55 protein-coding genes, 1 pseudogene and 1 riboswitch (1 of these 57 only partly in view) are annotated in these 56,022 nt (G+C 68.9%); of the genes and pseudogenes, 30 read left to right on the forward strand and 26 right to left on the reverse strand.

The window, feature by feature from the left end:
* Nucleotides 1–38: 38 nt before the first annotated feature.
* Entirely contained in the window at nt 39–1,133 is a 1,095-nt protein-coding gene (locus tag GPA22_RS07765) for an FUSC family protein (RefSeq protein WP_169255525.1), read from the reverse strand.
* A 148-nt stretch (nt 1,134–1,281) separates the two neighbouring features.
* Between GPA22_RS07765 and GPA22_RS07770 the strand changes: the two genes are divergently transcribed.
* Nucleotides 1,282–1,965 (forward strand): hypothetical protein, encoded by a 684-nt coding sequence (locus GPA22_RS07770; RefSeq protein ID WP_169255526.1) that lies wholly within the window; start codon nt 1,282–1,284, stop codon nt 1,963–1,965.
* 25 nt (nt 1,966–1,990) lie between these two features.
* Here GPA22_RS07770 and GPA22_RS07775 read toward each other — a convergent pair whose 3' ends face one another.
* Both GPA22_RS07775 and GPA22_RS07780 read right to left on the reverse strand, forming a co-directional pair.
* Nucleotides 1,991–3,070, reverse strand: coding sequence for a hypothetical protein (locus GPA22_RS07775; protein ID WP_169255527.1), 1,080 nt, complete (start codon nt 3,068–3,070; stop codon nt 1,991–1,993).
* Between the two features lie 164 nt (nt 3,071–3,234).
* Complete coding sequence (locus tag GPA22_RS07780; protein WP_169255528.1) at nt 3,235–3,873, reverse strand: LysE/ArgO family amino acid transporter; 639 nt, start codon at nt 3,871–3,873, stop codon at nt 3,235–3,237.
* 97 nt (nt 3,874–3,970) lie between these two features.
* On the opposite strand from GPA22_RS07780, the gene GPA22_RS07785 reads away from it, so the two are divergent.
* On the forward strand, nt 3,971–4,897 hold the full coding sequence (locus GPA22_RS07785; protein ID WP_169255529.1) for a LysR family transcriptional regulator ArgP: 927 nt from the start codon (nt 3,971–3,973) through the stop codon (nt 4,895–4,897).
* A 1-nt stretch (nt 4,898) separates the two neighbouring features.
* On the opposite strand, the gene GPA22_RS07790 is transcribed toward GPA22_RS07785, so the two are convergent.
* The 6 genes from GPA22_RS07790 to GPA22_RS07815 form a co-directional block, all read right to left on the reverse strand.
* Nucleotides 4,899–6,194, reverse strand: a complete 1,296-nt coding sequence (locus GPA22_RS07790; protein ID WP_169255530.1) for a DUF445 domain-containing protein — start codon at nt 6,192–6,194, stop codon at nt 4,899–4,901.
* 144 nt (nt 6,195–6,338) lie between these two features.
* Nucleotides 6,339–7,733 (reverse strand): sensor histidine kinase, encoded by a 1,395-nt coding sequence (locus GPA22_RS07795; protein WP_169255531.1) that lies wholly within the window; start codon nt 7,731–7,733, stop codon nt 6,339–6,341.
* Nucleotides 7,723–8,415, reverse strand: a complete 693-nt coding sequence (locus GPA22_RS07800; protein ID WP_169255532.1) for a winged helix-turn-helix domain-containing protein — start codon at nt 8,413–8,415, stop codon at nt 7,723–7,725. Before GPA22_RS07800 ends, GPA22_RS07795 begins: the two co-directional genes overlap by 11 nt.
* The gene (locus tag GPA22_RS07805) at nt 8,412–8,867 is read right to left on the reverse strand and encodes a DUF6491 family protein (RefSeq protein WP_211169004.1); all 456 of its coding nucleotides are present in this window, start codon (nt 8,865–8,867) and stop codon (nt 8,412–8,414) included. Before GPA22_RS07805 ends, GPA22_RS07800 begins: the two co-directional genes overlap by 4 nt.
* A 93-nt stretch (nt 8,868–8,960) precedes the next feature.
* Nucleotides 8,961–9,173 carry a hypothetical protein gene (locus GPA22_RS07810; RefSeq protein ID WP_169255533.1) on the reverse strand — a complete coding sequence of 71 codons (213 nt, stop codon included), beginning with the start codon at nt 9,171–9,173 and terminating at the stop codon, nt 8,961–8,963.
* Nucleotides 9,174–9,301: 128 nt separating this feature from the next.
* The gene (locus GPA22_RS07815; RefSeq protein WP_169255534.1) at nt 9,302–9,868 is read right to left on the reverse strand and encodes an SRPBCC family protein; all 567 of its coding nucleotides are present in this window, start codon (nt 9,866–9,868) and stop codon (nt 9,302–9,304) included.
* Between the two features lie 145 nt (nt 9,869–10,013).
* Here GPA22_RS07815 and GPA22_RS07820 point away from each other — a divergent pair, with 145 nt between their 5' ends.
* The 5 genes from GPA22_RS07820 (at nt 10,014) to GPA22_RS07840 (ending at nt 15,501) form a co-directional block, all read left to right on the forward strand.
* Entirely contained in the window at nt 10,014–10,676 is a 663-nt protein-coding gene (locus tag GPA22_RS07820) for a response regulator (protein ID WP_169255535.1), read from the forward strand.
* Entirely contained in the window at nt 10,673–11,986 is a 1,314-nt protein-coding gene (locus tag GPA22_RS07825) for an ATP-binding protein (RefSeq protein WP_169255536.1), read from the forward strand. The genes GPA22_RS07820 and GPA22_RS07825 overlap by 4 nt, the downstream gene beginning before the upstream one ends.
* A gap of 119 nt (nt 11,987–12,105) precedes the next feature.
* On the forward strand, nt 12,106–13,575 hold the full coding sequence (locus GPA22_RS07830) for a DegQ family serine endoprotease (protein ID WP_169255537.1): 1,470 nt from the start codon (nt 12,106–12,108) through the stop codon (nt 13,573–13,575).
* Between the two features lie 247 nt (nt 13,576–13,822).
* On the forward strand, nt 13,823–14,392 hold the full coding sequence (locus tag GPA22_RS07835) for a hypothetical protein (RefSeq protein WP_169255538.1): 570 nt from the start codon (nt 13,823–13,825) through the stop codon (nt 14,390–14,392).
* 50 nt (nt 14,393–14,442) lie between these two features.
* Complete coding sequence (locus GPA22_RS07840; protein ID WP_169255539.1) at nt 14,443–15,501, forward strand: RNA methyltransferase; 1,059 nt, start codon at nt 14,443–14,445, stop codon at nt 15,499–15,501.
* A gap of 7 nt (nt 15,502–15,508) precedes the next feature.
* Here the strand turns inward: GPA22_RS07840 and GPA22_RS07845 are convergent, their stop codons facing one another.
* On the reverse strand, nt 15,509–16,669 hold the full coding sequence (locus GPA22_RS07845; RefSeq protein ID WP_169255540.1) for an NnrS family protein: 1,161 nt from the start codon (nt 16,667–16,669) through the stop codon (nt 15,509–15,511).
* A 165-nt stretch (nt 16,670–16,834) separates the two neighbouring features.
* Here GPA22_RS07845 and GPA22_RS07850 point away from each other — a divergent pair, with 165 nt between their 5' ends.
* The 3 genes from GPA22_RS07850 to miaA all read left to right on the forward strand — a co-directional run bounded on the left by GPA22_RS07850 (nt 16,835) and on the right by miaA (nt 21,560).
* Nucleotides 16,835–18,031, forward strand: coding sequence for an MFS transporter (locus GPA22_RS07850; RefSeq protein ID WP_169255541.1), 1,197 nt, complete (start codon nt 16,835–16,837; stop codon nt 18,029–18,031).
* A 163-nt stretch (nt 18,032–18,194) separates the two neighbouring features.
* Nucleotides 18,195–18,281: riboswitch (cyclic di-GMP riboswitch) on the forward strand.
* A 44-nt stretch (nt 18,282–18,325) separates the two neighbouring features.
* Entirely contained in the window at nt 18,326–20,524 is a 2,199-nt protein-coding gene (locus GPA22_RS07855) for a S8 family peptidase (RefSeq protein ID WP_169255542.1), read from the forward strand.
* A gap of 88 nt (nt 20,525–20,612) precedes the next feature.
* Nucleotides 20,613–21,560: a tRNA (adenosine(37)-N6)-dimethylallyltransferase MiaA gene (gene miaA / locus GPA22_RS07860; protein ID WP_169255543.1), complete on the forward strand. Its 948-nt coding sequence runs from the start codon at nt 20,613–20,615 to the stop codon at nt 21,558–21,560.
* Here miaA and GPA22_RS07865 read toward each other — a convergent pair.
* From GPA22_RS07865 to purM, 4 genes are all read right to left on the reverse strand, one after another.
* Entirely contained in the window at nt 21,555–22,883 is a 1,329-nt protein-coding gene (locus GPA22_RS07865) for a hypothetical protein (RefSeq protein ID WP_169255544.1), read from the reverse strand. The two genes, miaA and GPA22_RS07865, sit on opposite strands and share 6 nt — an antisense overlap.
* A gap of 11 nt (nt 22,884–22,894) precedes the next feature.
* Complete coding sequence (locus GPA22_RS07870) at nt 22,895–25,969, reverse strand: efflux RND transporter permease subunit (RefSeq protein WP_169255545.1); 3,075 nt, start codon at nt 25,967–25,969, stop codon at nt 22,895–22,897.
* A 10-nt stretch (nt 25,970–25,979) separates the two neighbouring features.
* Nucleotides 25,980–27,131, reverse strand: a complete 1,152-nt coding sequence (locus GPA22_RS07875; protein ID WP_169255546.1) for an efflux RND transporter periplasmic adaptor subunit — start codon at nt 27,129–27,131, stop codon at nt 25,980–25,982.
* A gap of 151 nt (nt 27,132–27,282) precedes the next feature.
* Nucleotides 27,283–28,329 carry a phosphoribosylformylglycinamidine cyclo-ligase gene (purM, locus tag GPA22_RS07880; RefSeq protein ID WP_169255547.1) on the reverse strand — a complete coding sequence of 349 codons (1,047 nt, stop codon included), beginning with the start codon at nt 28,327–28,329 and terminating at the stop codon, nt 27,283–27,285.
* A 140-nt stretch (nt 28,330–28,469) separates the two neighbouring features.
* Between purM and GPA22_RS07885 the strand changes: the two genes are divergently transcribed.
* From GPA22_RS07885 to GPA22_RS07930, 10 genes are all read left to right on the forward strand, one after another.
* Nucleotides 28,470–29,558, forward strand: a complete 1,089-nt coding sequence (locus GPA22_RS07885; protein ID WP_169255548.1) for an AI-2E family transporter — start codon at nt 28,470–28,472, stop codon at nt 29,556–29,558.
* Nucleotides 29,555–30,235 carry a DnaA regulatory inactivator Hda gene (gene hda, locus GPA22_RS07890; protein ID WP_169255549.1) on the forward strand — a complete coding sequence of 227 codons (681 nt, stop codon included), beginning with the start codon at nt 29,555–29,557 and terminating at the stop codon, nt 30,233–30,235. The genes GPA22_RS07885 and hda overlap by 4 nt, the downstream gene beginning before the upstream one ends.
* A gap of 29 nt (nt 30,236–30,264) precedes the next feature.
* The gene (locus GPA22_RS07895) at nt 30,265–30,927 is read left to right on the forward strand and encodes a histidinol-phosphatase (protein WP_169255550.1); all 663 of its coding nucleotides are present in this window, start codon (nt 30,265–30,267) and stop codon (nt 30,925–30,927) included.
* Between the two features lie 99 nt (nt 30,928–31,026).
* A complete protein-coding gene (gene pcnB / locus GPA22_RS07900; RefSeq protein ID WP_169255551.1) occupies nt 31,027–32,379 on the forward strand; it encodes a polynucleotide adenylyltransferase PcnB in 1,353 nt (450 codons plus the stop codon).
* Complete coding sequence (gene folK / locus GPA22_RS07905; protein ID WP_169255552.1) at nt 32,376–32,897, forward strand: 2-amino-4-hydroxy-6-hydroxymethyldihydropteridine diphosphokinase; 522 nt, start codon at nt 32,376–32,378, stop codon at nt 32,895–32,897. Before pcnB ends, folK begins: the two co-directional genes overlap by 4 nt.
* 17 nt (nt 32,898–32,914) lie before the next feature.
* The gene (locus GPA22_RS07910; protein ID WP_169255553.1) at nt 32,915–33,277 is read left to right on the forward strand and encodes a DMT family protein; all 363 of its coding nucleotides are present in this window, start codon (nt 32,915–32,917) and stop codon (nt 33,275–33,277) included.
* Nucleotides 33,278–33,292: 15 nt separating this feature from the next.
* Nucleotides 33,293–33,934, forward strand: coding sequence for a deoxynucleoside kinase (locus GPA22_RS07915; RefSeq protein WP_169255554.1), 642 nt, complete (start codon nt 33,293–33,295; stop codon nt 33,932–33,934).
* A gap of 81 nt (nt 33,935–34,015) precedes the next feature.
* The gene (gene panB, locus GPA22_RS07920) at nt 34,016–34,831 is read left to right on the forward strand and encodes a 3-methyl-2-oxobutanoate hydroxymethyltransferase (RefSeq protein ID WP_169255555.1); all 816 of its coding nucleotides are present in this window, start codon (nt 34,016–34,018) and stop codon (nt 34,829–34,831) included.
* 22 nt (nt 34,832–34,853) lie between these two features.
* Nucleotides 34,854–35,681, forward strand: a complete 828-nt coding sequence (panC, locus tag GPA22_RS07925; protein ID WP_169255556.1) for a pantoate--beta-alanine ligase — start codon at nt 34,854–34,856, stop codon at nt 35,679–35,681.
* A 134-nt stretch (nt 35,682–35,815) separates the two neighbouring features.
* On the forward strand, nt 35,816–36,268 hold the full coding sequence (locus tag GPA22_RS07930; RefSeq protein ID WP_169255557.1) for a CBS domain-containing protein: 453 nt from the start codon (nt 35,816–35,818) through the stop codon (nt 36,266–36,268).
* Between the two features lie 55 nt (nt 36,269–36,323).
* Here the strand turns inward: GPA22_RS07930 and pepN are convergent, their stop codons facing one another.
* From pepN to GPA22_RS07955, 5 genes are all read right to left on the reverse strand, one after another.
* A complete protein-coding gene (pepN, locus tag GPA22_RS07935; protein WP_169255558.1) occupies nt 36,324–39,011 on the reverse strand; it encodes an aminopeptidase N in 2,688 nt (895 codons plus the stop codon).
* Between the two features lie 74 nt (nt 39,012–39,085).
* Entirely contained in the window at nt 39,086–39,577 is a 492-nt protein-coding gene (locus GPA22_RS07940; protein WP_169255559.1) for an RDD family protein, read from the reverse strand.
* Nucleotides 39,574–40,026 (reverse strand): DUF3106 domain-containing protein, encoded by a 453-nt coding sequence (locus GPA22_RS07945; protein ID WP_169255560.1) that lies wholly within the window; start codon nt 40,024–40,026, stop codon nt 39,574–39,576. The genes GPA22_RS07940 and GPA22_RS07945 overlap by 4 nt, the downstream gene beginning before the upstream one ends.
* Complete coding sequence (locus GPA22_RS07950; RefSeq protein ID WP_169255561.1) at nt 39,999–40,370, reverse strand: DUF3619 family protein; 372 nt, start codon at nt 40,368–40,370, stop codon at nt 39,999–40,001. The genes GPA22_RS07945 and GPA22_RS07950 overlap by 28 nt, the downstream gene beginning before the upstream one ends.
* Nucleotides 40,367–40,963, reverse strand: a complete 597-nt coding sequence (locus tag GPA22_RS07955; protein WP_343035987.1) for an RNA polymerase sigma factor — start codon at nt 40,961–40,963, stop codon at nt 40,367–40,369. Before GPA22_RS07955 ends, GPA22_RS07950 begins: the two co-directional genes overlap by 4 nt.
* Before the next feature lie 94 nt (nt 40,964–41,057).
* On the opposite strand from GPA22_RS07955, the gene GPA22_RS07960 reads away from it, so the two are divergent.
* From GPA22_RS07960 to pssA, 5 genes are all read left to right on the forward strand, one after another.
* Nucleotides 41,058–42,767, forward strand: coding sequence for an acetolactate synthase 3 catalytic subunit (locus GPA22_RS07960; protein ID WP_169255562.1), 1,710 nt, complete (start codon nt 41,058–41,060; stop codon nt 42,765–42,767).
* Between the two features lie 20 nt (nt 42,768–42,787).
* Nucleotides 42,788–43,279, forward strand: a complete 492-nt coding sequence (gene ilvN / locus GPA22_RS07965) for an acetolactate synthase small subunit (protein ID WP_169255563.1) — start codon at nt 42,788–42,790, stop codon at nt 43,277–43,279.
* 72 nt (nt 43,280–43,351) lie between these two features.
* Nucleotides 43,352–44,416, forward strand: coding sequence for a ketol-acid reductoisomerase (gene ilvC, locus GPA22_RS07970; RefSeq protein WP_169255564.1), 1,065 nt, complete (start codon nt 43,352–43,354; stop codon nt 44,414–44,416).
* 69 nt (nt 44,417–44,485) lie between these two features.
* Nucleotides 44,486–45,136: a phosphatidylserine decarboxylase gene (locus tag GPA22_RS07975; RefSeq protein WP_169255565.1), complete on the forward strand. Its 651-nt coding sequence runs from the start codon at nt 44,486–44,488 to the stop codon at nt 45,134–45,136.
* 103 nt (nt 45,137–45,239) lie between these two features.
* Nucleotides 45,240–46,043: a CDP-diacylglycerol--serine O-phosphatidyltransferase gene (pssA, locus tag GPA22_RS07980; RefSeq protein WP_169255566.1), complete on the forward strand. Its 804-nt coding sequence runs from the start codon at nt 45,240–45,242 to the stop codon at nt 46,041–46,043.
* A gap of 78 nt (nt 46,044–46,121) precedes the next feature.
* Here the strand turns inward: pssA and GPA22_RS07985 are convergent, their stop codons facing one another.
* Genes GPA22_RS07985 through GPA22_RS08000 form a run of 4 tightly spaced genes read right to left on the reverse strand, consistent with a single transcriptional unit; the run spans nt 46,122 to nt 49,473 of the window.
* Nucleotides 46,122–47,069, reverse strand: a complete 948-nt coding sequence (locus GPA22_RS07985; protein WP_169255567.1) for a YcjF family protein — start codon at nt 47,067–47,069, stop codon at nt 46,122–46,124.
* A gap of 57 nt (nt 47,070–47,126) precedes the next feature.
* Nucleotides 47,127–48,485 carry an ATP-binding protein gene (locus GPA22_RS07990; protein WP_211169005.1) on the reverse strand — a complete coding sequence of 453 codons (1,359 nt, stop codon included), beginning with the start codon at nt 48,483–48,485 and terminating at the stop codon, nt 47,127–47,129.
* On the reverse strand, nt 48,482–49,144 hold the full coding sequence (locus GPA22_RS07995; RefSeq protein ID WP_169255569.1) for a response regulator: 663 nt from the start codon (nt 49,142–49,144) through the stop codon (nt 48,482–48,484). Before GPA22_RS07995 ends, GPA22_RS07990 begins: the two co-directional genes overlap by 4 nt.
* Nucleotides 49,144–49,473: a PepSY domain-containing protein gene (locus tag GPA22_RS08000; protein ID WP_211169006.1), complete on the reverse strand. Its 330-nt coding sequence runs from the start codon at nt 49,471–49,473 to the stop codon at nt 49,144–49,146. Before GPA22_RS08000 ends, GPA22_RS07995 begins: the two co-directional genes overlap by 1 nt.
* 198 nt (nt 49,474–49,671) lie before the next feature.
* Between GPA22_RS08000 and GPA22_RS08005 the strand changes: the two genes are divergently transcribed.
* The 4 genes and pseudogenes from GPA22_RS08005 to GPA22_RS08020 form a co-directional block, all read left to right on the forward strand.
* Complete coding sequence (locus GPA22_RS08005) at nt 49,672–50,085, forward strand: DUF1924 domain-containing protein (RefSeq protein ID WP_169255570.1); 414 nt, start codon at nt 49,672–49,674, stop codon at nt 50,083–50,085.
* A 20-nt stretch (nt 50,086–50,105) separates the two neighbouring features.
* Nucleotides 50,106–50,618 carry a diheme cytochrome c gene (locus GPA22_RS08010; protein ID WP_169255571.1) on the forward strand — a complete coding sequence of 171 codons (513 nt, stop codon included), beginning with the start codon at nt 50,106–50,108 and terminating at the stop codon, nt 50,616–50,618.
* A complete protein-coding gene (locus GPA22_RS08015; RefSeq protein ID WP_169255572.1) occupies nt 50,615–51,346 on the forward strand; it encodes a cytochrome b/b6 domain-containing protein in 732 nt (243 codons plus the stop codon). Before GPA22_RS08010 ends, GPA22_RS08015 begins: the two co-directional genes overlap by 4 nt.
* Nucleotides 51,347–51,695: 349 nt before the next feature.
* Nucleotides 51,696–53,225 (forward strand): annotated as a pseudogene (locus tag GPA22_RS08020) (2-isopropylmalate synthase); the annotation flags it as partial.
* A gap of 11 nt (nt 53,226–53,236) precedes the next feature.
* Here the strand turns inward: GPA22_RS08020 and GPA22_RS08025 are convergent.
* Together GPA22_RS08025 and wrbA are read right to left on the reverse strand one after the other, a co-directional pair.
* Nucleotides 53,237–53,596, reverse strand: coding sequence for a DUF2069 domain-containing protein (locus GPA22_RS08025; RefSeq protein ID WP_169255573.1), 360 nt, complete (start codon nt 53,594–53,596; stop codon nt 53,237–53,239).
* Nucleotides 53,593–54,195, reverse strand: coding sequence for an NAD(P)H:quinone oxidoreductase (gene wrbA / locus GPA22_RS08030; protein WP_169255574.1), 603 nt, complete (start codon nt 54,193–54,195; stop codon nt 53,593–53,595). The genes GPA22_RS08025 and wrbA overlap by 4 nt, the downstream gene beginning before the upstream one ends.
* Before the next feature lie 78 nt (nt 54,196–54,273).
* On the opposite strand from wrbA, the gene GPA22_RS08035 reads away from it, so the two are divergent.
* Complete coding sequence (locus tag GPA22_RS08035) at nt 54,274–55,488, forward strand: YihY family inner membrane protein (protein ID WP_169255575.1); 1,215 nt, start codon at nt 54,274–54,276, stop codon at nt 55,486–55,488.
* Here GPA22_RS08035 and GPA22_RS08040 read toward each other — a convergent pair.
* Nucleotides 55,485–56,022, reverse strand: partial view of a hypothetical protein gene (locus tag GPA22_RS08040; RefSeq protein ID WP_169255576.1) — the 3' end only. It continues 989 nt past the right edge of the window; the window shows 538 of its 1,527 coding nt (coding positions 990–1,527); its start codon lies beyond the right edge, outside the window; it ends in the stop codon at nt 55,485–55,487. The genes GPA22_RS08035 and GPA22_RS08040 overlap by 4 nt on opposite strands.

Below are 56,022 nucleotides of genomic sequence, written 5' to 3' on the forward strand. Positions count from 1 at the left end.
CCCCCGGGGATTTATTCCCACCCTCCGACCGAAATCGCCTAGCCGAAGAGGCGCGCGGGAACCAGCCGCCGCATCCGCGTGCCGACGGTGGTGCGGAAGCGCGGACTGTGCAGGCAGATGCCGCCCGCGAAGCCCACGAGGCAGCCGAGCAGCGTGTCGAGGAAACGCGCCTGGATCAGTTCGGTGGCCGAGCCCTGCCCGAGGGTCGCCGCCTCCGCAAGCAGGATCGTCAGCGGCGTGATGAAGATCGCGGCGAAGCCATAGTGGCGCACCACGGCGGTCTCGACGACAAAGGCCAGCCCGATCATGACGACGGAGATCGACCACTTTTCCAGCGGCAGGCTCAGCAGCCCCCACGACACGAGCATGCCGATCGCGGTGCCCAGCAGGCGGTGCACCTGCTTGTCCCACACGGCGCGCAGGTTCATGCCCTGCATCACCGCGAGACAACTCACGGGCACCCAGTAGGCGCGCTCGAGCTGCAGCAGTTGCGCGAGCGCGAGGGAGACGCCCACGCACAGGCCGATCACGACCGAATCGAACACCACGAAGTCGAAGGTCGGCGGGGGCAGCGGCACCGCCGGCTTGGGGTCGCGCTGGCGCAGGATATACACGCTGTAGAAGAACGCGATCAGGCTCGCCAGCAGGCAGCCCATCGCGATCAGGCCGACCTTGAGCGGCACGTCAAGGATTCCGCCGGGCGAATAGGCGCCGATCGATGCCGCCATGATGAAGAACAGGCTGCCCGGCGGGCCGACGCGATAGAAGCGGCACACCATCGTGACGAGGATCGCGGTGAAGGTCAGCACCAGCATCATGATCGGCGGCACGAGGTGGCTCATCACCCCCAGCGCATAACTGGCGGTCATGGCGAACGCGCACGCCATCAGCGCCACCATGCGGTGATGCAGGGGCGTTTCCGGGAGATACAGGAAGACCAGCCCGCCCAGCGAGGAGATCAGGCCGTAGTCCATGTGGTCGAAATACGCACCGACCATCAGCGGCAGGCCGGAAGCCAGCGCGGCGGCGAAAGGCATCTGCCAGGGGCGGTCGCTCGGCTTGATCGTGACGAGCTGACGCAGTTCTTCACCGAGCCGCCTGGAGAGGCTGCTCCACTTGCCGGAGACGGTCATGGGTCGGATTCTTCGAATGCGGGCGTAGTGCGAAAGCGTATCTCACTTTGCCCCGGATGCTGAGAGTCCTGCTCCTACCGATGCCACACGAACCGAAGGGGATCGATTTCATCTAATTCAGTCCAACAACCCCAAGAAGGAGCACTTCATGCACAACGCAGCGAAGACGGCGGGCATTCTGGCGGGTTCCTGGTTCTTGTTGGGAACATCGCTCCCTGCAACGGCGGCGGACAAGATGTCCTTCTTCATCACCAGTGTCGGGGCCGGCAACGGGGCAGATCTCGGCGGACTGGAAGGCGCCGACCGGCACTGCCAATCGCTTGCCGCGGCGGTCGGCGCGGGAAAACGCACCTGGCGCGCCTACCTCAGCACGCAGGCGACGGCGCTCGCCGACGCGAATGCGGTCCATGCGCGCGACCGCATCGGCAAAGGGCCCTGGTTCAACGCCAAGGGCGTGCGGATCGCGCGCGACGTCGAAGATCTGCATTCGTCGAAGGCGAACCTGACCAAGGAAACCCTGCTGGACGAGAAAGGGCAGATCGTCAACGGCCGCACCGAGAAGCCCAATCGCCACGACATCCTCACCGGCTCGCGGCCGGACGGAACGGCCTTCCCCCCCAGCCCGCCGTTCAGTGACATGACCTGCGGGAACTGGACGAAGGGCGGCGACGAGGGCACCGCGATGCTGGGGCACCACGACCGGGCCGGCCCGGTGACGCACGCCTGGGCCACGTCCTGGAACTCCGCGCACACGACGCGCGGCGGCTGCAGCCAGACGGCGCTGCAAAGCACCGGCGGCGACGGTCTGCTGTATTGCTTCGCCGAGAAGTGAAGCGCGGCGGCGGAACGGCCCCCACCTACCGACACAGGCAGCCGGGGATGAGCTCCTCCTCGTAGGTGCAGCATCCCCGGTCGGGCATTTCGCCACTGGACAGGCAGAACTTCCCGCCGAAGCCGATCCTGGCCCGCAGCAAGGCGCTGTCGGGAGTGGCACCGCAGCCTACGGACGACAGCTTGCCGGGCGGGATCTCCGACGGCGCGCCGCCGCCGTCGAGGCACGCGCGGTTGGTGACGAGGACGCTCATCGCGCACTCTTCCCACGACGGGCGTTCGGCCTCCGCGGATCGCACCGCACATTCCCTGAGCTCGTCGCGCCGGATCGCGGCCTCGTCCTCGCGGTCGGCGCGCGGCACCTGCCGGCACCATTCCCCGTGCACCGCGGGATTGCCTTGCCAGCGCGGCGCCGAGAAGCCGCAGTCGCGCGCAACCATCTCGTTGTACTGGGCCACGGCCTCTTCGGCGTAGCGGTCGCACGCGCCGCCGAGCGTGCGCTCGCGTGTCTCGTTGGCCTGGTTGTCGAAACTCACCTGCTCGCGTTCCGCCGGCTCGACGCACACATGGTCGGTCGGCGACGCTTCGCGCCACACGAAGCCCGGAAGGCAGTCGCGCCGGCCGCGGGTGTTCGCGGCGTTGCCGTTCTCCTCGCGCACACGCTGGCGCGCCGCGGGATCGACGCACACGAAGTCCGTCGGGGAGGCCTCGCGCCACACGAAGCCGGGCAGGCAGGTCTCCAGGCCGTCCGGCCCGCCGGTGGTGCTGCGGCGCCTGTCGGCCAGCTCGTTCTCGTGGCGCGCCCTTTCGCGCCCGGCCGGCGTGACGCAGGTCGTGTCGCCCGAATACGCCTCGCGTGCAACATACCCCGGACTGCAGGCGCCCGGATACAGGCTCCCCGGCGCCCACCGCGACGTCGCGAGGTCGTTGTCGCGCATCACCCGGTCGCGCACTGCGGGCGTCACGCACACATAGTCGCCGGGGAAGGCTTCGCGCCACACATACCCCGCATCGCATTGCCAGTCGGCCGCGGCGGCAGCCGGCCCGGCCACCGAGCCCAGTGCCAGGCACGCAGCGATGCGCACGGCAAACTGTCGGTTCGACAAGGCAGGCCCTCCTCGTGGTGGCGCGGATGTCGCGGCATGGCGGCGCCTGCGGCCCCGGACACCTCGCCCTGCCGCAGCCGCCATTCATACCGAAGAATAGACGCCCGGCATGCAATGTCATCCGCTCGCGCGAGAAAATCCCGACACGCCGGAGCCCTTCCCCTTCATCCGGCGCGGACCTGGCCGATGGCCGCGACGCCCTCCCCCTGCAGCAGACTCGCCGCCAGCGCGAACATCACGAGGGCCATCGCGGCATCGAGCACCCGCCACGCCACGGGCCGGTCGAAGATCGGCGCCAGCACGCGGGCACCGTAGGCCAGCGCGAAGAACCACAGCAGGCTGGCGGTGGCCGAACCGGCGCCGAACGCCCAGCGCCCGTGCTCGCCATGCTGGTTCGCGAGCCCGCCGAGCAGGATCACCGTATCGAGATACACGTGCGGGTTCAGGAAGGTGAAGCCGAGGCAGGTGGCGACCGCCGTCGCGAGCGGAACCGGCGCCCCGGCCTGGACGTGCAGGCGCTCGCCCTGCCAGGCACGCCGGGCGGCAAGCGCGCCATAGACAAGCAGGAAGGCCGCGCCGCCATAGCGCGCGATGGTCAGCACGACCGGGCTGGACTGGATCAGCGCGCCCAGACCGGCAATCCCGGCACCGATCAGCAGCGCATCGGACAAGGCGCAGATCAGCGTGATCGGCAACAGATGCTCGCGCCGGATGCCCTGCTGCAGCACGAAGGAATTCTGCGCGCCGATCGCGACGATGAGCGCCATGCAGGCGAGGAATCCGGCCAGAAATTGGGTTTCCATGAAACGGGCTCGAAGGTGGCTTGTCGAGGCGACTCTAGCGGGCGACAATCAATCGGTAAAACTAAACATTTTTTATTGTCGTTAATTTTTCTAATTCATGAGAATCGACAACGCCCAGCTCGCGGCCTTCGCGCTGGTGGTCCGCGAAGGCTCGTTCGAAGCGGCGGCCCGCCAGCTCCACATCACGCCCTCGGCCGTCAGCCAGCGCATCAAGCTGCTGGAAGAACGTCTCGGACAGGTGCTGATCCGGCGCTCCGCCCCTTGCCAGGCAACGGATGCGGGGAAGGCGCTGGTGCGCTACACGGAAGAGCTGGCGCTGCTCGAGTCGGAAATGCTCGGCGCGCTGGGCAGCGCTGATGCGGTGCAGGCGAGCCTGCGGATGCCCATCGCCGTCAATGCCGATTCGCTCGACAGCTGGTTCCTCGCCGTCTTCGACGCAATGCCCGCGGAAGCGTCGATCGTCTTCGACCTGCGCGTCGAAGACCAGGACCACTCGGCCGCGCTGCTGCGCGAGGGCGCCGTGATGGCGGCCGTGAGCGCCAGCGCGGCGCCGATCCAGGGCTGCACGGTCGAGCCGCTCGGCGTCATGCGCTACCTCGCGGTGAGTTCGCCCGCCTACGTCGCCCGCCATTTCCCGGCCGGCGTCGATGCCCGCAGCCTCGCCGCCGCGCCGATGTTGCGCTTCAGCCTGAAGGACGCGCTGCAACAGCAGTTCATCGCACGCTTCGCGCCGGACGCCGTGCAGCCGCCGACCCACATGGTCCCGTCGGTACATGGCTTCATCGCACTGGCGAAGCGGGGTCTGGGCTGGGGCATGGTGCCGGAGCATTTTGCGCTGCCGGCGATCGACGCCGGCGAACTCGTGGAGATCGCCCCCGGCCATTACCTCGACGTGCCGCTCCACTGGCACCGCTGGCGGCTGGGGTCGCTGGCCCTGAACACGCTGAGCGCCGCGGTGCGCAGCGTCGCGGCGACGGCCCTGCGCCGGCTTGGCGACGCTGCGCCCCCGGGCGTCGGCCCCTGAGCTAGCCCACGCGGGGCACCAGCAAGGTCAACGCGTGCAGCAGCAGGCCGATCGCCCCGCCCACGAGCGTGCCGTTCAGGCGGATGAACTGCAGGTCGCGGCCGACGCTCAGTTCCAGTTCGCGCACGAGATCCTCGTCCTTCCAGCTCCTGACCGTCGAGGCGATGTGGTCCGCCAGCCCGTCGCGGAAGTCGTCCGCCAGCGCGGTGACCGCGGATTCGAGGTGATCGTCGAGCGAATCGCGCAGGGCGCGGTTGTCCGCCAGCGCCTTGCCGAACGCCGCCGCCGCGCCGCGGAGCCGGGTCGCAAGGTGCGAATCCGGCCGCTGCAGGTCCCTGCGCAGCCACGCCTTCAAGTCGTCCCACAGGCCGTTCAGGTACTCGGCCGTCGCCGGATGGGCGAGCAGGTCGCGCTTGGCTGCCTCGATGCGCACCGCCAGGGAGTCGTCCGTCTTCAGGCGCCCGATGAACTCCGCCACCGACTCGTCGAACGCCTTGCGGCGCGGATGCTGCGGATCGTCGCCAATGTCGTGCAGCCAGCCGTTGATGCCGCGCACGATGCTCGCGGCGATGCGGCGCGAGAATTCGTCCGTGTCGGTGACGAGGCCGACCGCCCGCAGCACCTTCGGATATTCCTTGCCCGCGACCTCCACGATCATCCCCGCGAACGCCGACTGCACGTCGGGATCGTCGAGCCAGTGCGCCAGGCGCGCGAGTGCCGCGTCCAGCACCTCCTGATGGCGGGCATCGGCGGTCAGTGCGTCGAGGATCTTCCCCGACATCGCGGAAAGGTCGACCTGCCGCAGCCGGCCGCGGATCGCCGCCGCCAGGAATCGGCGCACGCGCGCGTCGTCGATGAAATCCAGCCAGCCCGCCAGCGCCGACGCGAGCTTGCCGGCGAGGAGCCGCGCATTGTCCGGCTGCTGCAGCCACACCGCCATGCGGCCGGCCGGATCGAAGGCGCGCATCTTGCGGACGATGGTGTCGGTGGCGAGGAACTTGTCGCGGATGAACGCCGCGAGGTTGCCCGCGATGCGGTCCTTGTTCGCCGGAATGATCGCGGTATGCGGGATCGGCAGGCCGAGGGGATGCCGGAACAGCGCGACCACCGCAAACCAGTCGGCCAGCGCGCCGATCATCGCCGCCTCGGCGAAGGCGGCGACCCAGGCCCACGGTCCGACACCATGCTGCAGCCGCGCCAGCACGAACAGCAGCGTCACGGTCACGAGCAGCGCCAGCGCGATGCGCTTCATCTTCGCCAGCTCGCGAGCCTTGAGCGCCGCCGAGGCCCCGCTCATCGCCGCGCTCCGCCGCTACCGCCGGGACGCCCGCAACCGGCACGAACGCTGCTCGCCCCGCCATCCAGGCCTGCCATACGTCGACGCTCCCTGCCCGCTCATCATGCATTCAGCTTACACGCAGCCGCGCAGCCGCGGGCGGAATCAGCCGAGCCCGGCGCCACCTCCGCCGCGCGGTAACGGCAATACCACATCCACCGCCAGACCGGGCTGCGCATCGCGCGCCACGACGCGCCCGCCGTGCGCCTCGACGATGCCCTTGACGAGCGCGAGGCCGACCCCCGCGCCGTCGGGCGCGCTGCGGCTTTCGTCGAGGCGGAAGAAGCGCTCGAACAGCTTCGGCAGCGCCGCCTCGGGCGCGCCGGGGCCGTGATCGCGCATGCACGCGACGACGCTCTCCGCCTGCACCGCGACGCTCAGCTCCATCCGGCCCGCGCCGTGCTTCAACGCGTTCTCGATGAGGTTCTGCAGCACCTGGAACAGGAGATCCGGATCCCCGCGCACGGTTGCGGGCGCCAGGGAGCCGACGAGTTCGCGCCCCTCTGCGGCCGCGAGCGGCTCGTACAGTTCGATCGCATCGGCGGCCAGCGCGGCAAGGTCCACCGCCTGCCACTTCGGCCCGAGCGCGCCCGCCTCGATCCGCGCCAGACTCAGCAACGCCGCGAAGGTGCGCAGCAAGGCATCGGTCTGCGCGCCCAGGCCCTCCAGCCGTTCGCCCAGCACCGCATCCGCGACGGCGGCCTCGCGGGCCTCGTCGATGGCCCGCCGCAGCGAGATCAGCGGCCTGCGCATGTCGTGGGCGATGGCGCTGGACACGTGCCGCGACGCGTCGACGAGGCGCTCGATCTCGTCGAAGGCGCGGTTGAAGCGGCGCGCCAGCGCATCGAGCTCGTCGTCGCGCGCGCTCAGACTGAGGCGCTGCGCGAGGTGGCCTTCCTGGATGCGGGCCGCCTCGCGCGCCAGCGTCTCGAGCCGGCGGTGCAGGTGCTGCATGAAGAACCAGCCGATCGCCGCCGCCACGACGATGATCAGCACCGCCGACCCCCACAGGCGCATCGACATGTGCCGCTGGAAGGATTCCAGCGGGGAATGGCGGCCGACCAGCAGGCGGTCGCCGCCGAAGAGCACGAACACCTGCCCTTCCAGCGTGCTGCCGTCGGGCTCGCGGATACTGAACCACGCCTCGTCGGACACCGGCACCCCCGCCGGCCATTCGCTCAGGTTGCCGACGGAGGCGCGCCCGTCGCGGTCGGTGAGCAGGTACACCGCGTCGCGGTCGGCCGCATCGTCGATCCGGCGCTGCAGGACTTCACGCAACCCCTTGAGGCCGCGCTCGTGGAAATGCTCGTCGAGGCCGGTGATCTCCAGCGTGATTGCTGCGCGCACCTCGTCGCGGATGTTGCCCTCCGCCTCGAGGAAAAGCGGGTAGAAGAGCGCGCCGACGATCAGCGCGATCGCCGCGGGCAGCGCGACGGCAAAACGGTGGAAGGGGCTGGCGAACCACGCACGCAGCCCGCGCTGCGGCGCGTCACGCGACATCCGCACTCAGCCGGTAGCCGGCACCGCGCACGGTATGGATCAGCGGCGGCAGGCCCGGCAGGTCGATCTTCGCGCGCAGGTTGGAGATATGCACGTCGATGACGTTGGTCTGCGGATCGAAGTGGTAGTTCCACACGGCCTCGAGCAGCATCGCGCGCGTGACGACCTGGTCGGAATGCCGCAGCAGGAATTCGAGCAGCTGGAACTCCTTCGGCTTGAGATCGAGCTTCCGGCCGGCGCGCGCGACACTGCGCCGCAGCAGGTCCATCTCGAGGTCGGCCACGGCCAGGCGCGTGCGCGGCGCCGCATCCCCCGACGCCGCCACACCGCGCCGCGCCAGCGCTTCCAGGCGCGCGACGAGTTCGATCAGCGAGAAGGGTTTGACGAGATAATCGTCGCCACCGGCGCGCAGGCCTGCCACGCGGTCGTCGACTTCGCCCAGCGCACTGAGGATCACGACCGGCGTCGCGACGTTCGACGCGCGCAGCGTGCGCAATACCGTCAGGCCGTCGACGCGCGGCAGCATGCGGTCGAGGACCAGCACGTCATAGCTTTCGGTGGTGGCCAGGAACAGCCCGTCACGGCCGTCGGCCGCGACATCGACGACGTGCCCCGCTTCCTGGATGCCCTTGCGGATGTAGGCGGCCTGCTGGGGATCGTCTTCGACGAGGAGTATCTTCATTTCTTCCTGCGCGGTCCCGCATCGTGGATCAGACGGACGACGACATTACCGTCCGGGGTTATCTCACTCGCGCGCAGTTTATTCCGGTCGGCACGCAACAGGCTATCGATCACGCACTCGCCCGCCGGAAACACGAGGCGATCGCGGCCGGGAACGAGGTGGTTGTCGCGCAGCACGAGCACGGAGGGGACTTCATCGCCGGCGGCGCCGCAGTTCGCGCCCAAGCGGATTACGTAGGGTTCATCGACGCCGAGCCAGATGAGGCCGGCACGGGCTTCAAGGGAATGCCAGCCGTAGACGCGGAACACGCGCACGGCGCGCGGCGGGTTGGCGCCGCCTGCGGCCAACGTCGCCGCCTGCGGAAGCTCGGATGCCCACACCAGCCCGATCGCGGGCAGGGTCGCCAGGCACCACAGCAGCAGGCGCTCGATCGCGCTTATCCGACACCGCAAGCGCATCGGGAGACGGAGCGGACCCATGCGAGTGCGGCCGGATGCGACCGGTCGGACACCCCCACGGGTCCGACCCGGTCACTTTTGGAACGCTCAGTTGGCCGCCGGAGCCGCAGCCTTCTTGGCCGGCGCCTTTTTGTGGGCAGCTTTCTTGGTGTGCTTGACGGCCTTCTTCGCGGGAGCCTTGGTGCTCATGGCCTGGTCGGCAGCAGCGGGGGCGGCGTCGGCCGGGGCGGCAGCCGAGGCGGACAGGGCGAAAGCGGCGGCGGTGGCAGCGATAAGGGCCTTGATGTACTTCGATTGCATGGTGACTCTCCTGTGCTTGGATGGACGACGGTTTCGTCGTGAGGAGGAGTCTGTGCCCGCCGGGATTAAGCCGTACTCACCCGCAACATTAAGAAAAAATCAGATTTCATGCGGCCGCGCTCAGCCCCTCAGCGCCGTCGCACCATCTCGCGGATCATCGCGGAGAACTGCTCGGCCGTTTCGTGCTGCACGAAGGCCGGGCCGAGCAGCGGGGGCAGCCAGAAATCGGGCTGGATCTGCGCGTGATAGCGGAGCAGCGTCCCGCCCGGCTCCGGCTCGAGGCGCATCAGGCTTTCCATGTGCCGGACGTTGCCCCGGATCCCCAGCGACCGGATCTCGCGCGGAAAGAAGAGCCGGATATCGCGCTCCGACTCGAAGTCCGTCCAGAACACGCCGTAGCGCGCCGTGCCCGTCTGGCGCACGCGGATCAGGTCGCTGCTGCGCTCCGTCACCTGGCTGGTCTTCAGGTTGGGGACGAAGCTCGCCATGTGCTCGAAATCGGTCAGGACCTCCCACGCCAGTTCCGGGCTGACCGGCGCGTGGGCCGCCATGTCGATGGTGAAACCGCCTGCGATCCGCGCGACGCGCACGTCATCCGTCGCCACCGCGGGCGGCGCATCGGCGGCGCTGGCATCCGCGGCGGGCAGCAGCAGCGCCAGGAGCAGGAGGCCGAGGCGGACCGGGGCGCAAGGCATGGCGGAATATCCTGTCGGTTCGGGCGGGGCCGGGCGTCGCGGGACGCGACGGAAAGGCACGCAGCGTAACGCAATGCGGAAATGCGTGCCTGCCGCTTGCATAATATGCATCATTCCGGATTCCGCTCCCGCAAGCTTCGCCACCATGAGACTGCTGCTGATCGAAGACGATCCGATGATCGGTGCCGGCGTGCAACAGGCGCTGCGCCAGGACGGCTATGCCGTCGACTGGGTGCGCGACGGCATCGCCGGCGAACTCGCGATCGGCGACAACCCCTACGACCTCGTGCTCCTCGACATCGGCCTGCCGCGCCGCAACGGCATCGAACTGCTGCAGCGCCTGCGCACGGCCGGCCACGCGCTGCCGGTGCTGGTGCTGACGGCGCGGGACGCGGTGGCCGACCGCATCCGCGGGCTCGATGCGGGCGCGGACGACTACCTCGTCAAACCCTTCGACCTCGACGAGCTCTCGGCGCGCGTGCGGGCGCTGCTGCGCCGCCAACGCGGCCAGGCCAGCCCCGTGATGACGCTCGGTGCGCTTCAGGTCGACCCCGCGAGCCGCGCCGTGACGCTGGCGGGCGAGGCGGTACGGCTGTCCGCGCGCGAGTTCGCGCTGCTGTCGGCCCTGCTGGAGCATCCGGGCCGCCCGTTGTCGCGCGCGCAGATCGAGGAAAGGATCTACGGCTGGGACGAGGAAGTCGACAGCAATGCCGTGGAGGTGCATATCCACTCGCTGCGCCGCAAGCTGGGTGCCGAATGGATCCGGAACCTGCGCGGTGTCGGCTACTACGTGCCGGAACAGCCATGAACTCCCTGCGCCGCACGCTCGTACTCTCGCTGCTCGGCGCGCTGGTGCTGGTGTTCGCGCTCGGCGGTGTCGCGACCTATCGCATGGCGCACAGCGAGATCGATGCGCTGATGGATTACAACCTGCGCCAGTTCGCGCTGTCGCTGCGCGACCGGCGCTTTGCCGGCCCGAACGTCGCACCGCTCGCGCCGCCGGAGGAATCACTGGACCTCGTGATCCAGATCTGGGACGACACCGGGGTGCGCCTGTATCTCTCGCACCCGCACACCGCGCTGCCGGCGCGCGCGCAGCTGGGCTACACGACGGTCACCACGTCCGAAGGCGATTGGCGCGTGTATTCGATCCCGCTGCTCGACCACGTGATCCAGATCGCCCAGCCGATGGCGGTGCGCAGCCGCCTCGCCGCCACAGCGGCGCTGCGCACCCTGATCCCGCTGATTGCGCTGACCCCGCTGCTGGGGGCGCTGATCTGGTTCCTGGTCGGCCGCGGCCTGCGCCCGCTCGAGCGGCTCGCGCGGGAGGTCGCGACACGCCGCGCCGATTCGCTCGACGCGTTGCCGCTCGCGGGCATCCCGGACGAGGCGCGGCCGCTGGTGCGCGCGCTGAACGAACTGCTCGAACAGCTGCGGCACGCGATGAGCGCCCAGCGCGCCTTCGTCGCCGACGCGGCGCACGAGCTGCGCACCCCGCTCGCGGCGCTGCAGATCCAGCTCCAGCTGTGCGAACGCGCCCGCGACGACGCGACACGCGCCGCCGCGCTGGGAGAACTGCGCACCGGGCTGGGCCGCGCGACCCATCTGGTCCAGCAGCTGCTGACGCTCGCCCGCGAGGAGCCGGGAGAAGGCGTTGCGGCACGGCGCGAGCGCGTCGTGCTCGCCGAACTCGCGCGCAAGTCGCTCGCCGACCACGCCGCACTGGCGGGCGAACGGGGCATCGATCTCGGGGCCGAGCTGCTCGACGACGGCCTCGCGACGATGGGCGAGGCGGCCGCGCTGCGCACGCTGGCCGGCAACCTGATCGACAATGCCGTCCGCTACACGCCGCGCGGCGGCCGCGTGGATGTTTCGGTCGGCCAGGACGAGGGACGCTACTGGCTGCGCGTCGATGACAGCGGACCGGGCATCCCGCCCGAGGAACGCGAACGCGTGCTCGACCGCTTCTACCGCCCCGCCGGCCAGGAAGAATCCGGCAGCGGGCTCGGGCTGGCGATCGTCAGGAGCATCGCCCTGCGCCACGAGGCGCCGATCGTGCTGAACGCCTCGCCGCTCGGCGGTCTGCGCATTGCCGTCGGATTCCGGCCCGCGGTTTGACGCGCGGGGCAAATCAGCGCTTCCTTAAGCTTGATTTAAGTCAACGGCCCGTAGAGTGCCACCATCGCCTCCGGGAATGCATCCGATACCGGAACTTCCGGGACGGGAGGAATCGAATCATGACTTCACAGACACTCAAGTTCGCCGGCGTCGCAGCCGCGACCATCGCCGCCACGATCTGGGGCGGCTACGAAATCGGCCACTCCGTTGCCCCGGCGGCCACTGCCGCCACGCCGGTCGCCATCCGCTCGGGACAGCCGCTTGCCGCCGCAGCGCTGCCGGACTTCGGCAGCATCGTCGAGTCCTACGGCCCGGCGGTCGTCAATATCAGCGTCGAAGGCACTGTGAAGACCACCGCGCGCGGGCGCAATCCGTTCGGCCAGCTCGACCCGGACGACCCCTTCTCCGAATTCTTCCGCCGCTTCGCCCCGCGCGGCAAGGGCAAGCCGAGCGAGCAGATCACGCACGGACAGGGCTCGGGCTTCATCGTGAGTGCCGACGGGATCGTGCTCACCAACGCACACGTCGTGGCAGACGCCAACAACGTCACGGTCAAGCTCACCGACAAGCGCGAATTCACCGCCAAGGTGGTGGGGATCGACAAGCAGACCGACATCGCCGTGCTGCGCATCGACGCGCAGGGCCTCCCCACCGTGCCGCTCGGCGACCCGGCGGATCTGCGCGTCGGCGACTGGGTGCTCGCGATCGGCTCGCCCTTCGGCTTCGAGAACAGCGTCACCGCCGGCATCGTCTCGGCCAAGTCGCGCTCGCTGCCGGACGAAGGCTACGTTCCCTTCCTCCAGACCGACGTGGCGATCAACCCGGGCAACTCGGGCGGGCCGCTGCTCAACCTGAAGGGCGAGGTCGTCGGCATCAATTCGCAGATCTACAGCCAGTCGGGCGGCTACCAGGGCCTCTCGTTCGCGATCCCGATCAACGTCGCCGCGCACGTGAAGGACCAGCTGCTGGCGCAAGGCAAGGTCACGCGCGGACGGCTCGGCATCGCGATCCAGGATCTCAACCAGGGGCTCGCCGATTCGTTCGGGCTCTCCGTCGCGCGCGGCGCCCTGGTGAGCCATGTCGAAGCCGGCAGCCCCGCCGCCGCGGCCGGACTGGAAGCCGGCGACGTGGTACTGAAGTTCAACGGGGAACCGATCGCGTCGTCCGCCGAGCTGCCGCCCCGGGTGGCGGTCGTGACGCCCGGGAAGCCGGTGAAGCTCGAGATCTGGCGCAAGGGCAAGGCGCTGGAGATCACCGTCACGGTGGGCGAGCAGCAGCCCGACAAGGTGGCGGCAGCCGATGAAGCCCCCCAGCCCGACGACGGCGGACGCCTTGGCGTCTCGGTGCGCCCGCTGACCAACGATGAGCAGAAAGCGACCGATACGCGCGGCGGGCTGCTGGTGCTGGATTCTTCCGGGCCGGCCTCCCGCGCCGGGATCGAGGAAGGCGACGTGATCCTCGCCGTGAATGGCAAGCAGGTGCATCGCGTGGATGAACTGCGCAAGCAGCTCGCCGATGCGGGCAAGCACGTCGCACTGCTGATCCAGCGCGGCGACGCGCGCATCTTCGTGCCGATCGAGCTGGGCTGACACAAACGAGTACCGACCGCCGCCCCTGCCGCAGTGCCCCGGGGGGCGACGGATGACAGCCGGAGGGGCACCGCACGGACGGCCGGGCAGACGTCGCCCCCCCTGACACCTGCCCGGCCGGGCCCTACACGATGAAGAACGGGCGCGGCGGACAATTCCCGCCGACGCCGGCATACACCCGCACTCCCTGCCTCGCGGGTACAGTACCCCTTCCTTTGCCTTCCCCTGCCAGGAGAGACGCCCAGGCATGCTCGCCGCCCGCATCGAAGCCCTGCTCTACCGCATCCTGCACTTCGCGGCGGCAGGGAAGCGGCTGTTGCTCGCCTGCGTCGCGCTGTCGTTCGTCGGCACCGTCACGGCCGCGTGGCCGGTCACGGCCGTGGTCGTCCCGGCGACCCTGATGGCAGCCGGGCGCTGGCGCGCCATCAGCGGCGTGTCCGCGCTGGGCAGCGCGATCGGCGCGACGGTGCTGATGCTGGTCTTTCACCATCTCGGCTGGACCCAGCTGTTTGAGCGCTATCCCGAACTGGTGACCGATGCGTCGTGGGCCCGGGTCATCGATTGGGGCGCGCGCTACGGCACCGTCGCGCTGTTCCTGGTCGCCCTGTCGCCGCTGCCGCAGACGCCGGCGCTGATGTTCTTCGGCGCGCTGCGCCCGGATTACGCCGGCGTGTTTGCCGCGATGCTGGCGGGCAAGCTGATCAAGTACAGCGCCTTCGCGTGGACGTCCAGCCACTTCCCCGAGCGCGTCGGCAAGCTGCTCGGCGGCCTGCTGCGGCGCAGCCGCAAGCGCGGCACGGCCGACAGCGACGTGTAGGGCCCCCGCTGCGATCCACGGCGCGGCAGCCGTGCTAGCATCCGTCCCCCATGCGTATCGAACACCTCCGCCAGCGCCTGCGAGACCTCGGCGCCAAGCCCTGCCACGAACAGGCGATCCTGCGCGCGTGGGCGCAGGCGCGGCCGCTCGACAGCGGGCGCAAGCGCGCCGACGGCTTCCTCTCGCCGCGCATCCTCGGCGCGCTGCCGGCGCTCGGCGAGGAGCTCGGCAATCTCGCCCGCGTGCTCTCCGAACATCCCGGCGAGGACGGCTCCGCGCGCCTGCTGGTGCAGCTCGCCGACGGCCAGTCGGTGGAAAGCGTGCTGCTGCTGCGCGACGGCCTGTGCGTGTCGTCGCAGGTCGGCTGCGCGGTCGGCTGCACCTTCTGCATGACCGGCCGCGACGGCCTCATCCGCCAGCTAGGCAGCGCCGAGATCGTCGCCCAGGTGGTGCTCGCGCGGGCGCGCCGCTTCGTGAAGAAGGTCGTGTTCATGGGCATGGGCGAGCCGGCGCACAACCTCGACAACGTGCTCGAAGCGATCGACTTCCTCGGCACCGAGGGCGGCATCGGGCACAAGAACCTGGTGTTCTCGACGGTCGGCGACCCGCGCGTGTTCGAGCGCCTGCCGCAGGAGCGCGTGAAGCCGGCGCTGGCGCTGTCGCTGCACACGACGTGCGCGGAGTTGCGCGAACAGCTGCTGCCGCGCGCGCCGCGCATCGCCCCCGAGGAGCTCGTCGAACGCGGCGAAGACTACGCACGCGCCACCGGCTACCCGATCCAGTACCAGTGGACGCTGCTCGCCGGCATCAACGACACCGACGAGGAGATCGACGGCATCGTGCGCCTGCTCGCCGGCAAGTACGCGATCATGAACATGATTCCGTGGAACAGCGTGGACGGCTTCGGCTTTGCGCGGCCCGAACGCGGGCACGCCGAGGCGATCGCGCGCCGCCTGCACGAGCGCGGCGTGCTCACCAAGCTGCGCCAGTCGGCCGGGCAGGACGTCGACGGCGGCTGCGGCCAGCTGCGCGCGCGCGTCGTGGCACCGCGCACGCCGGCCGTGCTGCGCCGCGTGCCCGCGACGGGCGCGGACCTGCGGCCCGACTGATCCGCCCTCAGTGCTCCTTGCCGTCGACGCGCGGCGCGAGCAGGAAGGGGATGTAGCGCCAGCCGAGGATCGCGAAGCACGCGAACCACGCCGTGGCGGCCAGATGCACCCACGCGGTGTAGGCGCCCGGCGCGAGCTGCGGCAGCACGACGCGCACGACGAATCCGGCCATCATGATCCACAGCAGCAGCTTGTCGCCGGCGTCGAAGACGACCTTGCGCCCCGTATGCCCCTTGGAGATGCGCACCAGCATCGCCGGGATGATCAGCCCCATCACGCCGAACGTGAACACGTGCACCGACACGCTGCCGACCCAGGCCGGCGACGCGTGCAGCGCGGCAAATTCGAGCAGCAGCTGGACGACGATGGCCGCGTAACCGAGGTACATCACCGCGAGATCGATCCTGCGCATCGCGAGCTGCGGCTTCCACAGCATGAATCGCGCGACGAGCAGGAAGGCGAGCACGACCAGCAGCGCCCCCGCCATCGCCTTCGGCATCCACGCGACGAACACCAGCGACAGCGCCAGCAGCTTGATCGGGTTGTCGAGCACCGGGTGGCGCACGATCTCGGCCTGGAACACGCCCTTCATGAACTGCGTCAGCGTGCGTTCGAGCATCACGAGGAAGGCGACGCGGAAGAGCCCGATCGCCATCGCGACGCCGGCCGGGACGTGCGCGCCGTCGAGGAGCAGCAGCTTGGCGGCGATGAAGAGCGGCAGCGCGACGAGGAAGAAGTAGTTGTCGCGGAAGCTGTCCCGGCTGCGATAGCGGATCAGCGTCCACAGCAGCATCGCGACGATGGAGCCGAGAAAGACCAGGTTCGACAGCCAGAACAGCGCCGCCGGCCATGCGCCGCCCCAGGCCATGCCGATGCGCTCGAAGACCCACGCGGCGACGAGCCACATCAGCGCCACGCCGTGATAACCGCGGATCTGCACCCAGTTCTTCGACGCCGTCAGCAGGAAGCCGCCCATCACCGCCCAGCCGAAGCCGAAGAACATCTCGTGCGCATGCCACTGCACGGGCGTGAAGCGCCCGGCCGGCGCCGGCAGCGCCCCGCTGAACATGAGCGCCCAGAGGAGCGGCAGACTCAGTCCCGCCAGGCAGGCGAGGCTGAAGAAGGGGCGGAAACCGACGAGCCAGACGGGATGGGTGATGAACTTCATGCGATGGTGAACACGAGCTGAAACGGATGTCCGGATTGAACCGCGGCCCATTCTGGGCAAGGTCCGCGCGCAACGCCTTGATCTGCGACATTTCGCGCCACCTGTCATCTCTCCGTCCTCAGCCGCATGACACAATGCCCGCAACCGATTCGCGACGCCAGGACCATGAAAGACGCATCGCCCGCACTGCCCCGGGCTTCGGCCCGCCCGAAACTGCCGGTGGCGATCTGGATGCTCGGCTTCGTCAGCCTGCTGATGGACGTCTCGTCCGAGTTGATCCACAGCCTGCTGCCGGTGTTCCTCGTCACCTCGCTCGGCGCCGGCGCGCTCGCGGTCGGCCTCATCGAAGGCGCCGCCGAGGCGACCGCGCTGATCGTCAAGGTGTTCTCGGGCGCACTGTCGGATTACTGGGGCAAGCGCAAGCCGCTCGCGGTGCTCGGCTACGGACTCGGCGCACTGTCGAAGCCGCTGTTCGCGCTGGCGACGAGTGCCGGCCTGGTGCTCGCCGCACGCCTGATCGACCGCGTCGGCAAGGGCATCCGCGGCGCGCCGCGCGACGCGCTGGTCGCCGACATCGCCCCGCCCGCGATGCGCGGCGCGGCCTTCGGGCTGCGCCAGTCGCTCGACACCATCGGCGCCTTCCTCGGCCCGCTGCTGGCGATGGGGCTGATGCTGCTGTGGGCGAACGATTTCCGCGCGGTGTTCTGGGTCGCGATCATCCCGGGCTTCCTGTCCGTCGCGCTGCTCGTCTTCGGCGTGCGCGAACCCGAGCGCCCGGCCGGCACGCCGGTGCTCAACCCGATCCGGCGCGACAACCTGCGCCTGCTGCCGCGCGCCTACTGGTGGGTCGTGGGGATCGGCGCGCTGTTCGCGCTGGCGCGCTTCTCCGAGGCCTTCCTCGTGCTGCGCGCGCTCGACGCCGGCCTGCCGGTCGCCTGGACGCCGCTGGTGCTGGTCGGCATGAACGTCGTCTACTCGCTCACCGCCTACCCCTTCGGGCGGCTGGCCGACGGCGTGAGCCACGCGCGCCTGCTCGCGCTCGGGCTCGTCGTCCTGATCGCGGCCGACCTCGCGCTGGCGCGCGGCGCCGACTGGCCGTGGCTCGTCGCCGGCATCGCGCTGTGGGGCCTGCACATGGGCATGAGCCAGGGCCTGCTCGCGACGATGATCGCCGACACCGCCCCGGCGGCGCTGCGCGGCACCGCGTACGGCGTGTTCAACCTCGTCAGCGGCGTCGGCCTGCTGCTCGCCAGCGCGCTGGCCGGGCTGCTGTGGGAACAGTTCGGCGCGGGCTGGGCCTTCGTCGCCGGCGCCGCGCTGGCGGGCGCGACGCTGCTCGTCGTCATTATGCGAATGCGCTGAAACATCTTCCGGGATCCGCGCCCGGCGCGCGTCTCCGGATGGCCGGAAATTGCCCGTCGAGCGCTGTTGACGCCGATCAATATTCCTTTCCAAACAAGCCCCTACATTTGCCGCACGACCTGCCGTCCAGCAGGCGTCGCGGCCTTCACGGCGCGATGATTTCGCGCGTCAAGGGCACACCCGTCGAAAGGCGGGGCCGCAAATCCTCCGGGCTAAATCCCTCTCGGGACATGCTAGCGGGGTTGCCGTCAGTATCGCTCTTGGCGTTTCACGCAGCATCAGGAGACGCGCATCATGTACCACCGCCCCACCCTTCTCGCCCTCGCCCTGGCGACGGCCTTCCCCCTCGCCACGTTCGCTCAGGAAGTCACCCCGCAGGCCGGCGCGCTGACGCGCGGCGAGATCGCCTACAACACGGTCCACGTGCAGGTGAAATCGAACCTCGCCCATGCCCGCGGCTACACCGGCCGCGGCGCCGTCGTCGCGGTCCTCGACACCGGCGTACAGGGTAACCACATCGAGCTGAACACCCAGCTCGTCGGCACGACGATGTACGACGCATCGATCCGTGCGACGGTCGCGCAGACCGACGGCGACGGCCACGGCACGCACGTCGCCGGCATCGTCGCGGGCTCCACCGGCACCGGCTACAGCTACGGCATCGCACCGGACGCGAAGGTCCTGCCGGTGAAGGTGTTCACGAGCGGCACCTGGACGGCGAGCAGCACCGCGCTCGCCATCGGCCTGAACACCGCAGCGGCGAACCCGTCGGTGTCCGTCGTCAACATGAGCCTGGGCGGCAGCAGCCCGCTCGGCGCGACCTTCGAGACCTCCCTGCGCTCGGCCATCGCCGCCGACAAGCTGATCGTCGCGGCGGCGGGCAACAACGGCGGCGCCGCGCCGATCTGGCCCGCCCGCTATGCGAAGGAGAGCTGGGCGAAGGGGCAGATCATCGCCGTCGGCGCCGTCGACGCCAACAACCAGATCGCGAGCTTCTCGAACCGCGCCGGCGACACCGCGAACTGGTTCATCGTCGCGCCGGGCGTCCGCGTCGTGTCGTCCTACAACAACGGCGGCTACGTGTACATGAGCGGCACCTCGATGGCCACCCCGGTGGTTGCCGGCGCGGCGGCCCTGCTCGAAGGGGCCTGGCCGCAGCTCAAGGCCGCGCAGGTCGCCTCCATCCTGTTCCAGACCGCCACCGACCTCGGCACGCCGGGTGTGGATGCCATCTACGGCTGGGGCCTGCTCAACGTCGACCGCGCGATGCAGCCCGTCGGCACGCTCGCGGTGCCGGTATCGTCCTCGACGACGACGCTCAAGCGCTCCAGCGCCACGCTGCGCAGTTCCGTCGCGTCGTGGAGCGGGCTGCGCTCGGCCTCGCGCGCAGGGCAGTTCCGCGGCATCACGGTCGACGCCTTCAACCGCGACTTCAACACCGATTACGGCAGCGGCATCCGCGCCCCGGCCGTCGAACGCATCGCGGACGCGCTTGCCGGCGCCGGCCGCGCCCTGCGCACCACCGAGCAGCGGTACGCGGACGGCTCGCGCCTCGTCGCCATGATCGAGGAGCAGCGCCCGGACGCCCTCGGCGCCCCCGGCGCCTTCGGTGCCGCGGACGGTGCCTCGCGCAGCCTCGTCGCGAGCAGCGCCGTGTTCAAGCTCGCCGGCGGCAAGGAATTCGCCTTCGCCAGTGGCGGCCTCGCGGGCAGCTACTTCGGCCTCGCGGACACCGATAGCAGCCTTGCCAACCCCTACCTCGGCCTCGCCCGCTCCTCCGCCCAGTTCGCCTTCGGCTACCAGGAGGGCGCGCTGAGCTTCAAGGCCGGCGTGCTCGACGCCGGGCTCAACGCCGCGCAGGCGCTACCGTACCTGGGCAAGCCGGCCGAGGGCGGCCGGGCAGCGATCGGCGAGCTCGACTACGCGCTCGGTCGCGACACGATGGTCGGCATGCAGATGGCCGACGTTTCCGAGCGCAGCGCGTGGCTCGGCAGCGTCGCCGGCGACGCGCTGGCGCTCGACCAGGCCCGCACCCGCACGCTCACGGCCCACGCCAGCCATCGCCTCGGCCGCGACACCCTCGTTGCCGCGCAGTATTCGTTCGGCACCACCAACGATGCGCAGGGCCGGGGCCTGCTGACGTCGACGGACGCGGTCCGCTCGGAAGCCTTCGCCATCGGCGTCGTGAGCCGTAACGCCTTCACGCCCGACGACCGCCTGGCCGTGGCGCTGTCGAGCCCGATGCGCATCACCCGTGGCAGCGCCAACGTCACGATGCCGGTCGCGATTACCGAAGCCGGCGACACGGTGTTCGAATCGCGCCGCGTGTCGCTCGCCGCGCCGTCACGCGAACTGAAGCTCGGCCTCGACTACGTCACGCCGCTGTCGAAGACCGCCAACCTGTCGTGGCTCGTCGCACTGCGCCACAACGCGAACCACGTTGCCGGGGAACGCGAGACCCAGGCCGGCGTCGTCTACCGCACGTCGTTCTGACACGGCAACGCAACGACGGTCCGGGAGCCCTCCCGGGCCGTTCGTCGCTACAATCGCGGCCTGACTTCCTGCCCCTCCGTCCGCCGCGATGCTTCCCCCCGCCCTGCTCCTCCTCGGCCCCACCGCCAGCGGCAAGACCGCCTCCGCGCTGGCGCTCGCCCGCGAGCTGCCGATCGAGATCGTCAGCGTCGATTCGGCGCTCGTCTATCGCGACATGGACATCGGCACGGCCAAGCCGACGGCGGACGAACTCGCGGCCTGCCCGCATCACCTGATCGACATCGTCACGCCCGAGGAAAGCTACTCGGCCGCACAGTTCCGCGCCGACGCGCTGCGCCTGATGGACGAGATCACCGCGCGCGGCCGCATCCCGCTGCTCGCCGGCGGCACGATGCTGTACTTCAAGGCGCTGCGCGAGGGGCTGTCCGATCTGCCTGCCGCCGACGCGGCGCTGCGTGCCGAGATCGATGCCGAGGCGGCGAAACACGGCTGGCCGGCGCTGCACGCCGAGCTTGCGCGCCTCGACCCGGATGCCGCCGCGCGGCTCGAACCGGGCGATTCCCAACGCATCCAGCGCGCGCTCGAGATCGTCCGCCTCACCGGCCGCCCGCTCGCGGACAGCTACGCGCGGCGCGACATGGCGCCGCCGCCCTTCCGCCTGCTGCCGATCGCGCTCGCGCCGTCCGACCGCGCGGTGCTGCACGCGCGCATCGAACAGCGCTTCGACGCGATGCTCGCCGGCGGCCTCCTCGACGAGGTGCGCGGCTTGCGCGAACGCTACCGCCTGGACCTGTCGATGCCGTCGATGCGCTGCGTCGGCTACCGCCAGGCGTGGGAATACCTCGACGGCACGGACGATTACGACACGATGCGCTTCAAGGGCATCGCCGCGACGCGCCAGCTTGCGAAGCGCCAGCTCACCTGGCAACGCCAGTTCCGCGAGACCTGGCCGGAGCTGGTCGAACTCGACTGCCTGCGCTCGGACCTCGCCGACGCGGTCGCCGCAACCGCCCGGCGCCTGCTCGACGCCTCATAACAGCCCGCGCCACGCCCCCACGGCGATCAGCCACAGCGACGCCAGCACATAGCTCGCCAGGCAGTAGCGCCAGTTCCCGCGTGCGAGCCCGACCGCCGACAGGCCGAAGCGCCCCTGCAGCGACAGATGCACGCCCGCCATCGGATTCAGCGCGAGGCCGATGCTCCACGCCATCAGGAAGATCTGCGCCAGCAGCATCGGATCGGGCGACAGCGGCGCGAGCCAGGTCGACGCGATCACGATCGTGATCACCGTATGCACGCCGATCGCCGCGAGCGCCACCATCGCCCCCAGCACCAGCGCCGCCTGCACCGGGCCGAAGCGGTCGAAGGGCGTCCAGCCGACATCACCCTGCATCAGCGCCTGCAGCCCGGTCGCGAACACGCCCGCGGCGAGGAACAGCATCAGCTCGCCGGACATCGCCGGCAGCCGGCGCAGCGCATGCGCGGCGATGCGCTCGACGCCGTCCACCGGCCCGTTCGCGACCAGCACCGACACGACACTGATCGCGAGCGCCGACCCGCTGATCACCGCCAGCGAGGACCAGCCCGGCAGCCACACGAGCCCCGCCGACACCATCGCCGTCAGCACCAGCGGCAGCCACAACGAGGACGCGCGCATCGGGAAGCCGACGAAGCCGCCCTGCGCCTCGCCCGCCGACAGCGGCAGGGTGCGCGCGATCAGCCACAGCAGCATCGCGGCGAGCGGCAGCCCGGCGAGCACCAGATCCTCCAGCCGCGCACCCGGCGCATAGGTGAGCGCCACCGCCATCGCGCCGAAGAAGGGCGACCACAGCGCCGCGAGGAGAAAGCCGCGCGCCAGCAGCGCCGCCTGCGCCGCACTCAGCCGGCCGCCCTGCGCGATGCGCTCGGCGAGGATGAAGACCACCGACATGTTGATCACCGCCCCCAGCACATGCACACCCGCGAGCGTCTGCCACAGCGCGCGCCGCCCGCGCGGCAGCGGCCGCTCGCCGTCCTTGCCGAAACCGACGAGCTGCAGGAAGCTCACCGCCGCGAGCATCCCCAGGAGCGCGGTGTTCTGCGTCAGCAGCCCGCCCCACGCGGGCCGCGCGCCGCGCCACACGGCCGCGGCCAGCGCGAGCGCCCCCAGTCCGCACAGGATCAGCGCAAAGCGCCGCTGCTTGCCGTCGAGCCGCGGCCACAGCGCGACGCCCGCGCCCCACGCGGCGACGCCCGCGGGCCACGCGGGCAGCCCGGTGCGCGCGCCGTGCGCAAAGGCGAGCAGCACCAGCCCCACCATCAGCCACGCGGCGAGGACGCTGCGCGGGCGCGACAGCGGATGTATCTGCGCGTCGGACACGCCGCGCCCGCTCAGGCCGACACCGGTGTGCCGTGCTCCGCCGCGAGCGGGTTGCGTTCGCGCCGCGCGAGCAGCGTATAGACCGTCGGCACGACGAAAAGCGTGAAGAAGGTCCCCAGCAGCAGCCCGCCGACGATCACCCAGCCGATCTGCTGGCGGCTCTCCGCCCCCGCCCCGGTCGCGAGCGCGAGCGGGATCGAGCCCAGCACCATCGCGCCGGTGGTCATCAGGATGGGCCGCAGGCGCAGCACCGACGCCTCGACGACCGCATCGCGCAGCGCCGCCCCCTGGTCGCGCAGCTGGTTCGCGAACTCGACGATCAGGATGCCGTGCTTGGTGATCAGCCCGACCAGCGTCACCAGCCCGATCTGGCTATACACGTTGAGCGTGCCGCCCGCGAAGTACAGCGCCGCGAGCGCGCCGGTCATCGACAGCGGCACCGTCAGCATGATGATGAAGGGGTCGCGGAAGCTCTCGAACTGCGCCGCCAGCACGAGGTAGATGAAGGCCAGCGCGAGCACGAAGGTCAGCGCCAGGCTCGCCGAGCTGGTCTTGAACTCGCGCGACTGGCCGTCGTAGTCGACCGCATAGCCGGCCGGCAGGATGCGCGCCGCCGTGCCCTCCATCCACGCCAGCGCCTCACCCATCGCGAAGCCGGGCGCGAGGTTCGCCGAGATCGTCACCGAACGCCGCTGCCCGAAGTGGTTGAGCTCGCGCGGACTCACGCGGTCCTGCACCTTCACGAGGTTCGCCAGCGGCACCATCTCGCCGTTCTTCGCGCGCACGTAGATGTCGCGGATGTCGCGCGCGACCGCGCGGCTCGGCGCCGCCACCTGCACGATCACGTCGTACTGCTCGGCGTCCTGCTTGTAGCGCGTCACCTGGCGACCGCCCAGCATGGTCTCGAGCGTACGCCCGATCACATCGACCGGAATGCCGAGGTCGGCCGCCTTGTCGCGGTCGACGTCGACCGCGAGCTCCGGCTTGGTCAGCTTCAGGTCCGTGTCCGGCGACACGAAGCCCGGCTGCTGGCGCATCGCGTCGAGGAACTGGTCCGTGTAGCGCGCCAGCTCGTCGTAGGACTCGGACGTCGTGACGACGAAGCTGATCGGCCGCGTGCGCGGGCTCTGGCCGAAGGACGCCGGCAGCACCGGGAACACCTGCAGGCCGGGGATCGCCACCATCTTCGGCCGCATCTCGCCGGCGATCGCGGTCGCGCTGCGCTCGCGCGCCTTCCAGTCGGTGAAACCGGCAAAGGAGATGCCCTGCGACACGGTCGGGTTGCCCGAGATCACGAGGTAGCGGTCCACCTCGGGCACCTTCGAATAGATCCCCTCGAGCTGTGCCGCATAGCGCGCCATGAAGTCGATTGTCGCGCCCTCCGGCCCGGAGAAGATGCCCACCACGCGGCCACGGTCCTCGACCGGCGCGAGCTCGGTCTTCAGCGTCTTCAACAGCAGCAGCGAAGTCCCCGCCACCACGGCGAACGCCAGCATCACCACCCAGCGCAGGTTCAGCGCCACCCCCAGCACGCGGCGGTAACCCGCCGTCAGCCACGCCAGGAAGCCCTCGATCGCGTTGTACAGCCGCCCGTGCCTCTTCTCGTGGCGCAGCAGCTTCGAGCACATCATCGGCGACAGCGTCAGCGCCACGAAGCCCGACACGATCACCGCGCCGGCGAGCGTCAGCGCGAACTCCGTGAACAGCTTGCCGGTGCGCCCGGTCATGAACGCCACCGGCGCATACACCGCCGCCAGCGTGATCGTCATCGCAACCACCGCGAAACCGATCTCCTTCGCCCCGCGGAAGGCCGCCGCGAGCGGCTCCATGCCTTCCTCGACGTGGCGGTAGATGTTCTCCAGCACGACGATCGCGTCATCGACGACGAGGCCGATCGCCAGCACCAGCGCCAGCAGCGTCAGGGTGTTGATCGAGAAGCCGAACAGGAACATCAGCGCGAACGCCCCCACCAGCGACACCGGGATCGTCACCAGCGGAATCAGCATCGCGCGCCAGTTGCGCAGGAAGAAGAAGCAGATCACCGCGACCAGCAGCACCGCCTCCCAGATCGTGCTGAACACCGACGCAATCGAGCGATCGATGAACACCGTCGTATCGTTGGCGATGTCCATGCGCATGCCTTCGGGCAGCTCCGCCTGCAGCACCGGCAGCATCTCCACGAGCCCGCGCTTGAGATCCAGCGGATTCGCCACCGACTGCTTGATCAGCCCGATCGACACCGCCGGCTTGCCCATGAAGCGCACCAGCGTGCGCTCGTTCTGCGCCGCGACCTCGACCCGGCCGACGTCGCGGATGCGCACCGCGTAGCCGCCGGGCGCCTGCGGCTGGCGCACGACGATGGACTCGAACTCGCGCGGCGTCGCCAGATCGGTCTGCGCCACCACCGCGAATTCGCGCTCGCGGCTCTCGATGCGCCCCGCCGGCAGCTCGACGTTCTGGCGCCGGATCGCATCCTCGACGTCCTGCGGCGTCAGCCGGAAGGCGGCGAGCCGCTCGCGGTCCAGCCAGATGCGCATCGAATAGCGGCGCTCGCCGAACATGCGCGCGTCCGCCGCCCCGGACAGCGTCTGCAGGCGCGGCTTGACCACGCGGCTGGCGAAATCGGAAAGCTCCAGCGGCGAATGGCGGTCCGACGAGAACGCGATCCAGATGATCGGGTTGGCGTCGGCCTCCACCTTCGAGATCACCGGCTCGTCGATGTCGTCCGGCAGGCGCCGGCGCACGCGCGACACACGGTCGCGCACGTCCGCGGCGGCGCTGTCGGCGCTGCGCTCGATGCGGAAACGCACCGTGATCTGGCTGCGCTCCTGGCGGCTGATCGACTGCAGCACGTCGACGCCCTCGATGCCGGCGAGCGAATCCTCCAGCGGCTTCGTCACCTGCGACTCGACGATCTCCGCGCTCGCCCCGGTATAGGTGGTATCGACGGTCACGACCGGCTCGTCGATGTTGGGGTACTCGCGCACGGTCAGGCGCGAATACGACATCAGCCCGATCAGCAGCACCAGCAGCGACAGCACCGTCGCGAACACCGGGCGCTTGATGCAGATCTCCGACAGGACCATGGCCGCCCCCTCAGCTCGCCGGCTTGGCGGTGCCCGCTTCGGGCGCGACCGGCACGTCACCGCCCCCCACGACCCGCACCGCCGCCCCGTCGCGCAGCTTCAGCTGCCCGGCGGTCACGACCAGGTCGCCCGCCTGCACACCCGTGACGATCTCCACCCGCGTGCCGCGCCGCGCGCCGGTCTTCACCTCGACGCGCTGCGCCTTGCCCTCCACGACGCGATACACGAACTGCACGTCGCCCGGCGCCGGCACCAGCGCCTCCTCGGGCACCACCGCGACGTTCGCGCGCTCCTGCAGGATCAGCCGCACGCGCGCGAACATCCCCGGGCGCAGACGCAGCCCGTCGTTTTGCAGCGTCGCGCGCATCACTACCGCCCGCCCCTGCTCGTCGACGAGCGGATCGATCGCGCTCACCACCGCGGCGAAGCGCCTGCCCTCCACCGCATCGGACGCGAGCTCCAGCTTCTGCCCCGGCCGGATCTGCGCAAGGTAGATCTCCGGCAGCCGGAAATCGACCTTGAGCGTCGCGATGTCCTCCAGATTGACGAGCACCTCGCCTTCCTTGACGTAATCGCCGACGCTCACGTTGCGAATGCCGACGATCCCCGCGAAGGGCGCGCGGACGCGCATCTTGCCGAGGCGCGCCTCGGCCAGCGCCATGTTCGCGCGCGCCACTTCCAGCCGCGAAGCCGCCTCGTCACGCGCGCTCTGGCTCAGGAACTTGCGGGTGAAGAGGTCCTCGGTGCGGCCGAAATTGGCCTGCGCCAGCGCGAGGTTCGCCCGCGCCTGCTGCACCTCGGCCTGCTGCACGGCGGCATCGAACTCGACGAGCACGTCACCGTGCCGGACCGGGCTGCCTTCGCGGAAGCGGATCGCCGCGATGCGCCCGGCAACCTCGGGGCGCAGGACCACCGACTCGTTCGAGCGCAGCGTTCCCACCGCGGTCACGTCATCCGCCATCGCCTCGGCCACGACGGCGGCCGTCTCGACGTCCGCGGGCCCCTGCACGGCCGCCGCGCTGGCGGCTGCGGCTGCCGTCGACTTCGCACCGGGCACCAACTGGGCCGACCCGACACTGCGGTTCGCGTAATACGCATAGCCCGCGAGGGCGGCAATTCCGGCAAGGCTGACGGCGGCGATCAGGCGACGACGGGCGGGCATCTTCGGCGAGCACTCAAAAAAGGATCCGGAGAAAAAAACGAGCGCACCCCTAAGTGGTGCGCTCCCTGACTACTGCAGACAACCCGCCCGGCAGTGAGTTGCACGGACAGCGGGAGCGCCTTTCCGCGCCCCCTCGGCAAGGCGGAAAACCTCAGGCGACCGTCGTCTGCGCCACGCCTTCCGCGCGCGCCTCGATGCGTCCCAGGCGATACACCGTCTCACCGGCGGCCTGCAGATTCGCGATCGCCGCATCGGCCTGCTCGGGCGCCACGATCACGACCATGCCGACGCCGCAGTTGAACACGCGGTACATCTCCTGGTCGGCGACGTTGCCTTCCTGCTTCAGCCACTGGAACAGCGGCGGCAGGGTCCACGACGACGCATCGATCTTCGCCGTCAGGTTGTCGGCCAGGATGCGCGGCACGTTCTCCGTCAGGCCGCCGCCGGTGATGTGCGCCATGCCCTTCACGACGCCCGGGATCGCGCGCATCAGCCCCAGCATCGGCTTCACGTACAGGCGCGTCGGCTCGAGCACGACGTCGCGGAACGGCCGGCCGTGGAAATCGGCGTCCAGGTCCGGCTTGGCACGCTCGATGATCTTGCGGATCAGCGAATAGCCGTTCGAATGCGCGCCGCTCGACGCGAGCCCCAGCACCACGTCGCCCGGCTTGATCGTCGAACCGTCGATGATCTCCGACTTCTCGACCGCGCCGACCGCGAAGCCCGCGAGGTCGTACTCGCCGTCCGGGTACATGCCCGGCATCTCCGCGGTCTCGCCGCCGATCAGCGCGCAGCCCGACAGCTCGCAGCCGCGCGCGATGCCGCCGACGACCGCCGCGGCGGTATCGACGTCGAGCTTGCCGCAGGCGAAGTAGTCGAGGAAGAACAGCGGCTCGGCACCCTGCACGAGGATGTCGTTCACGCTCATCGCGACCAGATCCTGGCCGACCGTGTCGTGCTTGTTCAGCTGGAACGCCAGCTTCAGCTTCGTGCCGACGCCGTCGGTGCCGGACACCAGCACCGGCTCGCGGTACTTCTTCGACAGTTCGAACAGCGCGCCGAAGCCGCCGATGCCGCCCAGCACCTCGGGGCGCATGGTGCGTTTCGCCAGCGGCTTGATGCGGTCGACGAGGGCGTCACCGGCGTCGATATCGACACCGGCATCACGGTAGGAAAGCGAAGTTTTCGGGGAGCTCAAGATCGTTCCTCAGGCTTGCGGGATGCGCGTTCTGGCCGACCCGGCGGGCGGCGGAACTTGAGGCCGCAACGCCAAGTGGCTACATTTACGGGTTTCGCGGGTCGCCGAGCGCCCGCGCCAAGTCCGCGATTTTACTCGAAATGAACCCTTCCCGCGCCGACCGTCTGCAAACCGCCGCCTGGGCCGGCGTCGCGCTCGCGCTGGGCGGACTTTTCTACGTCCTGTCGCCGATCCTCGCCCCCTTCGCGATCGCCGCGGTGTTCGCCTATATCTGCGATCCGGCGGTCAACGGGATGGTCGCGCGCCGCATCCCGCGCCCCGTCGCGGTGCTGCTCGTGATCCTCGGCGCCGGCCTGCTCCTGCTGCTGCTGTCGCTGATCCTCGTGCCGATGGTGTACCGCGAAGCCGTCGCCCTGCTGCGCCGCCTGCCCGATCTCGTCGAACTCCTCAACGCCCGCCTCGCCCCGCTGCTGCTGACCCACTTCGACGTCGAATTCCAGCTCGACGCGGCCTTCATCCGCAGCTGGATCGCCGAACACTGGAGCAGCGCCCAGGATCTCATCCCCGTCGTGCTGAACCACCTGCGCCAGGGCGGCACGGCGCTCCTCGGCGTCGCCGCGAGCATCTTCCTCGTGCCGGTCGTGATGTTCTACCTGCTGCAGGACTGGCCGCACATCCTCGGCGGCCTGCAGACCGTGATCCCGCGCCCGATGCTGGAACGCACGATGCGCATCATCAACGACATCGACCGCGTGCTCTCCGAATTCCTGCGCGGCCAGCTCTCGGTGATGCTGCTGCTCGCCGTCTACTACAGCGTCGGCCTGTGGATCGCCGGCCTCAAGTTCGCGCTGCCGGTCGGCGTCATCACCGGCCTGCTGGTGTTCATCCCCTACGTCGGCTTCGGCGGCGGCCTGCTGCTCGCGATCCTCACCGCCCTGCTGCAGGCCGAAGGCTGGTCGCCGCTCATCGGCGTCGCCATCGTGTTCGGCCTCGGCCAGCTCATCGAAAGCTTCCTCCTCACCCCCTACCTCGTCGGCGAACGCATCGGCCTGCACCCGCTCGCGGTCATCTTCGCGCTGATGGCCTTCGGCCAGCTGTTCGGCTTCGTCGGCATCCTCGTCGCCCTCCCCGCCAGCGCCGCCATCCTCGTCGGCCTGCGCGAAGTGCGCACGGCCTGGCTCACGAGCCGCGTCTATCTGGGCGCCCCGCCCGCGGACGATCCGCAATGAAACAGCTCGTCCTCGACATCCGCCCCGACGCCCCCCCGACCCTCGACAACTTCGTCGTCGGTGGCAACGAAGAGCTCATCGCGGCGCTGCGCGCCCTCGCCGATCCGCCTCCGTCCCCGCTCCCCGGCCACCTCTACCTCTGGGGGGCCGCCGGCTGCGGCCGCAGCCATCTCCTGCGCGGCGCACTCGCCGCCGCCATCGGACGGCCCACGGCCTGCATCGCCGCGCACGAAGTCGGCCACGAATTGCCGCAGACGCCCGGCTTGCTCCTCGCCGTCGACGATGTCGACGGCCTCGACGACGACGCCCAGATCGCGCTCTTCAACGCCTTCAACCGCTCGCGCGGCCTCGGCCAGACGCTGCTGCTCGCGGGCAACGCAGCGCCGCGCCGGCTCGTCCTGCGCGAGGACCTGCGCACCCGCATCGGCCAGTGCCTGATCTACGAGGTGCGCCCGCTCGACGACGAATCGCGCGCGGCCATCCTCGCGACGCTGGCCGCGCGCCGCGGCCTGCGGCTGGCCGACGACGTCATCGACTTCCTCATGCGCCACGGCCGCCGCGACCTGCCCAGCCTGCTCGCGGTGCTCGACGCCCTCGACACCGCCTCCCTCGAACGCAAGCGCGCCGTCACGCTGCCGCTGCTGCGCGAAATGATGCAGGCCGGCCTCGACATCTGAGCCGGCCGCCCCAACCCCAAGGAAACACAGTGGATCTCGTCCTTTTCGACCTCGACAACACCCTCCTCGCCGGCGACTCCGACTTCGAGTGGGCCCAGTTCCTCATCGCCAAGGGCGTCCTCGACCGCGAGGTGCAGGAAGCGAGGAACGTCAGATTCTACGAGCAGTACAAGGACGGCACGCTCGACATCTTCGAATTCCTCGACTTCCAGCTCGCCCCGCTCGCCCGCCATCCGCGCGAGCAGCTCGACGCCTGGCACCGCGAGTTCATGGCGACCTCGATCACGCCGATGATCACCGACCAGGCGCGCGCGCTGGTGCGCCGGCACCTCGACAGCGGCGCGCTCGTCGCCGTCGTCACCGCCACCAACAGCTTCGTCACCGGCCCCATCGTGCGCGAATTCGGCATCCCGCACCTCGTCGCGACGATCCCGGCGCAGGAGAACGGGGCCTTCACCGGCAAGCCGCGCGGCATGCCCGCGTTCAAGGCCGGCAAGATCGAACGCGTCGACGCCTGGCTCGAATCGCTCGGCCTCTATACCGGCAGCTTCGCGCGCTCGTGGTTCTACAGCGACTCGCACAACGACCTGCCGCTGATGGCGCGCGTCACCGACCCGGTCGCCGTCGACCCCGACGACAAGCTGCGCGCCCACGCACAGGCGGCCGGCTGGCCGGTCATCTCGCTGCGCTGACCGCCGTCACGAACGGCCCCACCCCGAGATGCAGTCCCTACCGCAGTGCCGCATCGGTTATGATTCACGGCTTATGTTGACCGCCAGTCTCTCCTTCCAATGATCCGCAAGCTGCTGCGTAAAGTCTTCCGCCGCGCTGCGTCGCCCATCAACACCGAACCGGCGCTGGTCCCCGTCACCCAGCACGGCATCCGCCGCGAACAGATCTCGCCCGCCGCCCGCAAGGTATGCACGGTGCTGCAGGAGTCCGGCCACAAGGCCTTCGTCGTCGGCGGCGCCGTGCGCGACCTGCTGGTCGGCCACCCGCCCAAGGACTACGACGTCGCCACGAGCGCGACGCCCGAGGAAGTGCGCGCGCTGTTCCGCCGCTCGCGCATCATCGGCCGCCGCTTCAAGATCGTGCACGTCATGAGCGGCCCGGAAACGATCGAGGTGTCGACCTTCCGCGCCAGCCAGACCGCCGAGGACGCCGAAACCGACGAGCACGGCCGCGTGCTGCGCGACAACGTGTACGGCTCGCAGGCCGAGGACGCCACGCGCCGCGACTTCACCGTCAACGCGCTGTACTACGACCCGACCACCGAGCAGATCCTCGACTACCACCACGGCGTCGCGGACCTCAAGCACAAGACGCTGCGCATCATCGGCGACCCGCGCGCGCGCTACCGCGAAGACCCGGTGCGCATGCTGCGCGGCGTACGCCTCGGCGCGAAGCTCGGCCTCACGCTCGACCCGGCCGCACGCAACCCCATCCGCGAAATGGCAGAACTCCTCGAGAACGTGCCCGCGGCGCGCCTCTTCGACGAGATGCTCAAGCTGCTGTTCTCGGGCTACGCGCTGCGCTGCCTCAAGCAGCTGCGCGAGGAAGGCCTGCACCACGGCCTGCTGCCGCTCCTCGACGTGATCCTCGAGCAGCCGCTGGGGGCGCGCTTCGTCACGCTGTCGCTGGAAAACACCGACGAGCGCGTGCGCGCCGACAAGCCCGTCTCCCCCGGCTTCCTGTTCGCGACCCTGCTGTGGCACGAAGTGCTCGCCAACTGGGAAGGGCGCAAGAAGAACGGCGAACACAACCAGCCCGCGCTCTTCGCCGCGATGGACGAAGTGCTCGACCTGCAGGCCGGCAAGCTCGCGATCACCAAGCGCATCGTCGGCGACATCAAGGAAATCTGGGCGCTGCAGCCGCGCTTCGAAAAGTGCAGCGGCAAGGCGCCCTACCGCCTCATCGAGCAGCCGCGCTACCGCGCCGCGTGGGACTTCCTGCGCCTGCGCGCGCAGTCCGGCGAAATCGATGCCGCGCTGCCCGACTGGTGGGACCGCTTCGCCCACGCCGGCCACGACGCCCGTGATGCCCTGCTCGCCGAAGCGCCCGCCGCCGAAGCCCCCGAGCGCAAGCGCCGCCGTCGCCGCCGCAAGCCGGCTGCGGCCGAGGCCGCCACCAGCGACGCATCATGACCGGCCATCGCCCGCCGCCGGGCCCGGGCGCGGTGCGCGCGTTCATCGCACTCGGCGCCAACCTGGGTGACGCCGCCGCGGCGCTCGAAAGCGCGTTCGCGGCGCTCGATGCGCTCGCGGACACGCGCCTCGTCGCCCGTTCCAGCCTCTACCGGACCGCCCCGATCGGCGTCACCGGACATCCCGACTACCTCAACGCCGTCGCCGCCGTCGACACCACGCTCGGCGCAAAACAGCTCCTCGACACCCTGCTCGCCCTCGAAGCGCAGCACGGCCGCACGCGCGAAACGGAGCTCGCCCCGCGCACGCTCGATCTCGACCTGCTCCTGTACGGCGACGCGACGATCAGCCAGCCCGGCCTCGAGATCCCCCACCCGCGCATGCACCTGCGCGCCTTCGTCCTCGTTCCGCTCGCAGAGATCGCGCCCGACACCGTGATCCCCGGCCGCGGCATCGCCGCCGAGTTGCTCGACGGTATCCGCGACCAGCGCATCGAGCGCCTGCCGCGCATCGCCTGACGCCCCGAACGCTGCGCATGACCGCCTGGATGCAGACCCTGCCCGCGTGGATGCAGACCGCGATGCTGCTCACCGCGTCCAACGTCTTCATGACCTTCGCGTGGTATGGCCATCTGAAGAACATGCAGTCGAAGGCCTGGTTCGCCGCCGCCATCGCCAGCTGGGGCATCGCCCTGTTCGAGTACCTGCTGCAGGTGCCGGCGAACCGCATCGGCGCGACCGAACTCAACCTTGCCCAGCTCAAGATCATGCAGGAGGTCATCACCCTGCTGGTCTTCGTTCCCTTCGTCGTGCTGTACATGAAGCAGCCCATCAAGCTTGACTACCTTTGGGCCGCCTTGTGTATGCTTGGTGCGGTATATTTCATTTTTCGAACCTAGAAGCGAATGTCCTGCATGCTCGACAAGGCAAGCTACATCGTGGTCGAGGGCCCCATCGGCGCGGGCAAGACCTCGCTCGCCCGGCGGCTGGCCGAACGCCTCGACGCCCGCCCCCTGTTCGAGCAGCCCGAACTGAACCCCTTCCTCGGGCGCTTCTACCAGGACGCCGAGCGCTGGGCGATGTCGACCCAGCTGCACTTCCTGTTCCAGCGCTTCGACCAGCTCGGGATCGTCGCCGAGGCCGTGGAAAAGCAGCAGCGCGTCGTGTCCGACTTCGTGCTGGACAAGGACCCGCTGTTCGCCGCGCTGAACCTCGCGCCGGACGAGCTCGCGCTGTACCAGCGCGTCTTCGACGCGATGAAACCGGCCGCGCCGCCCAAACCCGACCTCATCATCTACCTGCAGGCCAAGCCCGAAACCCTCGTTGACCGGGTCCGGCGCCGCGGTCTCGACACCGAACGGCGCATCACCGAGCAGTACCTCGAACGCGTCGCCGAACGTTACGCCCGCTTCTTCTACCAATACGATGCAGCGCCGCTGTTCATCGTCGATGCCGAGGTCCTGAACCCGGTCGACCATGACGACGACTTCGAGCTGCTCCTGGAGCGCCTGCGCAACATGCGCAGCTACCGCGAATTCTTCGGCTACGCAGCCTGACCTCCGGTCGGGCGAGATGCGAAACGGCTTGTGCCGCCGCGGAATTTAGTCAAAACTCGCGCCTCTTCCGAGGAACCCCCGATGAGCTACCTTCAGGACGAAAAACCGGTCACCCTGTCCGAACTGGGCAAGATGCGCGCCGAGGGGCGCAAGATCGCCATGCTCACCTGCTACGACGCGAGCTTCGCCGCGCTGCTCGAGCGTGCCGGCGTGGACGTCGCGCTGGTCGGCGACTCGCTGGGCAACGTCGTGCAGGGCCAGAAGTCGACCCTGCCGGTGACGCTCGACCAGATGGTGTACCACACCGAGTGCGTCGCCCGCGCGAACACCCGCCTCTTCGTCGTCGCGGACATGCCTTTCGGCAGCTACCAGGAAAACCCCCAGCAGGCCCTGCGCAATGCCGCGCGCCTCATGGCGGCCGGGGCCCACATGGTCAAGCTCGAAGGCGGCACCTTCATGGCCGACACCGTGCGCTTCCTCGTCGAGCGCGGCGTCCCCGTATGCGCCCACATCGGCCTCACGCCGCAATCGGTGAACCAGCTCGGCGGCTACCGGGTGCAGGGCCGTACCGAAGCCGGTGCCGCGCAGCTCAAGGCGGACGCGCTCGCGCTGGAGCAGGCCGGCGCCGCCCTGATGGTCATGGAGATGGTCCCCGCCGCCGTGGCCGGCGAAGTCACCGCCAGCCTCGGCTCGATGGCGACGATAGGCATCGGCGCCGGCCCGGCCTGCGACGGCCAGGTCCTGGTGCTGCACGACATGATCGGCGTCTACCCCGGCAAGAAGGCGCGCTTCGTCAGGAATTTCATGCCCGGTGCGGCCAGCATCGAGGAAGCGGTCGCCAGCTACGTCCGCGCGGTCAAGGATGGCAGCTTCCCCGCTGCCGAACATTGCTACTGAACGCAGTCCCCCGAGAACGCCCATGCAGATCCATACGACAATCGAGAGCCTGCGCGCCGCGCGCAAGACCGCCGGCAGGGTGGCCTTCGTCCCGACGATGGGCAACCTGCACGAAGGCCACATCACGCTGATGCGCCAGGCCGGCGAAAAGGCCGATGCCGTCATCGCCAGCATCTTCGTCAATCGCCTGCAGTTCGGCCCGCGCGAGGACTTCAACAGCTACCCGCGCACGCTCGCCGCGGACTGCGAAAAGCTCGAGGCAGCCGGCGTCGCCCACCTCTTCGCGCCCGACGAGGGCGTGATGTACCCGGAACCGCAGCACTACCATGTCGATCCGGCGCCGGCGCAGATCAGCATCCTCGAAGGCGAGTTCCGCCCCGGCCATTTCCGCGGCGTCGCCACCGTCGTGCTGAAGCTGCTCAACATCGTGCAACCCGACCTCGCACTGTTCGGCAAGAAGGACTACCAGCAGCTGATGGTCCTGCGCAACATGGTGCACCAGCTCGCCATCCCCGTCGAAGTGATGCCGGGCGAAACCGTGCGTGCCGAGGACGGCCTCGCACTGTCCTCGCGCAACGGCTACCTCTCGCCGGAAGAGCGCGCCGAGGCCCCGCGCCTCTATCGCCAGCTGCTGCGCATCTGCGAGGCAGTGCGCCGTGGCGACCACGATTTCCTCAAGCTCGAGACCGAAGCCGTCGCCGAACTCGCCGCACACGGCTGGAAACCCGATTACATCGCGGTGCGCCGCCGCGCCGACCTGCAGCCCCCGGTCCATGCGGACGACCCGCTTGTCGTGCTCGCCGCGGCCAAGCTCGGGCGCACCCGTCTCATCGACAACATCGAAATCTGACGCACACGGGCCCCCGGCGGCCCCGCCGCGGCACTGCGCACTTGCATCCGTGCCCGGTTCGTTTCAAGCTATGCCAGCATGCTCCCGATCGATGGGAGAGCCGCGTGAATGCCTAACTCGAACGGAGGGACACGATGCTTGCGACAACAGTGACAGTGCGACAGATTCTTGAACAGAAGGGCTCGACGACGCACTCGGTGGCGCCCGGCGTCAGCGTCCTCGACGCCCTGACGACGATGGCCAGGCACGATATCGGCTCCGTGCTGGTGATCGAGAACGACCGCCTCGTCGGCATCTTCACCGAACGCGACTACGCGCGGAAGCTCGTGCTCAAGGGCCTCAATTCGCGCGAAGCGACCGTGGACGACGTGATGACGCCCAACGTGTGCACGATCACCCCCTCGCTGGCGATCGACTCGGTGATGAACATCATGACGGAAAACCGCTTCCGTCACCTTCCGGTCGTCGAACACGGCCGCATCGTCGGCATCGTCACGATCGGCGACGTCGTCAAGACCATCATCGACCAGCAGGAAAAGACGATCAGCCACCTGTCGAACTACATCTCCGGCGAGCTGACCACCTGAACATCCGACGGGCCGCGGACACCGCGACCCGCCTGTCCCGTCGGCGCCGCGGCGCTCAGTCCGCCAGCGCCTTGCCGACGATTTCCGCAACGTCGGGCGACAGCCCCGGCGTTGCGGCGACCCGCTCGATCTGCGCGCGGATGCTCTGCCGCAGCGCCGGCGTGAAGCGCCGCCAGTTCTCCAGCGCCCGCGCCATGCGCGCCGCCACCTGCGGATTGCGCGCATCCAGCGCGATCACCTGATCGGCCCAGAATGCATGCCCGCTGCCGTCGGCCGCGTGGAACTCGGCCGGATTGGCGCGGAAGAAACTCCCCAGCAGCGCATACACCTTGTTCGGGTTGGAGAGGCTGAACGCGGCATCCTCCAGCAGTGCGCGCACGCGTTCGAGCACCGGTGCCGCCGCGGCGTCCCAGCGCCAGGCCGACGCCTGCAGCGCGAACCACTTGTCGAGCACCAGCGCGTCATCGCGGTAGCGTTCGTGAAAGCGCGCCAGCGCCGCCTCGCGCGCCGGACTCGCGCTCTGCACCAGTGCGGCCAGCGCACCGAAGCCCTCGGTCATGTTGTCGAAGCGCGCGAACTGCGCCTCCGCCCGCGCCATGCCCTCGGCCACACCCGCTGCCGCGAGGTACTTCAGGGCGAGATTGGCGAGCGCGCGCCTGCCCGCGTCGCCCGGGTGGTAGCGATACGCCCCCGGAACCTCCATCGCGGCACCGATCGCGAGCCACTCCGCCGCAAGCGTCTCGCCCAGCGCGCGCATCACGGACATCTGCGCCGCGCGCAAGGCCGCCGGATCGGCGGGCTCCATCCTTTCCAGCAGATAGGTCTCGGACGGCAGCGCCGCGGCCTGCGCGCGGAAGGCGGGATCCAGCGCGGCATCGCCGAGGAGCGCCCGGAAGGCCTGCACGAAAGCCGCCGGCAGGACGAGCGCGCGCCCGGCGGCGGCATCCGCGGCGAGCGCGAGGATCACCCGCTCCGCATAGCGCTGCGCCGCGTCCCAGCGGTTGAACGCGTCGGAATCGTATGCCATGCGGAACGCAAGGCGCTCGTCGCTCTCGTCCAGTTCGAGGATCACCGGCGCCGAGAAGCCGCGCAGCACCGAAGGCACCGGTTCGGCGGCCAGCCCGACGAAGCGGAAGACCCGCTCCGCCTCGGAAAGCACCAGCACGCGCGTCGTCGAGCTGGCGTGGTTTTCCCCTTCCAGGCTCAGCGCCAGATCCTTCCCGTCCGGCCCGATCAGGCCCACGGCCACCGGAATCACCAGCGGCTGCTTGTCCGGCTGCCCCGCCGTCGGCGGCGTGTGCTGCGACAGCGTCAGGGTATAGCTGCCGCTCTGCGCATCCCATGCGCCGGTCGCCTTCACGCGCGGCGTGCCTGCCTGGCTGTACCACAGCATGAACTGGTCGAGGTCGTAGCCGTTGGCTTCGGCCATGCAATCGACGAAATCGTCGCAGGTGACCGCCTGGCCGTCGTGATAGCTGAAGTAGAGGTCCATGCCGTTGCGGAAACCCTCCGCCCCCAGCAGGGTATGCAGCATGCGGATGACTTCCGCGCCCTTCTCGTACACCGTCGCGGTGTAGAAGTTGTTGATCTCCTGATAGCTCTCCGGCCGGATCGGATGCGCCATCGGCCCCGCGTCCTCGGGGAACTGCGCTGCGCGCAGCACGCGCACGTCGTCGATGCGCTTGACCGCGCGCGCCGAGGCCGCCCCGGTGTCGCCCGCGGCCTGCGCGAGCATGTCGGCCGAGAACTGCTGGTCGCGGAAGACCGTCAGGCCTTCCTTGAGCGTGAGCTGGAACCAGTCGCGGCAGGTCACGCGGTTGCCGGTCCAGTTGTGGAAGTATTCGTGCGCGACGACGCTCTCGATGTTCTCGTAATCGACGTCGGTCGCGGTGTCCGGCTTCGCCAGCACGTACTTGGCGTTGAAGATGTTGAGGCCCTTGTTCTCCATCGCGCCCATGTTGAAGTCGCTCACCGCGACGATCATGAAGCGCTCAAGGTCGAGCTCCAGCCCGAACACCTCCTCGTCCCAGCGCATCGCATGCACCAGCGACTCCATCGCGTGCGGCGTGCGGTCGAGATTGCCCTCCTCGACCCACACCTGCAGCAGCACCTCGCGCCCCGACGCGGTTGCGACGCGGCGCTCGAGCGCGACGAGCTTCGCCGCGACCAGCGCGAAGAGATAGGACGGCTTGGGGAAGGGATCGACCCACTTCGCGAAATGACGGCCGCCTTCCAGCGCGCCCTCCTCGACCAGGTTCCCGTTCGACAGCAGCACCGGATAGGCCGCGGCATCGGCCTCCAGCGTCACGGTGAAGCGCGTCATCGCATCGGGCCGGTCGGGAAAGTAAGTGATGCGGCGGAACCCCTCCGCCTCGCACTGCGTGAAGAAGCCGCCACGCGACACGTAGAGGCCCGAGAGCGTCGTGTTCGCCTGCGGGTTGATGCGCGTGACGATCCCGATCTCGGCCCGTGTCGCGTCGAGCGCAACGTCGATCCAGCCCTCGCCCTGCGTGACCTGGCCCGGCGCAGCCGGTACGCCGTCAACGCTCAGGCTCACGAGTTCGAGCTCGTCGCCCAGCAGGCGCAGCGGCGCCGCATCCGACGACCGGCGCACGCAACGCAGACGGCTCGTCACGAGGGTGGCCTCGGGGTCGAGCGCGAAGTGCAGCTCGACCTCGTCGATGGCCCACGCCAGCGGCGTGTAGTCGGATCGTTGAATGGTCGGGGCGTGTTCTGTTTTCATTGATTCTCCGGCAGTCCGGCCGCAAAGGGGACAAACCGCGAGTATACGCCCCCCCGTGGGGCACGGCGCCCGCGTCAGGGTAGCAGCACGATGCGCGTGCCCGCGAGGCGGTCGTGCAGGAACTGGCGATCGCGATCGACGAGCGCCCACGCCAGCCCGAGCCCGAAGCACAGCAGCGAGGGCCACGCGAGCGTATAGCGCAGCCAGCCCGTCGCAAGGCTCGGCGCCCGTCCGTCGGCGGTCACGAGGCGCAGCTTCCAGGTCTGCATCGCGAGCGTCTGGCCGCGGCGGCGCCAGTACCAGATGAAATACGCACCGAGCACCACATAGATGTGCAGCCACGCCACCCAGCCAGCCGGGGCGATACCGAAGAAGACGCCCAGCAGCAGGTAGGGAATCATGAAGGTGAGCGCCAGCACGCCGAGCAGCAGCAGGGCCTCGTACAGAAGGCTCGCCAAGCGCCGGCGCAGGCCGGCGAGTTCGACGGCCTGTGTCCTGGCAGGGGTTCCGGATTCGACGTTGCGGGAGGCTTGAGGGATATTGCGCGGGAGCTTGTTCTTCTTCATTCCTGCATGCCGCGCACGGGCGGTCGCTGTAAGGGACGCGTGATGCGCGGACCGGATTTGATCTGACGTTCTTCGGGGGGAATGCTGCGGTAACGCTGCCACTGCTCCTGCAGGGATTCGCGGCGGTAGGACGGAATGCTCCGCAGTGCACGATACTGGTCGCGTGCGCGCTCGCGCTGGTCCGGCCTGAGGTCCGCCCAGTCCCGCATGCGCGCGCGAATGCGCGCCTGCTCTTCCGGCGTGAGGCGCGAATAGCGATCGGCAACGCCCAGCCACCGCTGGCGCTGCACTTCGTTCATCGCGTTCCAGTCGTCCGACAGCGGGGCAAGCACCGAGCGCTGTGCAGACGTCAGCCCCGACCACGAGGGTGCGCCGATCGGCGCGACCGCGGCGACCGGACCGCTCAGCACCGCCACGAGCATCAGGATCGCGAGTCTTGCTGCAGCCATGCCTTGAAATCCGCGTCGAGATACGCGTCGATCGGGAGGTCGTCGATCAGCAGGGCGGTATCGACCTCCTCCATCTCGCTCACGCGCAGCCACGTCATCCAGTAGTCGCCTGCCAGCACGGCGACCAGAATGGCCGCTGCGAGCGCCGCCGGGCGTATCATCGGCGGGAACACGCGCCGCAACGCACTGCCGATCGCCCCGACCAGGGACCGCCGCTCCGGGCGATGTCCGGCGAGCGCACGCTCGCGCGCACGCCGCAGGCGTTCCGCGACGTCATCGTCAACGCTTCGCGCGCCCGCTGTCAGCCGCGCGGCGACCTTCCGGGCAAAAAGCTCCTCGCTCATAACTCGATTCCCTTCGCTTTCAAGGCTGCCGCCAGCGTCTGCGTGGCGCGCGAACAGTGTGTCTTCACGCTCCCCTCCGAGCAGCCCATCGCCGCGGCCGTCTCGGCAATATCCATCTCTTCCCAATAACGCATGAGAAAGGCTTCCCGTTGACGGGGCGGCAGGCGCTCGATCTCGCGCTCGATCGCCGCCAGCGTGCGTGTGCGCTCGTACTGCGCGTGCGGCGTGTCGGCCCGCGCTTCGTCGGGCTCCCCTGCGAGGGTGTCGAGCGGATCGTTGTCGTTGTCCTGCTCGTCGTCGCCGATGAAGGACGACAACAGCGTCGTCCAGGTGTTGCGCACCTTCTGCCGCCGCAGCGCGTCGTAGATGACGTTCTGCAGGATGCGCTGGAACAGCATCGGAAACTCGCTCGCCGGGCGCTCGCCATAGCTGACGGAGAGCTTGAGCATCGCGTCCTGCACCGCATCCAGTGCCGCGTCGTCGTTGCGCAGCGCGTAAGCCGCCTGCTTGAACGCACGCTTTTCGACACCCTGGAGAAATGCGGAGAGTTCTGCCCGGTTAGCCAGCTCTGGATCCTTATGAAAACCGGTTATTCAGGCCGTTTGTGCGATGCCGCAGCAGCCTTGACCAAACTGCGCCCGACCGGTAACGTTCAACGTTTCGGAACGTAAGAATAGCGAGTTTGCGATGGTGCTGACTGGAGCGGAAATTGTAATCAGGTGTCTGCAGGAAGAAAAGGTCGATTACGTCTTCGGCTATCCGGGCGGCGCGGTACTCTACATCTATGACGCGCTGTTCAACCAGGACAAGGTCCGCCACGTCCTCGTGCGCCACGAACAGGCTGCCGTGCATGCCGCCGACGGCTACGCGCGCAGCACCGAGAAGGTCGGCGTCGCCCTCGTGACCTCCGGCCCCGGCGCCACCAACGCCGTCACCGGCATCGCGACCGCCTATACCGACTCGATCCCGGTGGTCATCATCAGTGGCCAGGTTCCGACCGCCGCGATCGGTCAGGACGCCTTCCAGGAAGTCGACACCGTCGGCATCACCCGCCCCTGCGTGAAGCACAACTTCCTCGTGAAGGACGTGCGCGACATCGCCAGCACCATCAAGAAGGCCTTCTACCTCGCGAAGACCGGCCGTCCCGGCCCGGTGCTGGTCGACATCCCCAAGGATGTCAGCATGCACAAGTGCGAATTCGAGTATCCGAAAGAGATCTCGATGCGCTCCTACAATCCGGTCGTCAAGGGGCACCAGGGCCAGATCCGCAAGGCGGTGCAGCTGCTGCTCGAAGCCAAGCGCCCGATGATCTACACCGGCGGCGGCGTCGTGCTGGCCAACGCGGCCGAGCAGCTCACCAAGCTCACGCGCCTGCTGGGCTTCCCGATCACCAACACGCTGATGGGCCTGGGCGGCTACCCCGCCAGCGACCGCCAGTACCTCGGCATGCCCGGCATGCACGGCACCTACGAAGCCAACATGGCGATGCACTACAGCGACGTGCTGCTCGCCGTCGGCGCCCGCTTCGACGACCGCGTAATCGGCAACCCGGACCACTTCGCCGAAGAGCCGCGCAAGATCATCCACGTCGACATCGACCCGTCGTCGATCTCGAAGCGCGTGCGCGTCGATGTGCCCATCGTCGGCGACCTCAAGGAAGTGCTCGAGGAGATGATCCGCCAGCTCGAGGCCGGCGCCGCCCGCCCGAATCCCGACACGCTCGGCGCGTGGTGGAAGCAGGTCGAGGAATGGCGCAGCCGCGAGTGCATGAAGTACAAGAACTCGGACGAGATCATCAAGCCGCAGTTCGTGATCCAGAAGCTGTGGGAAGTCACCGGCGGCGACGCGATCGTGACCTCCGACGTCGGCCAGCACCAGATGTGGGCCTCGCAGTACTACCGCTTCGACAAGCCGCGCCGCTGGCTGAACTCGGGCGGCCTCGGCACGATGGGGGTCGGCCTGCCCTATGCGATGGGCGCCCAGCTCGCCAACCCGGACAGGCAGGTCGCGTGCGTGACCGGCGAAGCCTCGATCCAGATGAACATCCAGGAACTGTCGACCTGCAAGCAGTTCCGCCTGCCGATCAAGATCTGCAACCTGAACAACCGCTACCTGGGCATGGTGCGCCAGTGGCAGCAGCTCTTCCACGGCGAGCGCTACTCCGAGTCCTACATGGACTCGCTGCCCGACTTCGCGAAGCTCGCCGAAGCCTATGGCCACGTCGGCCTGCGCATCGAGCGTCCCGCGGACGTCGAAGGGGCGCTGCGCGAGGCCTTCGCGCGCAAGAACGACCTGGTGTTCCTCGACTTCCAGATCGACCAGACCGAAAACGTGTACCCCATGGTTCAGGGCGGCAAGGGGCTCACCGAGATGATCCTGTCCGCCGAAGACCTGTAAGCATCGACCAGAGACAATCAATGAGACACGTCATCTCCCTGCTGATCGAGAACGAATCGGGCGCCCTGTCGCGCGTGTCGGGCCTGTTCTCCGCCCGCGGCTACAACATCGAATCCCTGACCGTCGCGCCCACCGAGGATGCCTCGATGTCGCGCATGACCATCGTCACCACCGGATCGGACGACATCATCGAGCAGATCACCAAGCAGCTGAACAAGCTCGTCGAGGTGGTCAAGGTCGTCGATATCTCTGAGGCCGCGCACATCGAGCGCGAGCTGATGCTCACCAAGGTCCGCGCAACCGGCAAGGACCGCGAGGAGATGAAGCGCATGGCGGAGATCTTCCGCGCACGCATCATCGACGTCACCGACACGTCCTACGTCATCGAGCTGACCGGCAACCAGTCGAAGCTCGATGCGTTCATCAGCGCCATCGACCCGGCACTGATCCTGGAATCGGTACGCTCCGGCGTCTGCGGCATCGGCCGCGGCGACCGCATCCTGAAGGTCTGACGCCCGACCCTGCAGGACGCTCCTTCCGGGCCCCGCGCCCAACCGTTTGCGACCGGCACGTCCGCCGTTATCATGGCGGCCGCCGGGCAACATCCCCACCGAAAGCAAATAAGGAAAAGCATGAAAGTCTATTACGACAAGGACGCCGATCTCTCCCTGATCAAGGGCAAGAAGATCTCCATCATCGGCTACGGCTCGCAGGGCCACGCCCACGCGCAGAACCTGAAGGATTCCGGCTGCAAGGTCACCGTCGGCCTGCGCAAGGACGGCGCCTCGTGGAAGAAGGCCGAAGCGGCCGGCCTGAAGGTCGAGGAAGTGGCCAAGGCCGTCAAGGGCGCCGATGTCGTGATGATCCTGCTGCCGGACGAGAACATCCCGTCCGTGTATTACAACGACGTCGAGCCGAACATCAAGAAGGGCGCGACGCTCGCCTTCGCACACGGCTTCAACGTGCATTACAACCAGGTCGTGCCGCGTGAGGACCTCGACGTGATCATGGTCGCGCCGAAGGGCCCCGGCCACACCGTGCGTTCCGAGTACCTGAAGGGTGGCGGCGTGCCGTCGCTGATCGCCGTGCACCAGGATCGTTCGGGCAAGGCCAAGGACATCGCGCTGTCGTACGCCGCGGCCAACGGCGGCACCAAGGGCGGCGTGATCGAGACCAACTTCCGCGAAGAGACCGAGACCGACCTCTTCGGCGAGCAGGCCGTGCTGTGCGGCGGCGCCGTCGAGCTGGTGAAGATGGGCTTCGAGACCCTGACCGAAGCCGGCTACGCGCCGGAAATGGCCTACTTCGAGTGCCTGCACGAGCTCAAGCTGATCGTCGACCTGATGTACGAGGGCGGCATCGCGAACATGAACTACTCGATCTCGAACAACGCCGAATACGGCGAGTACGTGACCGGGCCGGAAGTCATCAACGCCGCATCGCGTGAAGCGATGCGCGCCGCCCTCAAGCGCATCCAGAGCGGCGAGTACGCGAAGATGTTCATCCAGGAAGGCAAGACCAACTATCCTTCGATGACCGCGCGTCGTCGCCTGAACGCTGCCCACCCGATCGAGCAGGTCGGCGGCCAGCTGCGCGAAATGATGCCGTGGATCCGGAAGAACAAGCTGGTCGACCAGTCGAAGAACTGAGACGCGTCGGCACACCAGGCCGGGCTCCGCCATGCGCGCGGGCCCGGCCTTTTTCATAGCGGGTACGCAATGGCCAACAACAACTATCCTCATCCCATCCTGGCACGCGAAGGCTGGCCCTTCATCGCCATGACACTGGTCGTCGCGCTGGTGATCAACACCTCGGCAGGCTTCGGCTGGGCCCTTCCCTTCTGGATCCTGCTCGCGTTCGTCGTGCAGTTCTTCCGTGACCCGGCACGCCCGATCCCACAGGGCGCCAAGGACGTGCTGTCGCCCGCCGACGGGCGCATCGTCGCGATCGAGCCGGTCCGCGACCCCTATCTCGACCGCGACTGCGTCAAGATCAGCGTGTTCATGAACGTGTTCAACGTCCATTCGAACCGCGTTCCGGTCGATGGCGAAGTCATCAACCGCTGGTACAACGCCGGGCGCTTCGTGAATGCCGCGCTCGACAAGGCCTCCGTGGAGAACGAGCGCAACGCCCTGCACCTGCGCACGCAGGACGGCCTGGACGTGACCTGCGTGCAGGTCGCCGGCCTCGTCGCCCGCCGCATCCTGTGCTACGTGGATCCGGGCGCGAAGGTCGCGCGCGGCCAGCGCTACGGCTTCATCCGCTTCGGTTCGCGCGTCGATCTGTACCTGCCGCCGGGCACGCGCGCGCGCGTGACGATCGGCGACAAGGTCTCGGCTTCGAGCACCATCCTCGCGGAACTTCCCTGATCGCAGGCCCCGGAAGGGGCGGTCATCGCGACCACCCCTTGCTGCGTTAGAATCGGCAACCGGCCATCACGCGCACCGGCCCTGCGCAGGAACGTCATATTCCATGCCACTGATCTCCAACGAAAAACGCCGCCGCGGCATCTACATCCTCCCCAACCTGTTCACCACTGCCGCACTGTTCGCGGGCTTTTACGCGATCGTGCAGGCGATGAACCTGCGCTTCGAATCCGCTGCCGTGGCGATCTTCGTCGCGATGGTGCTCGACGGCCTCGACGGCCGGGTCGCACGCCTGACGCGCACGCAGAGTGCCTTCGGCGCCGAGTACGACTCGCTGTCCGACATGGTGTCCTTCGGTGCCGCACCGGCCCTGGTGGTGTATGAATGGGCGCTCAAGGACACCGGCAAGTTCGGCTGGATCGCCGCCTTCATCTACTGCGCCGGCGCCGCCCTCCGCCTGGCCCGCTTCAATACCAACATCGACGTCGTCGACAAGCGCTACTTCCAGGGCCTGCCCAGTCCGGCCGCGGCGGCACTCGTCGCCGGCCTGGTGTGGGTCGTCACCGATGTGGGCCTCGCCGGCCAGGACGTGCGCTGGCTCGCCGGCATCCTGACGATCTTTGCCGGCGTGTCGATGGTCAGCAACGTGCTGTTCTGGAGCGGCAAGGACATCAACCTGCGGAAGAGCGTCCCCTTCATCGTCGTGATCGCGCTGGTGATGGCTTTCGCGCTGGTGTCGAGCTACCCGCCGGGCGTGCTCTTCGGCCTTTTCCTGCTCTACGCCGCGTCGGGCTACGTGATCTACGCGATGCGCAAGTTGCGGAAGCGGCGCGCGGCGTCCGCCCCTGCAGCCACCACACCGGCAGCCACACCGCCTGCCGAAACGCCCGACGACCGCGCGCAAAACTGAGCGACCACGCCCGTGCGCCCCGCTCCCGGGCGGGCCGCGCGCACGTGGGCCGCTCAACCCGGCGCACGCGGCGTCTACTCAGCGCGTCAGCTCCGACGTGAGCTTCTTCAAGTCCAGCGTGCGGGCGCGCTCGGCGATTTCCGGCGCATAGCGCTGCTGCAGGCCCTTGGCATTGTCGAAAAGCTGGCCGAAGGCGGCCTTGAGCGCCGTCCCGTCGAGCCGCCGCCCGTCGGCGTAGTAGCGTTTCGCGACGTGCCCGAGTGCATAGGTCGTCGCAAACGAGAAGGCCGATCCGGTCGCCTCGCTGCCAATCGTCCGCCCGACCTTGCCGAGCACCTTTCCCAGCAGTCCGCCCACCAGCTTGCGGCCGAACTGCTCGACGTATTGCGAGGTCAGGCCGATGCCGACCGTGGCGAGGAAATCGGTGATATGCCCGCGATCGAGCTCGAAGCCGTAGGCCTTGCCGACCCGATAGACGAGCCGCGTCTGCAGCGGAATGATCGCCATCGATGCGAGCGACTCGGGCAGCAGTTCGAGCGCGCCGTTGAGGATCGCGGCATTGAGGATCATCTTGTCCAGCTCCGCCTGATCCGGCCCTGCGGCAGCCGATTGTGGCACGGCCGGGGTTTCCGGCAGTGGCCTGTCCACCGGGGCCTGTGCGAGCGCATCGGCGTTGTCCATGACAGGCGCGGTTTCGCCGCTCGCAAGCTGCAGCAGGGCACCCAGGCGATCCAGGAACGCGGTCTCGGCCGCATCGTGCACGCCGTCGGCGTCGCACACACCGACCGCCATCTCGAATGCGAGCTGGCGCAGTTCGGGCGAGTCGAGTCCGGCGGCGGCCTGCTCCAGCGTGACGCGCTTTAGCAGGACGTCCTGATATAGCGACATCACGTCGATGCCGGCACCGGCCGACAGCGACTCGGCGGTGCGGCGCACATGCTCGCGTTCGCGCGGATCATTGCGTCCGTCGGCAAACGCAGCCATCAGGCAAATGGTGAGCAGGGAACGGGTCTGTTCGGGAGTCATGGGTCCTTTTCTCGCAGCAAAAAAACGGTTTTTCGGAAGGAGCCCGGCCGCGGGCTTTCAGGCGGCGGGCAGGATCAGCGAGGCGCGCAGCCCACCGGCCGGCGCCTGCCCGAGTTCGATGCGACCGCCATAGAGCTGGGCGAGGTCGCGCACGATGCCGAGACCGAGGCCGGAGCCCGGTACATCCTCGTCGGCGCGCGCCCCGCGGGCGAACATCGCATCGCGCGCATCCACGGAAAGACCCGGACCGTCGTCGTCGATCACGATCTCGACTGCGCCGTCGCGCACGACAGCCGCCACACGGACCGCATGCCGTGCCCACTTGCAGGCGTTGTCGATGAGATTGCCGAGCATCTCCTGCAGGTCCTGCTCCTCGCCGCGGAACGCCGCAGCGTCGGGCATCGCTTCGATCGCGATCCGCAGCTTGCGTTCCGCATGCACGCGCTGCATCACGCGCACGAGCCCCTCGACGACCGGCCGCAACGCCGTGCGCAGCCCCGGCACCTGCGTCGCGGCGGCCGCACGCGCACGCGCGAGGTGGTAGTCGACCTGCCGTTGCGCCGTTGCCACCTGATCGCTCACGAGACGCGCGAGCGCGCCCTCCTCGCGCATCGCCGCGTTGCCGAGCACGGCGAGCGGTGTCTTGATCGCATGCGCGAGGTTGCCGGCCTGCGTTCGCGCGCGCGCCACCACTTCCGCGTCGTGCGAGAGCACGGCATTGAGTTCATCGACGAGCGGCTGCACCTCGTTCGGGAAAGCCCCTTCGAGGCGGCGGCTGCGCCCGTCGCGAATTTCGGCGAGTTGTGCGCTCAGGCGCTTCAGCGGGGCGAGACCGATCGACACCTGCAGCATCACCGCGGTGACGAGGCCCGCCGCCAGCACACCCAGTGCGATCACGAGAAGGCCGACGAACTCGCGCACCGGATGCGTCATGCCGCGCTCGTCCGCCGCGACGATCAGGCGCAGCGGGGCGGCGGCGCCGTCTTCCAGCCTGACGATGCGCTCCATCATCACCAGCCGTTCGCGATCGGGCCCGGCAACGGCATGCACGTGCACTTCGCCGTCCCGGGGGCCGTCGCGGGGCACTTCGAGCGTGGTATCCCATAGCGAACGCGAGCGCAGCATGCCGCGCACGGCATCGCCCCCCTCGCGGTCGATCTGCCAGTAGAGCCCCGACAGCGGCCTGCGCAGGCGCGGATCGCTGAGTTCCGCGCGCAGCCGCGGGACGGCGTCGGCACCGAATTCGACGTTCGCGGTGAGTTGGTCGAGGTGGATGCGCAGCTCCGCCTCGAATCGCTCCGTGACGTGTTCGCGAAACAGGTCGGCCAGCACGAAACCGGTCGCGGTCAGCGCGGCCAGGATCCACACCAGGCTGCCGGCGAGCAGCCGCGCACGTAGCGAACCCCGCACGCTCATTCGGGACATGCGAGGCGGTACCCCAAGCCACGCACCGTTTCGATCAGCCCGGCGGGCAGCTTCTTGCGCAGCCGTCCGATGAAGACTTCGATCGTGTTCGAATCGCGCTCGAAGTCCTGGGCGTAGATGTGCTCGGTGAGTTCGGCGCGCGAGACGACCTGCCCCTTGCGGTGCATCAGGTAGCTCAGCACGCGCAGTTCGTGGCTCGTCAGCGTCACCGCCTGCCCGTCGACCGTGACGCGACCGCCGCGGGTGTCGAGCCGCACCGTGCCACACGCAAGCTCGGCACTCGCGAGCCCGGCACTGCGGCGGATCAGCGCCCGCACGCGCGCAAGCAGCTCTTCCATGTGGAAGGGCTTGGTGAGGTAGTCATCGGCCCCGGCATCGATCCCGGCGACCTTCTCGTGCCAGTTGTCGCGGGCGGTGAGGATCAACACCGGCATCGACCGTCCGGCCGCGCGCCACTTCTTCAGCACGGTGAGCCCGTCCATCAGCGGCAGGCCGAGATCCAGCACCACCGCATCGAGCGATTCGACCTCGCCGACGAAATACGCGTCGCGGCCATTGGCGACGCAATCGACCGCGTAGCCGGCCTCGCGCAGCGCCTGCGACAGCTGCGCCGCCAGCGTCGGCTCGTCCTCCACGACCAGGATGTGCATCAGGGCCTCCCGTTCCGGTTCTCTCTCGACTTCACGCCGATCACGGTGCCGTCGCGCGCATCCACATCCAGCCGCACGAGCGCCCCTCCGTCGCGCAACAGGCGGATCTCGTAGATCCAGCGACCGCGCTCGCGCTCCAGTTCGACTTCCACGACCTTTCCCGGATAGTCGCGCCCGACCTTGTCGAGAATCGTGCGCAGCGGCAGCACCTCGCCACGTTCGAGCGCGGCGCGGGCGCGATCGTGATCGTCATCGCTCGCTGCGACCGGACAGATCGAAAGACTTGCAAGAGCCATCAGCACGACTCCCGACGCGAACAGCCTGCGCATCGACACCTCTCCTGAATGCACGCGCACCTTGCGCGGATCTCGGAACCCGTTTTAGGGCCGCCGGGCTGAACGGCGGCTGAATGCCGCCTTCACCTTGCGTTCAGGCTCGGCCGCGCAAAGTACGTCCCGAAGCCGGTGCCAACGCCCCGGCGGATCGATTCCATAGACATTGTTCCACCTTCAGCGACAGGAGCAAACATGAGAAGCCACTCCCTGCAGACGCTGCTCGCCGCGGTCGCACTGATCGCGAGCGGATTCGCCAGCGCCGAGGCGCCCGCCGACTTCCTCGCCCGTTACGAAGCCGAGGCACGCCAGTCCACACCGGGCTTCAGCGCATCGGCCGAGCGCGGCGAGAAATTCTTCACGAGCACCCACGGCGGTGAATGGAGCTGTTCGACCTGCCATACGAAGAATCCCGCGGCGCGCGGCAAGCACGCCAACACCGGCAAGGCGATCGAGCCGATGGCGCCCGGCGCCAATCCGGAACGCCTCGCGAGCACGCGCTCGGTCGAGAAATGGTTCGGGCGCAACTGCAAGGACGTGCTCGGCCGCGCCTGCACGCCCGGTGAAAAAGCCGACGTCGTCGCCTGGCTGATGACTTCCCCCCGCTGACCCGCAAGGAGCACGAAGAAATGAACGCACGCTTTCCCGCCCGCGCCCTGCGCACCCTCGCGCTCGTCGTGGCCACCGGCGCAGCCGCCGCGGCCATGGCCGACGACGAAAACAAGCAGATGAACATCGATCACCCGGTCTATCGCAGCGAATGCGGCAGCTGCCACATCGCCTTCCCGCCCGCCCTGCTGGGCGCCAATTCGTGGCGCGCGATGATGGCCGGCCTCGACAAGCACTTCGGCTCGGACGCCAGCCTCGACGCCGGGACGGCCGCCGTCATCACGAAATTCCTCGTCGCCAATGCCGGCCGCCGGGACACCTCCGGCACCGACGGCAGCCCGCAGCTGCGCATCAGCGACACCCCCTGGTTCCGCAAGGAGCACCGCGACGGCCACGACGGCATCACGCAGGGCATCTTCCGCAGCGAAGCGGTCAAGAGCGCCGCCAACTGCGCCGCCTGCCACCGCGACGCCGGCCAGGGCGACTACAGCGAACGCAATATCCGCATCCCGAAGAACGGAGCCCGATCATGAGCACGAGCCTCGCTTCCGCCGCCGGCCGCACCTCACAGTGCGCCGACGCTGCCACCACGGTGCGCGTCTGGGACGTTCCGACACGTGTGTTCCACTGGAGCCTCGCGCTATGCTTCGCCGGCGCGTGGCTCACGTCCGACTCCGAACGGCTGCGCGACCTGCACGTGATGCTGGGCTACACCTTCGCCGGCCTCATCGTGTTCCGCGTGCTGTGGGGGCTCGTCGGCACGCGTTACGCCCGCTTCACGAGCTTCCTCTTCTCGCCGCGCAAATTCGCGTCCTACGTGAAATCGCTCATCACCCGGAAGCCCGAACACCATCTGGGCCACAACCCGGCCGGCTCGGTCTCGATCTTTGCGATGCTGGGCCTGGGCGTGCTGATCGTCCTGAGCGGCTTCACGGTCTATCAGGACATCGGCGGCGAATGGCTGGAGGAGTTCCATGAAGTGGCCGCCAGCACGATGCTCGCCGTCGTCTTCGTGCACATCGCCGGGGTCATCGTCAGCAGCCTGCTGCACCGCGAGAACCTCGTACGCTCCATGGTCACGGGCAGCAAGCGCGGCGCCCCGTCCGACGGCATCCGCCATACGCACCGGACCGTCGGCGCCGCACTCCTCGTCGCGGTCCTCGGTTTCTGGTGGGCCTACCAGAGCGGCACGGCGGATGCGTGGCTGCCACAACCGACCGCAACCGCAGGCGAGCGGACGGACCGACATCACGACGACTAGGCGGGCAGCACACCCGCCCTTGCGAGGCCGCCCTGGCAATCCAGTCGGGCGGCCTTTTTCTGTCACGGGTACGCGATAGCCCCTGGCCATCGCTCCGATACTCGCCCGGACGCCCCGCCGTCCTTGCATTCGGCCAAATCGGCGGTTTATAGTCGCAGCATGAATTCCGCCAGCGACCACTTCCCCCTGTCGCTACGCCTTCTCCCGGCGGGCCTGGTGCTGCTCGGCCCGCTGCTGCGCCCCGCGCGCTAAATATATCCATCCCCCTCGTGTTGCCCGTCTGCCGCCAGCGTCCCAGCGCCGGTTGCTTGTCATATCCGGTTTTCCAACTTTCCAGCAGGAGCCGACGATGAAAGACCAGTTGATCATTTTCGATACCACCTTGCGCGACGGCGAACAAAGCCCGGGCGCCTCGATGACGCAGGAAGAGAAGCTGCGCATCGCCCGCCAGCTCGAACGCATGCGCGTCGACGTGATCGAGGCAGGCTTCCCCGCGGCATCGAACGGCGATTTCGAATCGGTGCGCGCAATCGCCGAGACGATCAAGGAATCGACCGTCTGTGCGCTCGCCCGCGCCAACGAGAACGACATCCGGCGCTCGGGCGAGGCCATCCGCCCGGCGGCACGCGGCCGCATCCACACCTTCATCGCGACCAGCCCGATCCACATGGAGAAGAAGCTGCGCATGACGCCCGACCAGGTCGTCGAGCAGGCGGTGAAGGCGATCGGCTGGGCCAGGGAATACACCGACGACATCGAATTCTCCGCCGAGGACGCGGGCCGCTCGGAGATCGACTTCCTCGTGCGCATCTTCACCGCGGTCATCGCGGCCGGCGCGAAGACGATCAACGTCCCCGACACGGTCGGCTACAACGTGCCGACGCAGTATGCGAACACCATCCGCACGCTGATCGAGCGCGTGCCCAATTCCGACCAGGTGATCTGGTCGGTGCATTGCCACAACGACCTCGGCCTCGCGGTCGCCAACTCGCTCGCCGCCGTCCTGGCCGGCGCGCGCCAGGTCGAATGCACCATCAACGGCCTCGGCGAACGCGCCGGCAACGCCGCGCTCGAGGAAATCGTCATGGCCGTGCGCACCCGCCAGGACGTCTTCCCGTGTGACACGCGCATCGACACGACGCAGATCGTGCCGGCCTCCAAGCTCGTCTCCGGCATCACCGGCTTCCCGGTGCAGCCGAACAAGGCCATCGTCGGCGCCAACGCCTTCTCGCACGAATCCGGCATCCACCAGGACGGCGTGCTCAAGCATCGCGAGACCTACGAGATCATGCGCGCCGAGGACGTCGGCTGGGGCGCCAACAAGCTCGTGCTCGGCAAGCACTCCGGCCGCAACGCCTTCCGCAGCCGCCTGCAGGAGATCGGCATCGTCGTCGCGTCCGAGGACCAGCTCAACCACGCCTTCGCGCGCTTCAAGGAGCTCGCCGACAAGAAGCACGAGATCTTCGACGAGGACCTGCACGCGCTGATGAGCGACGAGGTCATCACGCCCGAACACGAGCACTTCCGCCTGCTCGCGTCGCGCTTCCACTCGGAGACGGGCGAGACGCCGCAGGCCGAGCTCACGATCGCCGTCGCGGGCAAGGAAACGCGCACCAGCGCCCAGGGGTCGGGACCGGTCGACGCGGCCTTCAAGGCCATCGAGGCGGTCGCCAGGAGCGGCACCGAACTGCTGCTGTACTCGGTGAACGCGATCACCACCGGCACCGACGCACAGGGCGAGGTCACGGTGCGCCTGTCGCAGGACGGCAAGGTCGTGAATGGCCAGGGCGCCGACACCGACATCATCGTCGCGTCGGCCAAGGCCTATCTCAACGCGCTCAACAAGCTGCACGGCAAGTTCGAGAAGCTGAACCCGCAGCCCGAAACGCGTCAGGCCTCCACGCGTGCCTGGCGCGACGGCGCGGAAACCCGCGCGTACCACACCGCGCAGGCGAAAAGCAGCGCCGCCAGCACCGCCTCCGCGATCGCCAGCCTTCCTGCGAGCCCGGAGTCCAGCGCGCGCACGACACCCTCCACCAGATACAGCAGCACCAGCATCGACAGCCACTGGTAGGTGTAGCGCCGCCCCTTCAGCACGCCGGGAAAGGCCCCCATCAGCGGCAGCGCCTTCAGGATCATCCACGAACCGCCCGGGCGCAGCGGCGCGAGCCACGCCTCCCACAGCACGCACAACGCGATCAGCGCCACCAGCAGCACGGTCGCCACGAAATTCAGCGTGCGCACGCTCATGCCCGGCCTCCCGCGAGCGTCAACGAAACCTGCGCGAGCCGGCGGCCCTGCGCGATCGCGAGTTCGATCTCTTCCGCGCTCAAGGCCGGATTGCCGTCCGCCCCGGCGACGTGGCTTGCACCGTAGGGTGTTCCGCCGCTGCGGGTGCGGTTCAGCGCCGGCTCGGTGTAAGGCAGCCCCATGACCAGCATGCCGTGATGCAGCAGCGGGAGCATCATCGACAGTAGGGTCGATTCCTGTCCTCCATGCTGGCTCGCCGTCGACGTGAACACCGACGCAGGCTTGCCGGCCAGCGTCCCGTTCACCCACGGGCCCGCGAGGCCGTCGAGAAAGTATTTCATCGGCGCCGCCATGTTGCCGAAACGCGTCGGACTGCCGAGCGCCAGGCCGATGCACTCCTCCAGGTCGCGCGGCTCCACGTAGGGCGGTCCCGATGCGGGAATGTCGTCCTCGACCGCCTCGCACACCGTCGACACCTTCGGCACCGTGCGCACCCGCGCGGCCATCCCCGGCACCTGATGGATTCCCAGCGCGATCTGCTCCGCGAGCGCCCTCACCGAGCCGCGGTGGCTGTAATAAAGTACGAGAATTTCTTTCATCTGAACGATCTGGATCGAATTGCGGCATTATAGCCGCCCCTCCAGCCCCACCCGACCCGCCTTCCCAGCATGCCCGCCATGCCATTGAACTCCGCGCGCGACTTCCTGCGCCTCGTCGCGCAGCGCTTCGTCGCGACGCGCTGCCCCCAGGTCGCCGGCAGCCTCGCCTTCACGACGCTGCTCGCCCTCGTCCCCCTCGTCACCGTCGTCATCGCACTCTTCAGCAACTTCCCTGCCTTTGCCGAGCTCGGCACCTCTCTGAAGACCTTCCTGCTGGCCAACCTGCTGCCCGACCGCGCCGGCAGGATCATCGCCACCTACGCATTCCAGTTCTCGCAGAAGGCCGCGAAGCTCACGCTGATCGGCACCGCCGCCCTCGTCGTCACCGCGCTGATGCTGCTGATGACGATAGACCGCGTGTTCAACCAGATCTGGGGCGTACGGCGCCCGCGCCCGCTGCTGGCGCGGCTCACCGTGCACTGGTCGACCCTCACGCTGGGCCCGGTCGCGCTCGGCGCCAGCGCGTTCGCAACGGGCCAGCTCGTCGCCAGCTCCATCACCTTGGCCGGCAAGGGGTCGTGGATCGTCGACTTCTTCTCGACGCTGGCGTCCGCAGGGCTGCTGTGCGTCGTCTTCACCTTCCTGTACTACGCCGTTCCCAATCACAAGGTGCGTCCCACCCACGCACTCGCGGGCGGCACCACCGCTGCGCTCGCCTTCCTGCTGATGCAGCAGCTCTTCGGCCTCTTCCTCGCCCGCATCCCGACCTACACGCTGATCTACGGCACCTTCGCGACGGTGCCGATCTTCCTGCTGTGGCTCTACCTGTCGTGGGTCGTCATCCTGCTCGGGGCGATACTGGCGGCATCGCTGCCGGGTTTCTTCGAGCGCACGCGCGTGCTCGTCCCCTTTGCCGGCGACCGCGCCTGGGCCGCCACCACGGTCCTCGCGATGCTTGCGCGCGCGCAGGCGGAAGGCCGGAGCGTCGCGTTCGAACCGCTCATCGAGGCGGCCCGCCTCAACGCCAACGAAGGCGAAAGCCTGCTCGGCGACCTGTGCGAAGCCGGCTGGGCGGCACGCACCGAGGACGGCAACTGGCTGCTCACCCGCGACGCCGCCAGCATCGGGATCGCCGACGTCGTCTGCCGGCTGGCGCTGTCGCCGACCGGATGGCGCAAGGCCGGCCACAACGAGCTGTCGCGCGACACTGCCGATCGCATCGAGAACGCCCTGCGCGCGGCCGACATCTCGATCGCCGAACTCGCCGCCCGGCAGCCTGCGCGGGAGAGCTAGATCGGGTAGGGATCGATCTCGTACTGGAACAGCTCGACGTTCGCCGTCTGCATGTCGAGGCTCACCACCCGCGCCTGCGCCACATACAGGTGCTCGCCCTCATGCACGAGCACGAAGCGGCGCGACGCATAGGTGCCCGCCGGCGCGAGGATCGCCTGGTTGCGCCGCAAGGCCGGCAGCGGCGGAAGGATGAGCGCATGCGTGGCGGAGCGCTCCTCGCCGCCGCGAAATCCGATCGTCACCGGCGTACAGGTCTGCGCCACCAGCTGCAGCCCGAGCTCCACCTGCCCCGGACTGTCGCTGCGGATCCAGCGCACGATGCAGATCGACCACGGATGCCCCGCATCCCGCCGCAACGCCACCGCCATGCCGGCGCTCAGGCTGCCCGCGGCCCCCTCCACCGACATCAGCGCATATCCGCCTGGGCTTTCGTTGTACACCATCCATTCGGAAATGCGCGCCGACGCCTCGTCCGAACGGGCGACCTCCCAGATCGCGCGCAGGCCGACACATACCTGCACCGCATACTGGTAG

The organism is Aromatoleum toluvorans, assembly GCF_012910905.1.
Lineage (GTDB): Bacteria > Pseudomonadota > Gammaproteobacteria > Burkholderiales > Rhodocyclaceae > Aromatoleum > Aromatoleum toluvorans.

Coding starts and splice junctions, on each gene's coding strand:
- GPA22_RS07855 (WP_169255542.1), top strand. CDS start 18,326: ATGTACCACCGCCCCACCCTTCTCGCCCTCGCCCTGGCGACGGCCTTC.
- panC (WP_169255556.1), top strand. CDS start 34,854: ATGCAGATCCATACGACAATCGAGAGCCTGCGCGCCGCGCGCAAGACC.
- GPA22_RS08000 (WP_211169006.1), bottom strand. CDS start 49,473: ATGCGCAGGCTGTTCGCGTCGGGAGTCGTGCTGATGGCTCTTGCAAGT.
- pssA (WP_169255566.1), top strand. CDS start 45,240: ATGCCACTGATCTCCAACGAAAAACGCCGCCGCGGCATCTACATCCTC.
- GPA22_RS07800 (WP_169255532.1), bottom strand. CDS start 8,415: ATGAAGATACTCCTCGTCGAAGACGATCCCCAGCAGGCCGCCTACATC.
- GPA22_RS08025 (WP_169255573.1), bottom strand. CDS start 53,596: ATGAGCGTGCGCACGCTGAATTTCGTGGCGACCGTGCTGCTGGTGGCG.
- GPA22_RS07910 (WP_169255553.1), top strand. CDS start 32,915: ATGACCGCCTGGATGCAGACCCTGCCCGCGTGGATGCAGACCGCGATG.
- GPA22_RS07810 (WP_169255533.1), bottom strand. CDS start 9,173: ATGCAATCGAAGTACATCAAGGCCCTTATCGCTGCCACCGCCGCCGCT.
- pepN (WP_169255558.1), bottom strand. CDS start 39,011: ATGAAAACAGAACACGCCCCGACCATTCAACGATCCGACTACACGCCG.
- GPA22_RS07820 (WP_169255535.1), top strand. CDS start 10,014: ATGAGACTGCTGCTGATCGAAGACGATCCGATGATCGGTGCCGGCGTG.
- wrbA (WP_169255574.1), bottom strand. CDS start 54,195: ATGAAAGAAATTCTCGTACTTTATTACAGCCACCGCGGCTCGGTGAGG.
- GPA22_RS07975 (WP_169255565.1), top strand. CDS start 44,486: ATGGCCAACAACAACTATCCTCATCCCATCCTGGCACGCGAAGGCTGG.
- GPA22_RS07815 (WP_169255534.1), bottom strand. CDS start 9,868: ATGCCTTGCGCCCCGGTCCGCCTCGGCCTCCTGCTCCTGGCGCTGCTG.
- GPA22_RS07765 (WP_169255525.1), bottom strand. CDS start 1,133: ATGACCGTCTCCGGCAAGTGGAGCAGCCTCTCCAGGCGGCTCGGTGAA.
- GPA22_RS07790 (WP_169255530.1), bottom strand. CDS start 6,194: ATGAGCGGGGCCTCGGCGGCGCTCAAGGCTCGCGAGCTGGCGAAGATG.
- GPA22_RS08015 (WP_169255572.1), top strand. CDS start 50,615: ATGAGCACGAGCCTCGCTTCCGCCGCCGGCCGCACCTCACAGTGCGCC.
- GPA22_RS07885 (WP_169255548.1), top strand. CDS start 28,470: ATGAACCCTTCCCGCGCCGACCGTCTGCAAACCGCCGCCTGGGCCGGC.
- GPA22_RS08005 (WP_169255570.1), top strand. CDS start 49,672: ATGAGAAGCCACTCCCTGCAGACGCTGCTCGCCGCGGTCGCACTGATC.
- pcnB (WP_169255551.1), top strand. CDS start 31,027: ATGATCCGCAAGCTGCTGCGTAAAGTCTTCCGCCGCGCTGCGTCGCCC.
- GPA22_RS07780 (WP_169255528.1), bottom strand. CDS start 3,873: ATGGAAACCCAATTTCTGGCCGGATTCCTCGCCTGCATGGCGCTCATC.
- GPA22_RS08035 (WP_169255575.1), top strand. CDS start 54,274: ATGCCATTGAACTCCGCGCGCGACTTCCTGCGCCTCGTCGCGCAGCGC.
- GPA22_RS07930 (WP_169255557.1), top strand. CDS start 35,816: ATGCTTGCGACAACAGTGACAGTGCGACAGATTCTTGAACAGAAGGGC.
- GPA22_RS07830 (WP_169255537.1), top strand. CDS start 12,106: ATGACTTCACAGACACTCAAGTTCGCCGGCGTCGCAGCCGCGACCATC.
- GPA22_RS07845 (WP_169255540.1), bottom strand. CDS start 16,669: ATGAAGTTCATCACCCATCCCGTCTGGCTCGTCGGTTTCCGCCCCTTC.
- GPA22_RS07770 (WP_169255526.1), top strand. CDS start 1,282: ATGCACAACGCAGCGAAGACGGCGGGCATTCTGGCGGGTTCCTGGTTC.
- GPA22_RS07945 (WP_169255560.1), bottom strand. CDS start 40,026: ATGGCTGCAGCAAGACTCGCGATCCTGATGCTCGTGGCGGTGCTGAGC.
- GPA22_RS07825 (WP_169255536.1), top strand. CDS start 10,673: ATGAACTCCCTGCGCCGCACGCTCGTACTCTCGCTGCTCGGCGCGCTG.
- GPA22_RS07835 (WP_169255538.1), top strand. CDS start 13,823: ATGCTCGCCGCCCGCATCGAAGCCCTGCTCTACCGCATCCTGCACTTC.
- GPA22_RS07990 (WP_211169005.1), bottom strand. CDS start 48,485: ATGAGCGTGCGGGGTTCGCTACGTGCGCGGCTGCTCGCCGGCAGCCTG.
- panB (WP_169255555.1), top strand. CDS start 34,016: ATGAGCTACCTTCAGGACGAAAAACCGGTCACCCTGTCCGAACTGGGC.
- GPA22_RS07840 (WP_169255539.1), top strand. CDS start 14,443: ATGCGTATCGAACACCTCCGCCAGCGCCTGCGAGACCTCGGCGCCAAG.
- GPA22_RS07995 (WP_169255569.1), bottom strand. CDS start 49,144: ATGCACATCCTGGTCGTGGAGGACGAGCCGACGCTGGCGGCGCAGCTG.
- GPA22_RS07795 (WP_169255531.1), bottom strand. CDS start 7,733: ATGTCGCGTGACGCGCCGCAGCGCGGGCTGCGTGCGTGGTTCGCCAGC.
- hda (WP_169255549.1), top strand. CDS start 29,555: ATGAAACAGCTCGTCCTCGACATCCGCCCCGACGCCCCCCCGACCCTC.
- GPA22_RS07870 (WP_169255545.1), bottom strand. CDS start 25,969: ATGGTCCTGTCGGAGATCTGCATCAAGCGCCCGGTGTTCGCGACGGTG.
- GPA22_RS07875 (WP_169255546.1), bottom strand. CDS start 27,131: ATGCCCGCCCGTCGTCGCCTGATCGCCGCCGTCAGCCTTGCCGGAATT.
- GPA22_RS08010 (WP_169255571.1), top strand. CDS start 50,106: ATGAACGCACGCTTTCCCGCCCGCGCCCTGCGCACCCTCGCGCTCGTC.
- GPA22_RS07785 (WP_169255529.1), top strand. CDS start 3,971: ATGAGAATCGACAACGCCCAGCTCGCGGCCTTCGCGCTGGTGGTCCGC.
- GPA22_RS07850 (WP_169255541.1), top strand. CDS start 16,835: ATGAAAGACGCATCGCCCGCACTGCCCCGGGCTTCGGCCCGCCCGAAA.
- GPA22_RS07950 (WP_169255561.1), bottom strand. CDS start 40,370: ATGAGCGAGGAGCTTTTTGCCCGGAAGGTCGCCGCGCGGCTGACAGCG.
- ilvN (WP_169255563.1), top strand. CDS start 42,788: ATGAGACACGTCATCTCCCTGCTGATCGAGAACGAATCGGGCGCCCTG.
- ilvC (WP_169255564.1), top strand. CDS start 43,352: ATGGCGGCCGCCGGGCAACATCCCCACCGAAAGCAAATAAGGAAAAGC.
- GPA22_RS07915 (WP_169255554.1), top strand. CDS start 33,293: ATGCTCGACAAGGCAAGCTACATCGTGGTCGAGGGCCCCATCGGCGCG.
- miaA (WP_169255543.1), top strand. CDS start 20,613: ATGCTTCCCCCCGCCCTGCTCCTCCTCGGCCCCACCGCCAGCGGCAAG.
- GPA22_RS07985 (WP_169255567.1), bottom strand. CDS start 47,069: ATGACTCCCGAACAGACCCGTTCCCTGCTCACCATTTGCCTGATGGCT.
- GPA22_RS07940 (WP_169255559.1), bottom strand. CDS start 39,577: ATGAAGAAGAACAAGCTCCCGCGCAATATCCCTCAAGCCTCCCGCAAC.
- GPA22_RS07960 (WP_169255562.1), top strand. CDS start 41,058: ATGGTGCTGACTGGAGCGGAAATTGTAATCAGGTGTCTGCAGGAAGAA.
- folK (WP_169255552.1), top strand. CDS start 32,376: ATGACCGGCCATCGCCCGCCGCCGGGCCCGGGCGCGGTGCGCGCGTTC.